At 40.7% G+C, this 57,671-nt stretch carries 62 protein-coding genes, 1 other RNA gene and 1 riboswitch (2 of these 64 cut by a window edge); of the genes, 12 read left to right on the plus strand and 51 right to left on the minus strand.

Annotated features, from left to right (window positions below; translation table 11 throughout):
- The 12 genes from KVT11_RS10620 to KVT11_RS10675 form a co-directional block, all read right to left on the minus strand.
- A protein-coding gene (locus KVT11_RS10620) for a lysophospholipid acyltransferase family protein (RefSeq protein WP_017359699.1) crosses the window boundary here: on the minus strand, window positions 1–404 show its 5' portion. It extends 220 nt beyond the left edge of the window; the window shows 404 of its 624 coding nt (coding positions 1–404); the start codon lies at window positions 402–404; the stop codon falls past the left edge of the window.
- Window positions 405–423: 19 nt separating this feature from the next.
- A complete protein-coding gene (gene folA / locus KVT11_RS10625) occupies window positions 424–912 on the minus strand; it encodes a type 3 dihydrofolate reductase (protein WP_019743261.1) in 489 nt (162 codons plus the stop codon).
- Window positions 909–1,703, minus strand: a complete 795-nt coding sequence (locus KVT11_RS10630) for a thymidylate synthase (RefSeq protein WP_008346390.1) — start codon at window positions 1,701–1,703, stop codon at window positions 909–911. Before KVT11_RS10630 ends, folA begins: the two co-directional genes overlap by 4 nt.
- 114 nt (window positions 1,704–1,817) lie before the next feature.
- Window positions 1,818–2,345 (minus strand): phosphatidylglycerophosphatase A family protein, encoded by a 528-nt coding sequence (locus tag KVT11_RS10635; protein ID WP_008346387.1) that lies wholly within the window; start codon window positions 2,343–2,345, stop codon window positions 1,818–1,820.
- 18 nt (window positions 2,346–2,363) lie between these two features.
- The gene (locus KVT11_RS10640; protein ID WP_210552084.1) at window positions 2,364–2,981 is read right to left on the minus strand and encodes a YpjP family protein; all 618 of its coding nucleotides are present in this window, start codon (window positions 2,979–2,981) and stop codon (window positions 2,364–2,366) included.
- A gap of 266 nt (window positions 2,982–3,247) precedes the next feature.
- Window positions 3,248–4,045, minus strand: a complete 798-nt coding sequence (locus KVT11_RS10645) for a class I SAM-dependent methyltransferase (protein WP_217609007.1) — start codon at window positions 4,043–4,045, stop codon at window positions 3,248–3,250.
- 66 nt (window positions 4,046–4,111) lie between these two features.
- Entirely contained in the window at window positions 4,112–4,546 is a 435-nt protein-coding gene (locus KVT11_RS10650) for a BrxA/BrxB family bacilliredoxin (protein ID WP_008346384.1), read from the minus strand.
- An 81-nt stretch (window positions 4,547–4,627) separates the two neighbouring features.
- Window positions 4,628–6,304: a dihydroxy-acid dehydratase gene (gene ilvD / locus KVT11_RS10655; RefSeq protein ID WP_007500822.1), complete on the minus strand. Its 1,677-nt coding sequence runs from the start codon at window positions 6,302–6,304 to the stop codon at window positions 4,628–4,630.
- A gap of 309 nt (window positions 6,305–6,613) precedes the next feature.
- Entirely contained in the window at window positions 6,614–7,753 is a 1,140-nt protein-coding gene (locus tag KVT11_RS10660) for a conserved virulence factor C family protein (RefSeq protein WP_017359705.1), read from the minus strand.
- Window positions 7,754–7,783: 30 nt separating this feature from the next.
- Window positions 7,784–8,407, minus strand: coding sequence for an HD domain-containing protein (locus tag KVT11_RS10665; RefSeq protein ID WP_017359706.1), 624 nt, complete (start codon window positions 8,405–8,407; stop codon window positions 7,784–7,786).
- Window positions 8,408–8,409: 2 nt separating this feature from the next.
- On the minus strand, window positions 8,410–8,892 hold the full coding sequence (locus KVT11_RS10670; protein ID WP_007500827.1) for a glutathione peroxidase: 483 nt from the start codon (window positions 8,890–8,892) through the stop codon (window positions 8,410–8,412).
- A 74-nt stretch (window positions 8,893–8,966) separates the two neighbouring features.
- Entirely contained in the window at window positions 8,967–10,649 is a 1,683-nt protein-coding gene (locus tag KVT11_RS10675) for a formate--tetrahydrofolate ligase (RefSeq protein ID WP_035391708.1), read from the minus strand.
- A gap of 138 nt (window positions 10,650–10,787) precedes the next feature.
- On the opposite strand from KVT11_RS10675, the gene metA reads away from it, so the two are divergent.
- Window positions 10,788–11,696, plus strand: coding sequence for a homoserine O-acetyltransferase MetA (gene metA / locus KVT11_RS10680; RefSeq protein ID WP_008346374.1), 909 nt, complete (start codon window positions 10,788–10,790; stop codon window positions 11,694–11,696).
- Between the two features lie 228 nt (window positions 11,697–11,924).
- Window positions 11,925–13,076: a diglucosyl diacylglycerol synthase gene (locus tag KVT11_RS10685; protein ID WP_017359708.1), complete on the plus strand. Its 1,152-nt coding sequence runs from the start codon at window positions 11,925–11,927 to the stop codon at window positions 13,074–13,076.
- Window positions 13,077–13,111: 35 nt separating this feature from the next.
- Here KVT11_RS10685 and KVT11_RS10690 read toward each other — a convergent pair whose 3' ends face one another.
- Window positions 13,112–13,813, minus strand: coding sequence for an AIM24 family protein (locus tag KVT11_RS10690; RefSeq protein ID WP_017359709.1), 702 nt, complete (start codon window positions 13,811–13,813; stop codon window positions 13,112–13,114).
- Between the two features lie 267 nt (window positions 13,814–14,080).
- Between KVT11_RS10690 and cspD the strand changes: the two genes are divergently transcribed.
- Complete coding sequence (gene cspD, locus KVT11_RS10695) at window positions 14,081–14,281, plus strand: cold-shock protein CspD (protein WP_003215784.1); 201 nt, start codon at window positions 14,081–14,083, stop codon at window positions 14,279–14,281.
- Between the two features lie 51 nt (window positions 14,282–14,332).
- Here cspD and KVT11_RS10700 read toward each other — a convergent pair whose 3' ends face one another.
- The 3 genes from KVT11_RS10700 to KVT11_RS10710 form a co-directional block, all read right to left on the minus strand.
- Entirely contained in the window at window positions 14,333–14,515 is a 183-nt protein-coding gene (locus KVT11_RS10700) for a hypothetical protein (RefSeq protein WP_008346368.1), read from the minus strand.
- A gap of 171 nt (window positions 14,516–14,686) precedes the next feature.
- Window positions 14,687–14,869, minus strand: a complete 183-nt coding sequence (locus KVT11_RS10705) for a zinc-finger domain-containing protein (protein ID WP_008346366.1) — start codon at window positions 14,867–14,869, stop codon at window positions 14,687–14,689.
- A gap of 1 nt (window position 14,870) precedes the next feature.
- Window positions 14,871–15,542 carry a ribonuclease H family protein gene (locus KVT11_RS10710; RefSeq protein WP_017367474.1) on the minus strand — a complete coding sequence of 224 codons (672 nt, stop codon included), beginning with the start codon at window positions 15,540–15,542 and terminating at the stop codon, window positions 14,871–14,873.
- A gap of 94 nt (window positions 15,543–15,636) precedes the next feature.
- Here KVT11_RS10710 and KVT11_RS10715 point away from each other — a divergent pair, with 94 nt between their 5' ends.
- From KVT11_RS10715 to KVT11_RS10725, 3 genes are read left to right on the plus strand one after another with little or no spacing between them, the layout of a single operon-like run.
- Window positions 15,637–16,326: a queuosine precursor transporter gene (locus KVT11_RS10715; protein WP_007500834.1), complete on the plus strand. Its 690-nt coding sequence runs from the start codon at window positions 15,637–15,639 to the stop codon at window positions 16,324–16,326.
- A 1-nt stretch (window position 16,327) separates the two neighbouring features.
- The gene (locus tag KVT11_RS10720) at window positions 16,328–16,723 is read left to right on the plus strand and encodes a reverse transcriptase-like protein (protein ID WP_017359712.1); all 396 of its coding nucleotides are present in this window, start codon (window positions 16,328–16,330) and stop codon (window positions 16,721–16,723) included.
- Between the two features lie 43 nt (window positions 16,724–16,766).
- Window positions 16,767–16,892 carry a hypothetical protein gene (locus KVT11_RS10725; protein ID WP_008346357.1) on the plus strand — a complete coding sequence of 42 codons (126 nt, stop codon included), beginning with the start codon at window positions 16,767–16,769 and terminating at the stop codon, window positions 16,890–16,892.
- A gap of 40 nt (window positions 16,893–16,932) precedes the next feature.
- Here KVT11_RS10725 and KVT11_RS10730 read toward each other — a convergent pair whose 3' ends face one another.
- The 6 genes from KVT11_RS10730 to KVT11_RS10755 form a co-directional block, all read right to left on the minus strand.
- A complete protein-coding gene (locus KVT11_RS10730; protein WP_210552086.1) occupies window positions 16,933–17,820 on the minus strand; it encodes a 5'-3' exonuclease in 888 nt (295 codons plus the stop codon).
- A 274-nt stretch (window positions 17,821–18,094) separates the two neighbouring features.
- Window positions 18,095–18,358, minus strand: a complete 264-nt coding sequence (locus tag KVT11_RS10735; protein WP_008346351.1) for a YpbS family protein — start codon at window positions 18,356–18,358, stop codon at window positions 18,095–18,097.
- A 41-nt stretch (window positions 18,359–18,399) separates the two neighbouring features.
- Window positions 18,400–21,993, minus strand: a complete 3,594-nt coding sequence (dynA, locus tag KVT11_RS10740) for a dynamin GTPase (RefSeq protein ID WP_210552087.1) — start codon at window positions 21,991–21,993, stop codon at window positions 18,400–18,402.
- Window positions 21,994–22,124: 131 nt separating this feature from the next.
- Window positions 22,125–22,232: a Fur-regulated basic protein FbpC gene (gene fbpC / locus KVT11_RS21295; RefSeq protein ID WP_306172627.1), complete on the minus strand. Its 108-nt coding sequence runs from the start codon at window positions 22,230–22,232 to the stop codon at window positions 22,125–22,127.
- 64 nt (window positions 22,233–22,296) lie between these two features.
- Window positions 22,297–22,806 carry an isoprenylcysteine carboxyl methyltransferase family protein gene (locus KVT11_RS10750; RefSeq protein ID WP_017359716.1) on the minus strand — a complete coding sequence of 170 codons (510 nt, stop codon included), beginning with the start codon at window positions 22,804–22,806 and terminating at the stop codon, window positions 22,297–22,299.
- Entirely contained in the window at window positions 22,806–23,903 is a 1,098-nt protein-coding gene (locus KVT11_RS10755; RefSeq protein WP_017359717.1) for a type III polyketide synthase, read from the minus strand. Before KVT11_RS10755 ends, KVT11_RS10750 begins: the two co-directional genes overlap by 1 nt.
- 495 nt (window positions 23,904–24,398) lie before the next feature.
- On the opposite strand from KVT11_RS10755, the gene KVT11_RS10760 reads away from it, so the two are divergent.
- On the plus strand, window positions 24,399–25,253 hold the full coding sequence (locus KVT11_RS10760) for a polysaccharide deacetylase family protein (protein ID WP_165378906.1): 855 nt from the start codon (window positions 24,399–24,401) through the stop codon (window positions 25,251–25,253).
- A 65-nt stretch (window positions 25,254–25,318) separates the two neighbouring features.
- Here the strand turns inward: KVT11_RS10760 and pbuX are convergent, their stop codons facing one another.
- The 12 genes from pbuX to KVT11_RS10820 all read right to left on the minus strand — a co-directional run bounded on the left by pbuX (window position 25,319) and on the right by KVT11_RS10820 (window position 38,472).
- Window positions 25,319–26,638, minus strand: a complete 1,320-nt coding sequence (gene pbuX, locus KVT11_RS10765) for a xanthine permease PbuX (RefSeq protein ID WP_007500846.1) — start codon at window positions 26,636–26,638, stop codon at window positions 25,319–25,321.
- Window positions 26,635–27,219, minus strand: coding sequence for a xanthine phosphoribosyltransferase (gene xpt, locus KVT11_RS10770; protein WP_008346333.1), 585 nt, complete (start codon window positions 27,217–27,219; stop codon window positions 26,635–26,637). Before xpt ends, pbuX begins: the two co-directional genes overlap by 4 nt.
- 118 nt (window positions 27,220–27,337) lie before the next feature.
- Window positions 27,338–27,437: riboswitch (purine riboswitch) on the minus strand.
- Between the two features lie 339 nt (window positions 27,438–27,776).
- On the minus strand, window positions 27,777–29,282 hold the full coding sequence (locus KVT11_RS10775) for a carboxypeptidase M32 (protein ID WP_116307043.1): 1,506 nt from the start codon (window positions 29,280–29,282) through the stop codon (window positions 27,777–27,779).
- A 127-nt stretch (window positions 29,283–29,409) separates the two neighbouring features.
- Window positions 29,410–31,347, minus strand: coding sequence for an ATP-dependent DNA helicase (locus tag KVT11_RS10780; protein WP_116307045.1), 1,938 nt, complete (start codon window positions 31,345–31,347; stop codon window positions 29,410–29,412).
- Between the two features lie 75 nt (window positions 31,348–31,422).
- A complete protein-coding gene (locus KVT11_RS10785) occupies window positions 31,423–31,620 on the minus strand; it encodes a hypothetical protein (RefSeq protein WP_116307047.1) in 198 nt (65 codons plus the stop codon).
- A gap of 105 nt (window positions 31,621–31,725) precedes the next feature.
- A complete protein-coding gene (locus tag KVT11_RS10790; protein ID WP_017359722.1) occupies window positions 31,726–32,880 on the minus strand; it encodes a THUMP domain-containing class I SAM-dependent RNA methyltransferase in 1,155 nt (384 codons plus the stop codon).
- Window positions 32,881–32,988: 108 nt separating this feature from the next.
- Window positions 32,989–33,370: RNase P RNA component class B (rnpB, locus tag KVT11_RS10795), an RNA gene on the minus strand.
- A gap of 60 nt (window positions 33,371–33,430) precedes the next feature.
- On the minus strand, window positions 33,431–33,736 hold the full coding sequence (gpsB, locus tag KVT11_RS10800) for a cell division regulator GpsB (protein WP_008344631.1): 306 nt from the start codon (window positions 33,734–33,736) through the stop codon (window positions 33,431–33,433).
- A 75-nt stretch (window positions 33,737–33,811) separates the two neighbouring features.
- A complete protein-coding gene (locus KVT11_RS10805; protein ID WP_202394241.1) occupies window positions 33,812–34,354 on the minus strand; it encodes an SLOG family protein in 543 nt (180 codons plus the stop codon).
- Between the two features lie 49 nt (window positions 34,355–34,403).
- Window positions 34,404–34,640: a spore coat protein CotD gene (gene cotD, locus KVT11_RS10810; RefSeq protein WP_072368252.1), complete on the minus strand. Its 237-nt coding sequence runs from the start codon at window positions 34,638–34,640 to the stop codon at window positions 34,404–34,406.
- A 314-nt stretch (window positions 34,641–34,954) separates the two neighbouring features.
- On the minus strand, window positions 34,955–36,202 hold the full coding sequence (locus KVT11_RS10815) for a ribonuclease H-like domain-containing protein (protein WP_116307049.1): 1,248 nt from the start codon (window positions 36,200–36,202) through the stop codon (window positions 34,955–34,957).
- A 23-nt stretch (window positions 36,203–36,225) separates the two neighbouring features.
- Window positions 36,226–38,472, minus strand: coding sequence for a DEAD/DEAH box helicase (locus KVT11_RS10820; RefSeq protein ID WP_116307051.1), 2,247 nt, complete (start codon window positions 38,470–38,472; stop codon window positions 36,226–36,228).
- Window positions 38,473–38,632: 160 nt separating this feature from the next.
- Here KVT11_RS10820 and KVT11_RS10825 point away from each other — a divergent pair, with 160 nt between their 5' ends.
- Window positions 38,633–39,751 (plus strand): NADH-dependent flavin oxidoreductase, encoded by a 1,119-nt coding sequence (locus KVT11_RS10825; RefSeq protein ID WP_024718533.1) that lies wholly within the window; start codon window positions 38,633–38,635, stop codon window positions 39,749–39,751.
- A gap of 48 nt (window positions 39,752–39,799) precedes the next feature.
- Here KVT11_RS10825 and KVT11_RS10830 read toward each other — a convergent pair whose 3' ends face one another.
- Window positions 39,800–40,306, minus strand: a complete 507-nt coding sequence (locus tag KVT11_RS10830; protein WP_008344623.1) for a PTS sugar transporter subunit IIA — start codon at window positions 40,304–40,306, stop codon at window positions 39,800–39,802.
- A gap of 168 nt (window positions 40,307–40,474) precedes the next feature.
- On the opposite strand from KVT11_RS10830, the gene KVT11_RS10835 reads away from it, so the two are divergent.
- Window positions 40,475–40,894, plus strand: coding sequence for an Hsp20/alpha crystallin family protein (locus tag KVT11_RS10835; RefSeq protein WP_116307053.1), 420 nt, complete (start codon window positions 40,475–40,477; stop codon window positions 40,892–40,894).
- Window positions 40,895–40,915: 21 nt separating this feature from the next.
- On the opposite strand, the gene KVT11_RS10840 is transcribed toward KVT11_RS10835, so the two are convergent.
- The 3 genes from KVT11_RS10840 to KVT11_RS10850 all read right to left on the minus strand — a co-directional run bounded on the left by KVT11_RS10840 (window position 40,916) and on the right by KVT11_RS10850 (window position 42,140).
- Entirely contained in the window at window positions 40,916–41,368 is a 453-nt protein-coding gene (locus tag KVT11_RS10840) for a YppG family protein (protein WP_017359729.1), read from the minus strand.
- Between the two features lie 108 nt (window positions 41,369–41,476).
- A complete protein-coding gene (locus KVT11_RS10845) occupies window positions 41,477–41,857 on the minus strand; it encodes a YppE family protein (RefSeq protein ID WP_225310452.1) in 381 nt (126 codons plus the stop codon).
- A 49-nt stretch (window positions 41,858–41,906) separates the two neighbouring features.
- The gene (locus KVT11_RS10850; protein WP_223255637.1) at window positions 41,907–42,140 is read right to left on the minus strand and encodes a DUF5446 family protein; all 234 of its coding nucleotides are present in this window, start codon (window positions 42,138–42,140) and stop codon (window positions 41,907–41,909) included.
- A gap of 197 nt (window positions 42,141–42,337) precedes the next feature.
- On the opposite strand from KVT11_RS10850, the gene sspM reads away from it, so the two are divergent.
- Window positions 42,338–42,442: an acid-soluble spore protein SspM gene (gene sspM, locus KVT11_RS10855; protein WP_012010346.1), complete on the plus strand. Its 105-nt coding sequence runs from the start codon at window positions 42,338–42,340 to the stop codon at window positions 42,440–42,442.
- Window positions 42,443–42,465: 23 nt separating this feature from the next.
- Here the strand turns inward: sspM and KVT11_RS10860 are convergent, their stop codons facing one another.
- Entirely contained in the window at window positions 42,466–43,422 is a 957-nt protein-coding gene (locus tag KVT11_RS10860) for a DUF2515 domain-containing protein (RefSeq protein ID WP_210552089.1), read from the minus strand.
- A gap of 46 nt (window positions 43,423–43,468) precedes the next feature.
- Between KVT11_RS10860 and recU the strand changes: the two genes are divergently transcribed.
- Both recU and KVT11_RS10870 read left to right on the plus strand, forming a co-directional pair.
- The gene (gene recU / locus KVT11_RS10865; RefSeq protein ID WP_017359733.1) at window positions 43,469–44,104 is read left to right on the plus strand and encodes a Holliday junction resolvase RecU; all 636 of its coding nucleotides are present in this window, start codon (window positions 43,469–43,471) and stop codon (window positions 44,102–44,104) included.
- Window positions 44,105–44,123: 19 nt separating this feature from the next.
- Complete coding sequence (locus tag KVT11_RS10870) at window positions 44,124–46,811, plus strand: PBP1A family penicillin-binding protein (RefSeq protein ID WP_025207532.1); 2,688 nt, start codon at window positions 44,124–44,126, stop codon at window positions 46,809–46,811.
- Window positions 46,812–46,846: 35 nt separating this feature from the next.
- Here KVT11_RS10870 and KVT11_RS10875 read toward each other — a convergent pair whose 3' ends face one another.
- The 12 genes from KVT11_RS10875 to KVT11_RS10930 form a co-directional block, all read right to left on the minus strand.
- Window positions 46,847–47,356: a YpoC family protein gene (locus tag KVT11_RS10875; protein ID WP_116307057.1), complete on the minus strand. Its 510-nt coding sequence runs from the start codon at window positions 47,354–47,356 to the stop codon at window positions 46,847–46,849.
- Complete coding sequence (nth, locus tag KVT11_RS10880) at window positions 47,353–48,015, minus strand: endonuclease III (protein ID WP_008344602.1); 663 nt, start codon at window positions 48,013–48,015, stop codon at window positions 47,353–47,355. Before nth ends, KVT11_RS10875 begins: the two co-directional genes overlap by 4 nt.
- A 17-nt stretch (window positions 48,016–48,032) precedes the next feature.
- Window positions 48,033–48,737, minus strand: a complete 705-nt coding sequence (locus KVT11_RS10885; protein WP_007500879.1) for a DnaD domain-containing protein — start codon at window positions 48,735–48,737, stop codon at window positions 48,033–48,035.
- A 97-nt stretch (window positions 48,738–48,834) separates the two neighbouring features.
- Window positions 48,835–50,127 (minus strand): asparagine--tRNA ligase, encoded by a 1,293-nt coding sequence (asnS, locus tag KVT11_RS10890; RefSeq protein ID WP_217609008.1) that lies wholly within the window; start codon window positions 50,125–50,127, stop codon window positions 48,835–48,837.
- A 116-nt stretch (window positions 50,128–50,243) separates the two neighbouring features.
- On the minus strand, window positions 50,244–50,729 hold the full coding sequence (gene tseB, locus KVT11_RS10895; protein WP_007500889.1) for a cell wall elongation/penicillin-binding protein regulator TseB: 486 nt from the start codon (window positions 50,727–50,729) through the stop codon (window positions 50,244–50,246).
- A 12-nt stretch (window positions 50,730–50,741) separates the two neighbouring features.
- Window positions 50,742–50,912 carry a YpmA family protein gene (locus KVT11_RS10900; RefSeq protein ID WP_008344594.1) on the minus strand — a complete coding sequence of 57 codons (171 nt, stop codon included), beginning with the start codon at window positions 50,910–50,912 and terminating at the stop codon, window positions 50,742–50,744.
- 132 nt (window positions 50,913–51,044) lie between these two features.
- Window positions 51,045–53,837, minus strand: coding sequence for an ATP-dependent DNA helicase DinG (gene dinG, locus KVT11_RS10905; RefSeq protein ID WP_210552090.1), 2,793 nt, complete (start codon window positions 53,835–53,837; stop codon window positions 51,045–51,047).
- A 115-nt stretch (window positions 53,838–53,952) separates the two neighbouring features.
- Entirely contained in the window at window positions 53,953–54,336 is a 384-nt protein-coding gene (gene panD / locus KVT11_RS10910) for an aspartate 1-decarboxylase (protein ID WP_017359738.1), read from the minus strand.
- Window positions 54,329–55,195, minus strand: coding sequence for a pantoate--beta-alanine ligase (panC, locus tag KVT11_RS10915; protein WP_116307061.1), 867 nt, complete (start codon window positions 55,193–55,195; stop codon window positions 54,329–54,331). Before panC ends, panD begins: the two co-directional genes overlap by 8 nt.
- Window positions 55,192–56,031, minus strand: coding sequence for a 3-methyl-2-oxobutanoate hydroxymethyltransferase (panB, locus tag KVT11_RS10920; protein WP_017367493.1), 840 nt, complete (start codon window positions 56,029–56,031; stop codon window positions 55,192–55,194). Before panB ends, panC begins: the two co-directional genes overlap by 4 nt.
- A 199-nt stretch (window positions 56,032–56,230) precedes the next feature.
- Entirely contained in the window at window positions 56,231–57,214 is a 984-nt protein-coding gene (locus KVT11_RS10925) for a bifunctional biotin--[acetyl-CoA-carboxylase] synthetase/biotin operon repressor (RefSeq protein ID WP_025207537.1), read from the minus strand.
- Window positions 57,187–57,671: the end of a CCA tRNA nucleotidyltransferase gene (locus KVT11_RS10930; protein ID WP_025207538.1), read on the minus strand. Its footprint extends 715 nt past the window's final position; 485 of the gene's 1,200 nt are visible here — the last part of the coding sequence; its start codon lies off the right edge, out of view; the stop codon is at window positions 57,187–57,189. Before KVT11_RS10930 ends, KVT11_RS10925 begins: the two co-directional genes overlap by 28 nt.

Raw genomic sequence — 57,671 nt, forward strand, 5'->3', positions numbered from 1 at the left:
TCTCTTGCTTCTTCTAATAACGCCTCATCAGATTGATTCTGCTTGATCACCGCCATCTTCTTCAACCATTGTTTTAAGATGGGATAGCGAAACAGATGCGGTTTTGCCATAAAAGCAAATGGCTTCTCTAAGTGACCAATCAGCAATGTCGTCGTCACTGGATGATGTGCTTCTGTGACATAAATAACAGGGCCATCTGGCAGCCTTTTTTGCTGATGAATGGTCATGACCGATCCTGATTGATCAATACACCCTCTGGCAAACCTTTTTGCATGCTCATGGATGAGATGCATTCGTTTCGTATAGGAAATGCGTGGATCCGTTAATTCATGATCATACAAATGCCTTATACTTTTAAAAAAGGATACAACAACATAAATCGTTAAAAACCAATAACGAAACAACCGTACTCCTCCTACTCACTTATCCTTCTTTTCTGTCATAGACGACAAATTCATAATTGTAGGGGTTCTTTTCGTCACGATGGCCTTTTTCACGTGATACAACCGTCCAATGATCTTCATCGTAATAAGGGAAGAAACGGTCGCCTTCAAATGAATGATGAATGTGCGTGATATATAGACGATCTGCGTATGGCATCATTTCCTCATACAGCTTAGACCCGCCAATGATCAATAATTCTTCCTCGTTCTTCGCAATGGTTAAAATATCATCGATTGAATGGACTACCTCGCATCCTTCAGCTTGAAAAGAAGAACTTGTGGTCAACACGATATTCCGGCGGTTAGGCAGTGCTCGTCCAATTGATTCAAACGTTTTTCTACCCATGACAATGGCATGACCACTTGTGACTTTTTTAAAATACGCTAAATCAGCGGGTAAATGCCAAGGCATTTGATTATCTTTGCCAATGACTCTGTCTTTTCCTGTCGCCACTATCATGGAAATCATACACTGACTTCTCCTTTAATATGCGGATGTGGATCATAGTTCTCGAGCACAAAATCATCAAACGTAAAATCAAAAATACTTTTGACATCTCTAGTGATGCGAAGCTGCGGAAGTGTGCGCTCCTCACGCTCTAACTGCATTTTGACCTGCGGAAGATGATTTTGATAAATATGAGCATCTCCTAGCGTATGAATAAACTCTCCTGGCTCAAGGTTTGTCACTTTGGCAATCATCATCGTTAGAAGTGCATACGAAGCAATATTAAAAGGCACACCTAAAAAGATATCTGCCGAACGTTGATAGAGCTGGCACGATAATTTACCGTTTGATACGTAAAATTGAAACAAGCAATGACAAGGAGGCAGCGCCATCTGATCAATCTCTCCTGGATTCCACGCACTGACAATCAATCTTCTCGAATTAGGATGATTCTCAATATCATGGATCAGTCTGCTGATCTGATCTACTGTCTCTCCGTCTCCGCTCGCCCATGATCTCCACTGCGCACCATACACACGCCCTAGCTCTCCATTTTCATCTGCCCATTCATTCCAAATACGGACACCATTTTCTTGAAGATATTTGACATTTGTATCACCTTTTAAAAACCACAGTAACTCATGAATGATTGATTTCAGGTGTAATTTCTTTGTTGTTAATAAAGGAAACCCTTCCTGTAAATCAAATCTCATTTGGTAACCGAACGTGCTGATAGTGCCTGTTCCTGTTCTGTCACCTTTTTCATCCCCGTGCTGTAATACATGACGGCATAACTCTTTGTATTGTTTCATTTTTTTCATCCTTTATTTATGTTCTTGTTGTAGTTTACCTTATTTCTGCTTTTGTTGAAACCAATTGAAACCAAAAAAACATGTCTGCAAGATGAGCAGACATGTTTTTCTTTTTTATGCTTGATTCACTCGATCCTGCTCTTCGTCCTTAATATCTTGGTGAGAGTGAGCTATGCGACTTGCGGCGGCGGCGGCAAGCGCAGCGACAAGGTCATCAAGGAAGGTGTGTACTTCACCAGGACGACCTTCATCTAATTCTCTAATAATACCAAATTTCTCTTTGTCTAGATAACCGAAGTTGGTCAAACCGATTGATCCATATACATTGACAATGGAAAGCGGAATAATCTCATCAATTCCATATAGCGGTTCATCTGTTTCAACTAAATGCTGCAAAGGTTCTGGCAAAAGCTTTTTTTCTGCCAGCTGATCAAGCGCAAGTCCTGTCAAAACTGCGTGGACAATTTCCCTTTTATTCAGCACTTTTTCAACATTTTCAATGCAGACACTAAGTGGAAGATTTGGGTTGTATTTCTCTTGGAGTTTCAGCACAATGTGTGCAATATCTTCTATTTTCACTCCACGCTCGTTTAACATCTGTTTTGTAATGCGAACCATTTCGTTCATTGTATACTTTTTCAATTGGCATGACATCTCCTTCTAGTGGCTCATCCAGCTCGGCGGGGTGTTTTTATCCCAGTAAATATTACCGAGTTCATGATGCGTCTGGAATCCATCTTCTGCTGTATGGTAGTGAAAATTAAACCAATATCCGCTGTGAGGCGGCTGATCTCTCCTGACATGAAAACGAAGCAAATCTTCTCCAGTCTTTCTATTATAAATGTGGAAGATTTTTTCCCCATTTCCGCTTGAAGGCTGATCAGTTAAAACAACATCTTGAAATTTTTCGTCATCTTTGAAATTTGTTAAAAAGTCGGTTAACACTTGTTCAATTTTGGGTTGAATCTCTTCTCTATACTCGTCCTCAATGACAGGTGTGATTTTACGACCAAATTTGAGAAAGGATTGGTTTTCTGCACTTGATAGAACCTCTTGCTTATATTGCTCAAAGGGGTCTATCCGCTCTTTGTTGTCTTCTTGCGATAATTCCCAGCTGCGCGTATCATCTGATGTATCATAAACTGCTGTATAAGGTGCTTTATCAGATGAAGAAAGTTCAGATGGCTTGTCTGTCATCAAAGCCGATGGAGGAGAGATTAAACCAAAAGTCGCAATCGTAAAGAGTGCAACAAGCGTTTTTCTCATCCACATTTTCATGATATCTAATTCCTTCCATAAGTTATCATACTGCTATTCTAGCATATAATGAATTTTCAGTCATTCAATTTGGTCATTGAGTTGAGACTTTCTTTTTCATGATAAAACGTTTACAATGACAGTAACGACGACTAAAATTTGGGAGGAATGGATATGCTTGAAGGGTTTTTCATCACAGCTTCCTTGCTGACGTTATTTTATTTTGTCTATATGGAGATCACCGATTAAAAGCCCTGAAATAGGGCTTTTTTAATTGTTAAGAGTGATTAAAGTTTTGTTGATTTGTCTTCTTCTATTGAGATATATCCGTAATGGAATTGGGCGGTTTTACGTTTCATCACCTGAAATTGATAGGAATCAGTGGTAAATCGTGTGCTTTTCCAATGATCTTTTAAAACCACTCTTTTTCTAGCCACTCTCATTGCTTCTTTCACAGCGGTTTCATGGTCAAAATGATGCTCAGCTGCATGACGAAGCGGCATCATACTAGCAGACTCTTGTATGGTTTCTTCGAACATTGGGTCAAAATAGACGATATCATAGGATCGATCAGGGAGCTTCTTTAACTGCTCAATACTATCCCCGCTGATAACAGATATCCGTTTCATCGCTTCGTCTGCCTCTTTCACACCCGTTTCCCATGTGCTGAGTCCTTCTCGAACAAGCAATGCCGTCACCGGATTTTTTTCAATACCGGTCACTTTTCCATTGGTTCCTGTAGCGCAGCTTGCGGTAATCGCATCAGATCCTAAGCCAAGCGTACAATCTAAAAAGGAATCGCCCGGCTTTAATTGTGCTGCTTCTATTAATGGATCTTTTTCCCCTCGCAGAACCCGCTTCACCCTAAACATCGCTGAACTTGGATGGAAAAAGAACTTTTCACCATTTGACTGATACCATTCAAATCGTTCTTTCCCAACAACGAGTACATCCCCCCGCTTGATCGCAAGCTGTTTGACAGATTGTTTGCGCCGCTCGATATACTCACCATGTAAGTCCTTTGCGAGGGCCTTTGCCGTTTCAATTGTTTGTTCATTTGCTCTAAAGCTTGTTGTAATGAGCATGTCGTTCCTCCATCATAATCAAGAAAAAATGCCCTGATTGGATCACAGGACATTTCAACACTTGTATTAGCAATGTTTTTCAAATGCAGATAAGACGTTCTTCATAATATCTTCCATTTCATGACCTTCAATTTCGTCACGCGGGATAAAATGAACGAGTTCATTTCCTTTTAAAAGTGCCATAGATGGAGAAGATGGTTCCTCACCTGTGAAGTATTCTCTCATTTTAGCCGTAGCTTCCCGGTCCTGACCAGCAAAGACCGTCACCATTCGATCTGGTGCTTTTTCTGCTTTCATGACAGCTTGAGTAGCAGCAGGGCGTGCTAAACCGGCAGCACATCCGCATACGGAATTGACGACAACAAATGTTGTTCCTTCTGCTTCCTGCATCGTTTTTTCTACTTCTTCTTCAGTCGTCAACTCTTGAAACCCTGCACTAGTTAGTTCTTGGCGCATTGGTACGACGAGCTGACGCATATATTCTTCATATGCCATTGACATAAAAAAGCCCCCTCTATAATCCTTATGTTGTGAATAAAGGATACTATAGAGAGAGCCAATTTTCAAATGTTCAATTTCAGATTAAATTTTCATGATTCCGCCTGTATTGGCTGATGTCACAAGTTTTGAGTATCTGGCAAGGTAACCTGTTTTTACTTTTGGCTCAAAGCCTTTCCAGTTTGCTTTTCTTTTTTCCCATTCTTCTTCCGGGACATCTACGCTTAAAATGCGTTTTTCGATATCGACAACGACATGATCACCATTTTCAACAAAGGCAAGCGGGCCGCCTTCTGCTGCCTCTGGAGAGACGTGTCCAATAGACAATCCGCGAGAAGCACCGGAGAATCGTCCGTCTGTAATTAAAGCAACCTTTGGACCAAGTCCCATTCCAACAATTTGTGAAGTTGGTGCAAGCATTTCAGGCATACCTGGACCGCCTTTAGGTCCTTCATAACGAATAATGACAACATGTCCTGCTTCTACTTTTCGATTAATGATTCCTTCAAGTGCTTCTTCTTGGGATTCAAATACGATCGCAGGTCCTTCATGACGTGTGATGCCGTCTTGTACACCGCCTGTTTTAATGATTGCTCCATCTGGCGCAAGGTTTCCAAATAAAACGGCTAAGCCGCCCTTTTCAGTAAATGGCTTGTCAATTGGATAAATGACGTTATAATCTTTTACCTCATGACCTGCAATGTTCTCGCCTAACGTTTTCGCTGTGACGGTCATGGTATCTAAATGAAGAGCCCCCTCTTTTTTGGACAATTCATTTAGTGCAGCAGTCACTCCGCCAGCTTCATGTAAATCTTCAATATATACATCTGAAGCTGGAGCAAGTTTCGATAAATGCGGCACTCGTTCTGCGACTTCATTGATACGCTCAAGTGAGTATTCAACGCCTGCTTCATTTGCAATCGCCAATGTATGAAGAACTGTATTGGTTGAACCACCAAGTGCCATATCTAAAGCAAATGCGTTATCGATCGCTTTTTCCGTGACAATATCACGTGGTTTAATGTCTTTTTTGATTAGCTCCATCAATTGTTTTGCTGACTTCTTCGCAAATTCTCTTCGTTCTGGTGATGTCGCCAGAATGGTTCCATTTCCAGGAAGAGCAATCCCAAGCGCCTCTGCTAGACAGTTCATTGAATTTGCTGTAAACATACCAGAGCAAGATCCGCATGTTGGACAGCCAAACTGCTCTAATTCGTTTAATTCCTCTTCATTAATTTTCCCTGATTGGTATGCCCCTACGCCTTCAAAGACAGAAGAAAGAGAAATTTTCCTGCCATCACTTGTTCTCCCAGCTTCCATCGGTCCACCACTGACAAATACAGTTGGGATATTCACACGCATGGCAGCCATCATCATACCTGGCGTGATTTTATCACAGTTAGGAATACAAACCATGCCATCAAACCAGTGTGCAGACACCACGGTCTCTACTGAATCAGCAATGATTTCACGGCTTGGCAATGAATATCTCATCCCAATATGCCCCATCGCAATTCCATCATCTACCCCAATTGTATTGAATTCAAATGGAACACCGCCAGCTTCACGAATGGCTTCTTTCACAATTTTTCCGAATTCCTGAAGATGGACATGCCCTGGGACAATATCAATATAGGAATTACATACGGCAATAAACGGCTTGCCAAAATCCTCATCTTTTACCCCAGCTGCTCTTAATAAGCTTCGGTGAGGTGCTCTGTCAATTCCTTGTTTAATCATATTACTGCGAAGTTCTGCCATCTGTTTAAAAAGCCTCCTATACTACTAGTCTTGTTGACTGTATGATTTTGAGTTGATTTTATTTTACAAATTTTCTGTTTATTTAGCCACCTATAATAGATAGTGACTTATTTCTCTGCTGAAGCAAGTGCTCAGCAAGGATTGTGTCATAAAATCTGACCTCCAATATTCTATATTGGTACTACTATATAGAGTTTTTTCTCATATTTCAACAATATTCAAAATAATTTTTCTGAAAAAATTTTTCTGCCAATAAAAAAGCCCTTTTCAGAAAACAAGCTGCCTTTTATTGGCAGCTGTCTCATCGTCTTATGATTCTGATGCATTTTTTCTACTTTCTGTCATTTGCTTCCACACAGAGCCTTTTGCTTCTTCTCCGTGCTCAATTCGTTCGATGGCCATTTTCACTTGAAGACTGACTTCAAATTCAGGGTCCTGCTCCGCTTCTTTTAAAGCTTCGAGTGCTGTTTCGTCACCTTCTTCATAAAGGAACATGGCCGCACGCCAGCGGACAAGCTTACTTGGGTCCTTTAAGGCTGCGATCATCGCTTCAATCGCACTAGAATCACCAAGATCTGAAATACAATCTCCAGCAGTTCTTCTAACTGTCACTGTTTTATCTTCAAGCCCTTTATACAAAATAGGCAAAATGGCTGGATCTTCAATCATGCCAGCATTCACAACAGCTTGTCTGCGAATCGATGTTTTTGGATCCTCCATCGCTTTCATTAAAACAGGTATATCTTTTTTCTCTGGCTGCATTTGCTCTAAATGAGCAAAACGTTTCTTCCAATCTTCATCGCGCAGCATCTCTTCTGTCACATCATATGCTTTTCGGTTCACTTGTTTATCTACAGCCTCTTGACCTTCCTTCACTGCCTCTGTTAAACGGGATAAACGCTCGTCGTCATATGCAGCTTGCAGCTCTTCTGTGACTTCTTGACCGATATCAGCAAATTCTCCAAAACGTACGCCATGTTCTTTCCACACACGTTCAAATACAACATTATCTGAACTGCTTCTTAGCTTTAAAATCGCTGCCTGGAAACGTTCAGGCATTCCAAATCGTTCTTCTCTTTCACCGTCTGTCAGCTTGACCTGCATCGGAATCCCATTAAACATTTGAACATGCACTTTGACTTCTCCAAATGTGTCATCACCTGACTGCGATTCTCCCTGAAGACCTTCTGTTTCTTGTCCAAAGGCTTCTCTGACTTGCTGTAAAATACCTTGCCAATCAAATTTCGCATTACGCTCAACCGCTAAGAAATCGGCTACATGGTAAACACCTTTTACACCTTCAATGGTTAAAATTCGCTTGATCATCTCTGGCGCTTCGTCTTTTTGATCTTTTTTGTAGTTATTGCTTTTACCGCCTGCAAGCGCTTCTGTCAAAATGACTTTCATTGTATTCGGGCTTGGCGTTGGTTCTATGGCAGTTATTTTCATCTATACATCCTCCTTACACACATAAAGACCCTACTCATCTGTAAGGCCGCATTCTTCTTTCCATGTCTTGATAAATAGACACATAAACTCATGCCGCTCATGAGCCAGCTGCTTTCCAGCACGTGTGTTCATCAAGTCTTTTAATTGAAGCAGCTTTTCTTGCATATGCACAAGTACTGTGCCTTGGTGAGCACCCTCTGTATAGTGAGGCTCCCCTTTTGCACCTGCATATGTAAACACCCTTGCAATCCCAGTTGCACCTATCGCATCTAGCCGATCTGCATCTTGAACAATGGCCCCTTCTAATGTCACTGGCTGATGCTGCATATGCCGGTGACGAAAAGACATCGTTGTAATAATATCCATGATATAGCGAATATCTCGCGTGTCCACTTCCCACAAAAGGAGCTGCTGCTTGAGATCATGCGGTGAAAGCTTCCATTCACTAGACAGCTTGTCATCAATGACATCATGGACAATCGCTGCCATTTCAATGACAAAAAGCGACCCGCCCTCCTGTTGTGCAATATGGACGGCAAGCTGGCGCACACGATTGATATGAGCTTCATCGTGTCCAGTCGGTTCATTCTTTAGCTGTTTTGAAACAAAGGAGGCAGCTGCCTCCAATTGTTCTTGCTGCTTGTTCGAATACATGCTTATTTCTCCAAAAGAGCGATAATGGAGCTTTCTAATTCTTTTGGTGGTGTTTTAGGAGAAAATCGTTCAGTCACTTCTCCGTTTTGGTCAACGATAAATTTTGTAAAATTCCATTTCACCGTTTTTGTACCAAGCACACCTTTCGCATGACTCGTTAAGTATTTGAAAAGCGGATGCGCATTGTCACCATTGACATCTACTTTTGCAAACATCGGGAAGGTCACACCATAGTTTAACGAACAGAATTCTTGAATTGCTTCTTCCCCTTCTGGCTCTTGATTCATAAATTGATTGCACGGAAATCCTAAAATTTCAAGGCCCTTTTCATGATATTGATCGTATAACTCTTGTAATTGTTTAAATTGAGGGGTCAGTCCACATTTGCTCGCTGTGTTCACGATGATCAGTACTTTCCCTTTGTAATCTGCCATTGATTTTTCCTGACCGTTAATGGTCTTGACCTGAATATCATAAATTGACATCTCATAGCCTCCTAGGATTCACTTTTTCCTATCGTAACATGCTTCTTTTAGAAAATCGCTTTTTATGCTTTCTGCTAAAAGAGTCCAGTCACACTGCCGTCTTCTAATAAATCCATCTCAAGTGCCGCAGGTTTTTTAGGGAGACCTGGCATGGTCAGAATGCTTCCTGTTAGTGCAACGATAAAACCTGCTCCTACAGATGGTTTTAACTCTCGAATCGTAACGGTGAAGCCTTTTGGTCTGCCGATTAAAGCCGGATCATCCGATAGTGAATATTGCGTTTTTGCCATACAAACCGGCAAATGGGCCCAGCCATTTTTCTCAATTGCAGCTAGCTGCTTTCTTGCTTTTGATGTAAGGTTGACGCCGTCTGCACCATAAACCACTTTGGCGACTTTTGACAACTTTTCTTCAATGGAATCTTGCTCCTCATATAAATAAGAAAAGCTGTTTTCATTCTTTTCAATGAGTGTCGTGAGCTCTTCGGCAAGTGCTGCGCCGCCAGCTCCCCCTTCTTCCCATACATTGACGGCTTTGACTGGATGTCCATTCGTTTCGCACCAGTTTTCTATTGCTTGAATTTCTTCTTTTGTATCGGTAATAAAACGGTTCACTGCAACGATGTATGGTAGACCGAAGGCTTGCACTGTTTCAATATGCTTCTCTAAATTATGTATACCTTCTAAAACAGCCTGTGCATTTGCTTCCTTGAGCTCTGTTTTCTGCATTCCGCCATGCATTTTTAGCGCCCTGACAGTTGCTACAATGACAACAGCGCCTGGTTTAAAATCACCGGCTCTTGTTTTGATGTGAAGAAATTTTTCCGCGCCGAGGTCTGCACCAAATCCCGCTTCTGTTACGACGTAATCTGCTAGTTTTGCCGCCATTTTTGTGGCAATTAAACTATTGCATCCATGTGCAATATTGGCAAAAGGACCACCATGAACAAGGGCTGGAGTTCCTTCAATCGTTTGAACAAGGTTTGGTTTCAGCGCATCTTTTAATAGCAAGGTTAATACGCCTTCATATCCTAGATTTCCAACTGTGACCGGTTCACCTTCTTGATTGTAGGCAACAACAATAGAAGAAAGACGTTTTTTTAGATCGTTTAAGTCGTCTGCTAAACAGAGGATGGCCATCATTTCGGATGCAACCGTAATATCAAATCCATCTTCTCTAGGGTACCCATTTAATTGACCGCCAAGTCCTACGACCACTTGTCTTAGAGCACGATCGTTTAAATCTAACACTCGTTTCCATACAATTCGGCGTGCGTCGATCCCAAGCTCATTTCCGTGATGGATATGATTATCAATAAAAGCAGATAAAGCGTTATGTGCAGATGTAATCGCATGAAAATCCCCTGTGAAATGAAGATTGATTTCTTCCATAGGCAACACCTGTGAATATCCGCCGCCAGCTGCACCACCTTTAATACCCATTGTGGGACCTAGTGAAGGTTCACGCATGGCAATGATCGCTTTTTTCCCAATTTTCTCGAAGGCTTGACCGAGGCCAACTGTTACGGTGGACTTCCCCTCACCTGCTGGCGTTGGGTTGATCGAAGTCACAAGAATCACATTTCCTTCTTTTTGTTCCTTCAAACGGTCAAAAATAGTCAAAGATATTTTCGCTTTTGTGAAACCATAGCATTCTAATTCTTCGTCATGTATTTGTAATTTTGCTGCGATGTCTTGAATCGGTCTCAGCTTTGCCTTTTGGGCAATGTCAATATCTGATAAATGCTTTGTGATCATGATTAATGGCCTCCTTTTTTGACAGAAACAGCTTTCTTTTTTGCTCTATTTTTCATTGTAACATAATTGAAACATTGAAATATCGCCAGAAAGTTCCTATAATGAAGTGAAATTAGCTTTGGTTCAGGGGGTGGCGAGTTGCCTATTAACATACCAGTTCATCTGCCGGCAAAACAAATACTAGAGAGCGAAAACATTTTCGTCATGGATGAGACAAGGGCATTCAAACAAGATATCCGTCCTTTGAATATCGTGATCTTAAATTTAATGCCAAAAAAAATACAAACTGAAACGCAGCTGCTGAGAATGCTCGGAAATTCTCCTTTGCAAGTGTATTTTACATTTTTGATTCCAAGTACACATACACCGAAGAATACATCGAGAGAGCATCTAGATGAATTTTATACGACCTTTGACTCGATTCGCCATAAAAAATTTGATGGCATGATCATTACAGGTGCACCAATTGAGCATTTAGCTTTCGAAGAAGTTTCCTATTGGAAAGAACTGCAGGACATTTTGGACTGGAGTAAAACGAATGTGACGTCTACTCTCCATATATGCTGGGGGGCACAGGCTGGTCTTTATCATCATTATGGCATTGAAAAAATCAAGCTTCCAGAGAAAAAATTCGGTGTTTTTGAGCATCTTGTCAAAGAGAAAAAAGAAAGATTAGTAAGAGGTTTCGATGAAGTATACTATGTCCCACATTCTAGGCATACAGATATTAATACAGAACAATTAAAAAACACGCCGAATCTAAAAGTATTGAGCACGTCTGAGGAAGCTGGTGTTTGTTTAATTGTTTCAGATGATGATAAACAAGTATTTTTAACTGGACATCCTGAATACGATACAGATACATTGAAGCAGGAATATGAAAGAGATTTGTTGAAACATGATACAGTCAAAAAACCCGTCCACTATTTCATAGAAGATGGAGACACATTAGTTCCAGTGAACCGCTGGAAAGCCCATGCTACTTTGCTGTTTATGAATTGGCTTAATTACTATGTTTATCAAGAAACACCATATGTGTGGGAATAAAATAGACTGTAGTCTGATGATAAATGCTTAAAATGTGTTAAAATACAAATGGCTCTGTCTTCCATTATCAATTTAGTCTGTTTGTTTTTTAAAATTAGTTTAATTCTTTCGTAACGAATGATATGCTCTCGCTGTTTATATGTTATCTTTATGTATATGTAGACCTATGAGATTTATAGTTTTCGTACGAAGTTTTGTTGTTGTTGATTACATTTGAGGTGAATATTCTTGAATACCAATAAAAAAATATTAATCTTGACCGCAAATTATGGAAATGGACATATGCAGGTTGCAAAAACACTGTATGATGAATGCAAATCCCAAGGGTTTGAACATGTGATAGTTTCTAATTTGTATCAAGAATCAAATCCCATTGTGTCTGAAGTGACTCAATATTTATATTTAAAGAGCTTCTCCATTGGGAAACAATTTTATCGCTTGTTTTATTACGGTGTAGATAAAATTTACAATAAACGCAAATTTAACATTTATTTAAAGATGGGAAATAAGCGTCTTGATGAATTAATTCAATTACACAATCCGGATATCATCATCATTACATTCCCGATGATTGTTGTACCTGAATACCGAAACAAAACAGGTAAAGTCATTCCAACATTTAATGTGATGACAGACTTTTGTCTTCATAAAATTTGGGTACATGAAAACATTGACCGATACTATGTTGCAACCGAGTATGTGAAACAAAAGCTAGTAGAAATCGGCACACATCCAAGCGATGTCAAGGTAACAGGCATTCCGATTAGACCACAATTTGAAGTAGACGTGCCTAAATCGATCATCTATAAAAAATATGGATTATCATCAGACAAAAAAGTCCTTCTCATTATGGCGGGTGCCCATGGTGTACTAAAAAATGTGAAGGAACTGTGTGAAGCACTACTTCTTGACAGTGAAGTACAAATTGTTGTTGTGTGCGGTAAGAATGCAGCGCTGAAGCAATCGCTTAGCGAACTTGAACAAGCACACCCAAATCAATTGAAGGCGCTTGGATATGTGGAACAAATTGATGAATTGTTCAGAGTAACGGACTGTATGATTACAAAACCGGGCGGAATTACATTAACAGAAGCAACAGCAATTGGTGTCCCAGTTATTCTTTACAAACCTGTTCCAGGACAAGAAAAAGAAAATGCTCTTTTCTTTGAAGATTACGGCGCTGCCATTGTCATCAACAGACACGAAGACATTTTAGAATCTGTCACCAACTTGCTGCAAGACGAAGAAAAATTAGAATCCATGAAACAAAACATCAAAAAATTACACTTAAAACAGTCTTCTCAAACCATTTTAGAAGATATCGTCGAACAATCAGATCTGATCATGAGCAACAAATCGTATGCTCAAGCATTATCATAAAAAGGTGTCCGTCATTGACGGACACCTTTTTTCTTTTAACCTTGATTTCCATTCGTTGTATATACTTCTTCAAACGGCTGAACAACAACAAAGCCACTTCCGCTAAACTTCATTTGAATGGACTCTCCGCTTCCCCTGCCAATAAACGTTTTGAACGATACATCTGTCACAAATTCAGTCTGCAAATCTCCTGACCATGCGACCGTCGCATTCGGATCTGTATAAACAGAATCACCTGGCTGAACAATCAGCGTCAGCGGTTCGTAATGACTTGTGATTGCCACAAGACCTGGTCCTTCAAGTTTGACATTAAATAATCCACCTGCAAGCATGCCAGATACCTTTTTCATTAATTTAATATCCCACCGAACTGACGGTTCAAATGCGAGCAGGTCGTTTCCATTAACGAAAATAGACTCCCCTTGAGCCAATCGAAGAATCGAGATTTTTTTCCCTTGGTCTGCTACATATAATTTCCCATCACCTGTGGCCTTCATCAAAGAGGTTCCTTCTCCTGATAACATTTTTTTGAACATCTTTGACACACCGTGTTCAAATACACCTTCACGTTCAAACTTTATTTTCCCGCGATACGAAACCATGGAGCCTGTCTTTGCCCAAATGGTATCTGTTAAATTAATTTCTAACAATCTTGATGTTTCAAGTTCGAAGACCCCTTCCCCTTTGTCTTCTTGCTGCGTATTCTGAACAAACTCCTCAATTGTGTAACGATTCATGACGCACCTCTTTCTGTATTTTTACTATATACGGACAAGTTATACATTAGGTTTCATGAGATTAGGACGTTTTATAGATAAATGTCATTCACTAAAAAAACAAAAAAATCAAACATTCTGCTCAAAATTTGGCTTGCCTGCTTGACGCTTTACTTTTGATGGTGTATAGTGGAACCATCATTTAACAACTGCTTAAGTCGTTAGGTGATGAAAAATTTTTTTTAGTATGCCAAAAGGTGTGCTACAGTACTAGGAGGAAAAAGCAATATGCAAAACGGTAAAGTAAAATGGTTCAATAATGAAAAAGGTTTCGGCTTCATTGAAGTTGAAGGCGGAGACGACGTATTCGTTCACTTCACAGCTATCGAAGGTGACGGTTACAAATCTCTAGAAGAAGGACAAGAAGTTTCTTTTGAAATCGTTGAAGGTAATCGTGGACCTCAAGCTGCAAACGTAACAAAAATCTAATCAACTCAATCAATGATGAAACGACAAAATAAAGAGAGGCGTATGCCTCTCTTATTTGATTTTCAGCTGAATTTCAATCGCTAAAATATTTTGCTTTAATCTTTGTTCAATTTCAGAGATATCTTTTTCGAGAAAAGGTCTTCCCTTCTTTGCTACATCTACCAGTTGCTCTAGATCACTGTACACCTCTTGAAATGTCCGATGTAATACCGTTTCAAAATCCTTATTATCCATGCCGGCCTTCCCCTTTTCCTCTATTATCCGTCACTTAGTCAAAAAGTAACTCAACCAAAACTTTCTATAGTTATATCGGCTCATTTTTCAGAATATGTTCTTTTTTTACACATTCTATTCGTTTTTTTTCGTGAGCGTATGATACATCTAGAGGAAAACCGGAGTGTACGCTTATTTTTTGAGTAATTCATTCCCGTATTGTTTGATCTTCTCTCCTACCGTGCATTGCTGTATACAAAAGGAGTGCGCGTATTTTTTGCCAAATTCTTTGCGAAAGTGCTTCTTAATCAAGCAATCTGAACAATACGTGTCTTGAAGATCTGTTAATTCTTTTACTGCTGTTTTTTTATCCACTTTATTCAGCTCCGTCTGCTTCTAATTTCAACTTACTTTCGATGGGGACGTCTGCAAGTATCTGTCTGGCAAGCTGATCTGCTTCTGCATTTTGTTTACGATCGATGACTTCATATGTTGGCGTGAGCTTCAGCTCTTTGATCGCAGCCTCAATTCGGTCGAGCCATTTGTTATGTATATCATCATAACAAGGCCATTCCCCTTTGAGCTGATTCATCACAACAAGAGAATCTCCTCTAATCGTAACAGAGTTTCTGCTGGCTCCCAGTTCTTTTAAAGCTTTTACCGCTTCAAATAAAGCCGCATACTCTGCCTCATTGTTCGTGGTGCTCTGAAAAGGCTGATTCTTCCTTAACCGGTATGCATCCTGTCCGAGCTGATAATACACAACAATTCCAAGCCCAGCATCACCTGTTTCTTTGCGAAAACTCGCATCAAAATAGACCTGAAGCTGATCGGGTTCAAGCCTAAGTTCTTCGTTTAGCTTTTCAAGTTCTTTCATCGACCACATCGCACCCTTTTCATCTTCAAATGATAGAAGTGACTGCGGTTCTTTTTTGTCTATATGTTTTGCTAAAAGCAAGGCTTCTTTGAGCTCCATCCAATCTTCTTGGAAAAAAGCAATGGACCCAATCGATTTCACTTTCATTGTATAGTGTGCTCTTAGTTTCATTGATCACATCGCCTTCCCGTACTTTTAAGGTAAACGTTCGTTATGCTATAATCAAAAAGTTACATTTTACATTTAGAAAGGAAGTTCATGTCACTTGTTTAATGAAGGTATTTGGATCTTATTTGCGATCATTAATTTTATCATTGTTCTTCTATTTTATAAAGGATTTGGCAAGATGGGGCTTTTCGTCTGGATTGGTTTTGCAACAGTTGCTGCCAATTTACAAGTGGTCAAAACCGTTGAATTATTTGGCTTAACGGCAACACTTGGCAACATTTTATACGGCAGTGTGTTCTTTGCAACGGACGTCCTAAATGAAAAATATGGACAAACCGAAGCGAAAAAAGCTGTCTGGATTGGCTTTGCCACCCTTTTAACATTAACTGTTGTCATGCAGGAGGCTTTGCTTTTCCATCCCGCTCCATCTGACATTTCCCAATCATCATTAGAAACGATATTTGGCTTTATGCCAAGGGTCGCTCTTGGTAGTCTTGCTGCTTATATCATCAGTCAAATGTTAGATGTTTATGTATATTCGTTTATTCGCCGGATATTTCCTTCAGACGGTGCGCTCTGGCTGCGAAATGCGGGGAGTACAATGATTAGCCAGCTGCTTGATACACTCGTTTTCACAACCATTGCCTTTCTTGGTACCTACCCATTCCATATATGGATCGAAATTTTCATCACGACTTATGTGATTAAATTTATCGTCGCTGCCATTGGCACACCTTATGCCTATGCGGCGAAAAAAATGGTTCCGATTGATGAAAGGGGGAAATAAATTGCCAGCTGAAATATATATTGACGGTGCTAGTGCCGGAAACCCAGGTCCATCTGGCATCGGCATATTCTTGAAATATGACGGAAAAGCTGAGTCTTTCTCCATTCCTCTTGGCATCATGAGCAATCATGAAGCAGAGTTTTCCGCGCTCATTGAAGGCATGAAAATTTGCGTAGAAAAAGGATTACGGACCGTTTCATTCCGCACTGATTCACAAGTAGTGGATCGTGCAGCCAATGCAGGATTTGCTAAAAATCCATCTTTTCGTCATTTTATCGAAGAAATGCTGCAGCTTCAAAGCGAATTTGATTTATTTTTCATTAAGTGGATTCCGAGCAAGGAAAATCAAGTGGCTGATCAGCTCGCTAGAAAAGCGATTCACCTTTCAAAAGGATGAATCGCTTTTCTTTTGGTTATGCTAATGTGTGAGGTGATACGAATTGGATAAAGAGAACAGAGGCCGTGTCACAAACGGAACGACTCCTCAAGGTGATGCGCAGACAAAAGATAAACAGCCAATATCGCAATTAGAAAATAAGGCGAAAAAAAGCAACACAAAGGGCTAATACATGTAGCCCTTTGTTTCTTTTCTACGTAAGAACAACCTTAACTGATTCCTAATTGACTTAAGCGGTTAACCATTGGTTCGATCCCTTTAATTTGATGCAAGCGCAGCATCGCGGCTACCCGTTCTGGATTGATGTTCATTTTTGTTTGATCAATCGGACAGCTGAGTGGTACATCACATTTAATTTCTGCCAGTATACGAGAAAGCTTCAGATCTTCTAAACCTGCTTGCATTTTCTTTTGCTGAGCTGCCGTTAATGCATGAACATTTTCTAACAGTCGATCAATCGTTTCATACGTTTGAATAAATTTCAATGCTGTTTTTTCGCCGATTCCTTTTACACCAGGGTAATTATCGCTAGGATCACCCATCAGCGCTTTCATATCAATCAGCGCCTTTGGAGAAATGCCCATTTCCTCTTCAAAAAGGGCTTTTGTATAATGCTTATAATTCCCGATGCCTTTTTGCATTAAAGCCACGGTCACTTGTTCATTCAAGATCTGCAGCAAATCTTTATCTCCTGTTAAGACGGTCACATGTGCTTCGTTTTGATAGATTGATGCAAGCGTTCCAATACAATCATCTGCTTCAAAACCTTTCACACCAATGTTCATGATCCCCAGTTCTTCTGTCGCCTCTTTTGCTAAATCAAACTGCGGGATAAGCTCAACAGGCGCCTCACCTCGATTGGCTTTATAATCTTGAAATAATTCGTTCCGGTATGTCTGGCTTCCCATATCCCAGCAGCAAACGATATGAGTCGGCTCAAATGTTTGGACAGCTGTTAACAAATGCTTCAAATAACCATTCACTCCATTTGTCGGTACACCACGATCATTTATCATAAAATTGCGATGGACAGCCGTCGCATAAAACGACCTAAAAAGAAGTGCCATTCCATCTACAAGTAAGACGTGTTTATTCATTCATCTAAACTCCCTTTTTATAAACAATACTCCTATTCTATCATAGAACATCGAAACGAACATAAAAAAGGCGCCTTCTTCTTTTGATAAAGAAGAGGCAGCCCGATTACTTTTTACCATATTGCATTTTTTTCGTTTCCGCTTCTGCGTAGGATGGCATGTCTTTTTCCTTCGGCATGCGCTCCTCCTGCTGCTTTACGTTTTGCTTTTTTGCCATGATCATTCCCCTTTCTGGTTCATTTGTTAAGATGACCAAAAATGAGAAAATTACTCTTTACTTCTGTTTACGCTGGGTGTATTCCTCCACCATCTCAATCGTCACGTGTTTACGAAGCGGAACAATTCCGCCTCGGGCAAGCTCATTCATTTTAGACGTAATGGCGTTGATCTCATCTGTTGAAAATGGTTCATTGTGTTCACATTTTTTCACAGCCGATTCAATCGCCTGCTCTCTTTTTTGTTCAAGTGCAAGAAAAGATTGGATGTGGGCATGTTGTTTCTGTGAATGTGCAGAAATTTCTTCGTGTACGCTCGTCATCGTCTATCAACTGCTTTCTTTTTTATATAGTCTATCATGAATCATATCGTTTTCAACTGGTTCTTCCATTCATTTGTTTGTTCATAAACTTGTTCAATGACCGCCTGTTTTTCAGCATCTGTTGTAAGGCTCGTCATAAATGTCTGTTTTTGCTCATTGAGCTGTTGGAGAGCATCTTGTTCGTACCTTTCCGTATAGGTCTTCACTAGCTTTTCATATCTGCTCAGCAACTCTTCTTTTTCGTTATCTGCCCAACGTGTTGTCATTTGATGTAGAACATCTCGAATGGCTTCAATAAACGCAGCCTTTTCATTTTGTTCAAAAAAGGCTTTCGCTGATTTTTGTTTCTTTAAAAGCGGCTCAAATGGTGCAATCTCTGCTTCGACTTCAATTTGTTTTAGCTCAGCATTTTTCTCCTCAGGGGCTGACAGGCTGAGAGAAAAGTAAGGATCTTCCGCACATGCAGCCTGCATCCCTTTTTCCCACTCCTCCTGGAAATAATGGTGGATAAACGATTCCATTCGGATATCAAGTGCCTTGAGCTCCTGCACAAATTCAAATTCATACTCCTTTAACGCTTTCTCAAGTGCCTTTTTTAACTGCTGACCAAAATTCCCTTGAGATATGCCAGGATAAAAAGCCGACTTTAATAGATCATTCGCAAATAATGAAAGCCGCTGTACAATATGATAGAGCTGTTCATGCACGTCTTTTTTTACGCTTTCGGTCACAAGTTTAGACCGTTTCACATCTTGCATTTTTTCGAGAATGGCTTCATAGGATGTCTTGATGTTTTTCTTTTCAGCTTCTTTCTCATCTTCTGATTGATGCAAGGTCGCACGTAGTCTATCGACCGTTGTACATAATGTATTAGCTTCAAAATGCAAAAGTTCAATGGCATCTTTCGTTAATTCTTCCTCAATAAAATAGTCGAGCTGTTTTCTCAGTGTTGCATATTGATTATAAGATGTCGGCTCTTTCCCCTCGATCTCTTCCTTACTAGACACATGATGCAGGTTTGGATTGCGGATGCCTTCTTTTGTGAGCTCGCTTCGTACATAGTCAAATACGGTTTCAAGCTCTGCTTGATCCTTAGCCAAATCAGCTGCATTGATGATAAAGAACATTTTATCCATGCTAAAGGAATCTTTTACGAGTCCAAGCTTCCGTAAAAATGAGCGATCAGCTTTTGAGAAAGAGTGCTGATAATACGTTAAATAAAGAAGGGCGTCTGCATCCTTCATATACTGGAAGGCGATTTCTGTATGACGCTTATTCATACTGCTTGCACCTGGTGTATCGACAATCGTCAGCCCTTTATCTGTCAGAGGTGTACTTAAATACACCGTCACTTCCTTCACCACACAAGAAACAGATTCTTCCGCTACATAAGGCTTTAATTCTTGAAGTGTGACATGTAAATTGGTTTGGTTGTCAATGTCATCATGAAACTTGGCATAGGCTTGTAGAAAATGTTCTACAATGATTCGGTGATCCTGTTCGAGCTGCCGTTTTTTCAGTACTCTTTCCAGCTTTGCCTTAAACGAATCTCCTTTTTCTGTTGTGATCGAAAATCCAAGAATCTGATCGAGTTCCTCTAGAATGTCCTGCTTGGTTTTAAACACCACTTTGACACTTTCATGAGGATGATCTTCCGTAGGTCGTGTCAGTTTGTTAATTGTTGCAGTTGTTGGCGTAGGAGATGATGGTAACACCTTCCGTCCAACAAGCGCATTGGCAAAAGAAGATTTTCCAGAACTAAAAGCGCCAAATAAAGCGAGTGTAAATTCTTTTGCTTGCAGCCGTTCTGTTCGTTTTTCAAAGGAATCTCTTTGAGACTTTAGAATATCTAAAGGCGATAAAATGCGGGAAAGCTCTTTAAATTGTGCAATCGATTGTGCTGTTGTTAAATGCTGCGATTGACGGTATTGATTGCGCTCTGTCCGTTCAGCAGCTAGATCGCTCTCTTCAGCATGAATTGATGCGTGATTCTTCTCCAGCTGGTCGTGCTGCATCCATTGCTTTTTCGCATAAAACCAGTCACCCGGGATATGCTCATCCGTTCCGTTTTGCCAAATATCCCATATATGCTGAATATCCTGTCTTATTTGTTCATTTTTTTCGTTATACCCCTCAAGGCTCTGAAGCTCTTGTTTCGCTTGCTCCCATTTTTCCTCTTGCTTCTCCTGTTCATTCTTGAGCTGGTCTTTCAAGGTTTCAATCATCTGTTCAATCAATTGAAGCGCTTGCTGTTTCGCCTGTCTTTTCAATGCTTCACCAGCATCTTTCGCATATTGAAGAACATATTCGTTAGAAAAAGTTGCCCCTTGGTGAATGACCTTTTCAAGCAAGGATTCTTCAATAGGTGTCTCAAATGCCATGGCTTTGTCTAATAACGCTTCGCCAAGCTGATGCTGTTTTATTTCTTTTTTGAGGAGCTCGGCAATGTGCCAGTCAACTTCCGCTTTCATTCTCTTTTTTACATCTGCTAAGAATTCATTTGCCCTTTTTTCCTTTTCCTGCTCGGTTTTATTTTTGGCAAAAAGTAAACCCACTTTAAAGCCAGGTGCTTTCGATTCGATATAGTCACTTGCAAGCTCTCGCATCTTAAATGGCGTGAGGTTTGCATTTTTTAAGATGTTCTCTACTTCAGAAGACACTTCATCTTCTACCTGCTTTGCACCATTTTCAATAAATCGGCGTTTCTCTTCTAGTTCTTTCACTTCATTCCTTTTTTCTTGCAGCCGCGCGTCAAGGTCCTCTTCATGCAGTTCTTCTTTTAACGAGTCTATATGTTCTTTTAAAACATGTTCGATTTTCTGCTCTGTATAGGCTCGAAGTGATGCTTTAGGCATGGTTTGTAATTCTTGTAGCTTCTTCACTAAACGGATCATTTCGTTTTTTGGGTGTGCCTCATCCGTCACAGAAGTAAAATATAGATGTTCTTCTTCAATGCCTTCTTTTAAAAGCATCTCAACGACTTGTTTTTTGTAGTTTTCAAAAGTTGTCTCTTGTTCATCGTGCCGATCCACTTGATTGACGATGAAATAAAGATTAGGCACTTTCTCTTTAATCGAGCGAATGAAGCGAATGTTTTCTTCAGAATGGACATGGTTATAATGAACGACATAAAAAAGAGCATCCGCTTGATGAAGAATAGAAGCAGCGGATAAAAAGTGCGCATGATCCGTTGAATCAATTCCCGGCGTATCAATGAGTGCCACTTTTTCTTCAAGTCCACTATAATCACCGCTAATTTCCACCATCTCAATTTGTTCCCCATCTTTACAAAAACGCTGCACCGCTTCTTTATCATAAGAACCGCCCATTTTTGCGAAACGTCCATCAGACGTATGGAGCTGAACTTCACTGACCCCTTTCCTGACAACAACCAAGTTTGCACTCGTTGGAATTGGGCTTGTGGGCAGGATGTGATCATGAAGAAGATGATTCACTAGTGATGACTTACCAGCAGAATAGTGGCCGGTAAATGCGATATATACTTCTTCTTCAGCTTCCTTTTTCATAATAGATGCAAGTTTGGCTGCGCGCTCGTGATCATCCCTTTTCAGAAGGCTTTGATATAAAGCACCTGTAGTTTGAACGAGCGAATCTCGAATAGACAAGTCTTTCATGACGATAAACCCCTTTGTTTTTAGAAAAGTCAGTTATGTATGTGTACCATTTTACACAAAATAAAGAGATTTTTCTTCTGATCTGAGGAAATAAAAAAATCTGCTGCCCGATCAGTCGCAATGGACTGCAATCAGGAAGCAGATTTTTTTGAAACACCTTTTAATACGAAGCCAATCAATAAGCTGTATACACAGACCGTACCGAGTAAGAAAATCATTGTCATGTGATCACCGTCCATCCTTCATGATTGAGAATGTTTATCATTAATGAAAGTGTAGCACAATTGATAATGATTTTCAATATTAATTTAATAAATACTGATTCAGTGCTTTTTCTTCTGTTTGTATTCTGACCATCATCATCCATCCATTTAAACACGTAAACAAAATGGCAGTAATAAATGCGTTAAATAGCAGCGGAATGAACATCAGTTCAATCGCCACCACCACATAGTTAGGATGCTTTAACCAGCGATACGGCCCCTTTTTCACAATCATCGCATTGGGAACGACTAAGATTTTTGTATTCCAATACGTCCCAAGTGAACATAGTGCCCAGTACCGAATCACCTGGGTAGCAAGAAGGAACACAAGCAGCAATAGGAAAAAACGAGACGGTTGACGATGCAGCAGCCATGTCTCTCCAATAAGCGAGAGGAAAAAAGCTGCATGCATAGCGACCATATAAGGATAATGGCTTGCACCAAATTCAATTGCTCCGATCGCCTTCACCTTCTTTTCATTTCTTTTCGCCACAAGCACTTCAATGAGGCGCTGACAAATGAAAATGCCAATCACTATCCAGAAAATCATCACGAGAGCCCCTCCCATTTCATGAGCAATAATTCTGATGAAAAGCCTGGACCAAGTGCTCCGCAAAGCCCCACCTGTCCTGCATCTAGTGACTGATGTTCAAGAAAATGCTTCATGACATATAAAACGGTGGCAGAGGACATGTTTCCATGCTGTTTCAGAACCTCTTTTGAAGAAAATAGCTGATGCTCTTGTAAAGATAGGCTTTCAAGATAGGCATCAATCACTTTTTTTCCTCCAGGGTGAGCAAGAAATACGGATACATCCTCTGTTGAAAACCCTAGTTGATGTAAAAAGTGATCCACTTGCTCTTTTAACCAGCCAGAAATGATGGACGGAATGTCACGTGAGAAGATGACTCGAAATCCGTCGGCGGTAAAATCCCATCCCATCACATCCTCAGAATCTTTCATGGTCACTGACTGCGTGCCAAGCACTTTAGGAACCGTTTTTAACCGCGTATACTTAGAGGCGGCCTTTTCTCCAGTTAAAAGAACGGCCGCAGTCCCGTCACCGAACAGCGAGGTTCCAATTAAATTGCTTTTTGATTGATCTTGCGGCTGAAAAGTGAGGCTGCAAAGCTCGCAGGCAACAACGAGCACTTTCGCTTCTGGATACGCCCTGATGTATTCATAAGCTCGGGATAAGCCTGCCGCCCCGCCCCCGCAGCCTAACCCCCAAATTGGCACTCGTTTCGTATAAGGAGAAAATGGAAGAACATTCATCAGCTTTGCATCAAGACTTGGCGTTGATAACCCTGTACTGGAGATGAAAAACAAAGCATCAATCTCATCAAAAGGAACTGGCTTTGTAAGGAACGCTGTTTCATGCAGACAGTGAAAAACGGCTTCTTTCGCATGTGCCAATGCTTTTTCGATATAGAGGTTGTTTTTCTCTTCAAAAGAGTGATGTTCTTGATACCAATCAATAGGCTGTACAAACTGTCTGCTCTCTATTTCGCCATTATTAAAAGCTTTTAATAGCCGATCAATATCTTTAAACGATCGTTTAAATTGAGACCTTGCAAATTGAGCAGCTGCTTGCTGATCCACATGATGTTTTGGCAGACTTGTTCCAACTGAAAGAATGTATGCCATCGGCTTCACCTCTTTTTTCGGTTAATATCCCCAATCAAAAAAAGGATATACATGCCAAAACGACACAATTCAGTCAAAATATTTTCCTCCGTCTAACTTTTTGTCTTGACGACAATTGATAAATATTGGATAATATAGGTGAAAACATGATGTAGTTTTCCTCCTTCACAGGTTCGTTCCAAGCCAAGCGAACCTGCTTTTTTTATGCAATTTTAATAGAGTTATTTAACATAGCTTTATACAAAAAAAGACCTCTCAAATGAGAAGTGCAGACCGTAGACAAACCCCACCTTTCATTTAAACATGGATGGATCACCTTTTTTTCTGATCAACACAAATAAATAACCATAAAATTCTAATTTATTTGATGATTTTATATGAAAAGGGGTTTTTTTCCTGTATACTTAATCAATATGAGCACCATGAAAAACAGTGAAAAAAGACAGAATCTACTACATGATTCGGCACAAAATTTAATTGATTGGAGTGATTGTCATGAAAAAGGTGTCCAAAAAACAAACACCCTACAACACGATATTTCTCTCGAAGATAATTGGTTTAGTGCTTCTTACACTGTTTCTCTTTTTTATCTGGGATATGTCTAAACCCCATTTGCAGGCGACAAATGGGCAAGCAACAATTGTTACTAGCAGTGACTTCCGAGACACAAGTATCAGTCTGAAAGCAAAAGATCATTCTACAAGAACATTGGATCAACAATTTAAGACCAATCCAAACCAACAGACAACGAATAAAACGGTCTTTTTAACATTTGATGATGGTCCTTCTGCTACATCAAATCAGCTGTTAAATGTCTTAAAAGCACATCAAGTGAAGGCGACATTCTTCATGCTTGGACCGCAAATCCAAGCTCACCAAGCAGCTGTGAAAAGACTTTATCAAGAAGGACATCAATTAGGGCTTCATGGCATGACGCATGATATAAACCGCTTTTATCAGAACAGTGAGTCTCCCGCAAATGAAATGAGAGAAGCTCAGCTCATTCTTGCTTCTGTTACAGGCGTTTACACCCGTCTTGTGAGAACACCTTATGGCAGTGTTCCAAATTTAACATATGATCAAAAAGTACGTTTAAACCAAAATGGCTTTATTTACTGGGATTGGACGATTGATAGCCTTGACTGGAGATATAAAAACTCACAATATGTTCCAGAGGTATTGAATCAACTGCAAATGTTTGAGAAAAATAAACCATGGGAACCAAAAGTGATTTTAATGCATGATCAACCCTCTACCACGAACTATTTAGATAGCCTGATTACACAACTAAAAGCAAGGGGCTATACATTTGCAGTCATTAACGAAACAATGCCGCCGGTACAACATTAATAACACTAATCACAACAAGCCCGTATCCAAAGGATACGGGCTTTCAGCTCTCCAAAGAGAAGTGATTACATAACAGATTGCTTAGGTTCTTCCATTAGCTCCTGCTCTGTTTCTTTTTTAAAAGGAATCATGTGATAAATAATATGAAGCAAAATAGCGGTAAAGCTTCCGGCGACAATTCCGTTACTTGTTAACAATTTAATCGATTCTGGCAAATGCTCAAACATTTGCGGCACAACCGTTACTCCGAGCCCGATGCCAACTGAGCATGCGACAATGAGCAAGTTTTCCTGTTTGGCAAAATCGACGCGTGAGAGCATTTTAATCCCGTACGCAATGACCATTCCAAACATGGCGACCATTGCACCGCCTAGAACGGATTTTGGAATAATCGTTGTAAATGCCGCGATTTTAGGAAAAAGGCCAAATACCATTAATAATACACCTGTCACCACAATGACCTGATTTTTCTTCACGCCTGTTAATTGGATCAATCCAACGTTTTGGGAGTAGGCTGTGTATGGAAAAGCGTTGAAGATACCGCCTAATAAGACGGCAATTCCCTCTGCACGATATCCCTTTGCTAAATCCTTCTCTTTTAATGAACGATTCGTTAAATCTCCGAGCGCAAAGTATACACCCGTTGATTCGACTAATGACACAATGGCAACTAATGTCATCGTCATGATTGGTGCAAATTCAAAAGTAGGCAACCCAAAGTAAAAAGGCTCAATGATGCGGAAAACTTGTGCATTCGCCACTTCTGCCGTCTCCACCTTCCCTAAGAAAGCAGCAACTGCTGTCCCAAGTAGAATGCCGATTAAGATGGCAATGGCTTTCATGAATCCCTTTGTAAATCGATAGAGAAGGACAATGATAAACAATACAAGAAAAGCAAGTCCAAGATTCTCAAAAGAACCATAGTCTGCACTTCCTTCACCACCTGCCATATTGTTCATGGCGACCGGAATTAAGGTAATTCCAATGATCGTGACGACGGAACCTGTGACAACGGGCGGGAAAAATTTCACAAGCTTCCCAAAGAAAAATGAAAGAGCAATGACAATACACCCTGCGGCGATAATACTTCCATATATAGACGAAATTCCATATTTAGAGCCAATCGCAATCATAGGAGATACCGCAGTAAATGTACAGCCTAGTACAACAGGCAAACCGATGCCAAAAAAGCGGTTTTTCCATACTTGAAGCAGTGTGGCAGCACCGCACATGAAAATATCTGCCGAAATTAAGTACGTCAGCTGGGCTGGCGTGAGCCCAAGCGCATCTCCAACAATGAGCGGAACAAGAACCGCACCTGCATACATCGCCAGTACATGCTGTATCCCTAGCGAAAGGGTTTTGGCTTTTTTAGCGGCACTCATGATTGTACCTCGCGTACAAACGTGACTTTTCCTTCCTCGAGCGATTCGATACGTGCGAGTGACTCGACTCTATAGCCCATTTGCACAAGTTCTTTCCTTCCAGGCTGGAATGATTTCTCGATAACAATTCCAAAACCAGCTACTTTTGCTTTCGCTTGCTTTGCGATTGCAGCTAGTCCCTTAGCGGCTTCTCCATTTGCTAAAAAGTCGTCGATAATTAACACACAATCATCCTCACTAAGGTGCGTGTTAGAGACAGCGATCGTACTTTCTACTTTTTTGGTAAAAGAATACACACTTGCTGTCAAAAGGTTATCCGTTAAAGTCAGTGATTGCCGCTTTCGTGCAAAAACAACTGGCACATGAAGGGCAAGTCCAGCCATGACAGCAGGTGCAATACCAGAAGATTCGATTGTGATAATTTTAGTAATTCCATCATGCTTAAATAATCTAGCAAACTCTTGACCGATCTCATGCATTAACACAGGGTCAATTTGATGATTTAAAAAAGCATCTACCTTTAGCACTTGATTTGACAGAACGATTCCTTCGTTCTCGATCTTTTGACGTAACAATTCCATCATTCTTCCTCCCAGCATATTAGCAACTTTCATTTTTTTGCATAAAAAAAGCATTGCTGTCCATTAAGGAGCAAGCAATGCGAAAACGATCCACGGGATCTTCAGCTCATACAAAAGCTGTTTCATTTTGCTCACTCATAGTCGGACGGTATCGGTGTCCGGTAGAAACTTGCGTGCCATTATCACGCGATTATATGAGTGTTATAGTGTTCAAATTATAACAAGATTTCAGACGCTTGGAAAGCACTTTTCTAGAAAAATACCGAACTTAAATAATCATTAAGCTTTAAACGTTCGTTTTTAGAATATTCAACCAGCAAAAAAGCACCCTTTTGATTAAAGGGTGCCTCAGATTGTTGACAAAGGGCTAAAATGAACTTTATTTTAGCCCTTTGTCTTCTTTTCAGCGTGTTAGAAAACCTTTGCAGTCTAGGAAGGACGAGCACCGGAGCAGAGCGAATTTAACATTCGTGAGCACCGGCGCGCAGACCCTGACAACGAATGCGAGGGTTTGTCTACACGCTGAAGCACCCTTCTGATCAAAGGGTGCCTTTCATTTATGATAAATATAGTTTCGTGTACTTATCTGTTAAATAATCAATTAAGTATTGAACATTTAATTCTTCACCAGTTGCGTCTTGAATGATTTCAGATGGCTTTTTCCGTTTTCCATGCTGATGGACATGTTCAGTTAGCCATTCTTTTATCGGTGCAAAAGACCCGTTTTGAATCAGTTCATCAAAATTCGGTAAATCTTTGAACATTTGCTGCTTTAATTGCGCCGCATACATATAACCAAGTGCATATGAAGGGAAATAACCAAAACTACCATCTGACCAGTGAACATCCTGCAAAATACCAAGCGCATCGTTAGGCGGCGTAATGCCAAGATATGCTTTATATTTTTCATTCCATAACGCTGGCAGATCTTCAACGGCTACATCTTCATTGAAAATGGCTTTTTCAATCTCATAGCGAATAATAATGTGAAGCGGATACGTGAGTTCATCTGCTTCAATTCGAATGTAAGTCGGCTTCGATTCATTCACCGCATGCACAAATTCTTCTAAAGTGACATCTTTAAATTGTTCAGGAGATGCCTCTTGCAGCTTTTGATAATACGTTTTCCAGAAATCTTCATGTCTGCCGATAAAGTTCTCAAAGAAAAGAGACTGTGATTCATGAATACCCATTGATGTGCCGTCACATAAGAGCGTTCCGCTCAGTGCCTCATCAATATTTTGTTCATAAATGGCATGGCCGCATTCGTGAATGGTACCAAAGATCGCCATGCGAAAATCGTGCTCATCATAACGCGTCGTCACACGTACATCCCCTCTGCTTAATGTCACAGCAAATGGATGAACCGTTGTATCAAGCCGTCCTGCGTCAAAGTCATACCCTAACTCTTTTAAGAAAAAGAGACTCAGCTCTTTTTGTTTGTCGATCGGGAAGCTTTTCGATAAAAACGAAGTATCCGGTTTATTTGGCGAAGCTTCAATTTTTTTCACGAGAGGAACGATGGCGTCTCGAAGTGCACCGAATTTTTGATCGAGTTGTTCAACCGTCATATCCGGCTCATAATTATTGAGCAGCACATCATATGGTGTTTTTTTCACGCCCCAGTATTGAATGAAACGCTTGTTAAAATCAATCAGCTGTTTTAAATAGGGTGCAAAGAGTGAAAAATCTGATTTCTCCCTTGCTTCTACCCAAACATGTTCTGCTTTTGATTGTAGAATGGAGTATTCTTTAAATTCTTCTTTTGGAATTTTGCTGTTTTCAACATATTCTTTTTGCGATAATTCGAGTGCCTTCTGCGTGTCTTTTGAAAGCTTTTCTTTCTCTTTATTTAATGCATCAAGAAGATCTCTCATTTCATCAGAAGTCTTCATATTAAAGATATCGCTGGATAATTGACCGATGGTTTCTGCTCTGAAATCAGCGCTTTTTTTAGGCGCTTGTGTTCGAGAGTCCCAATAAAGTAAATGAAGCGCCTCTGTATAATGGGCGATTTTTCCTAGTAATTGATAAAACGCTTTCTCTTTTGATTCAAGACTCATGCGTTCGTTCCCCCAATCAATAAAATATGTATGTACGTTTCAAGGCTACTTCAATAAATGTTCTTTTGTCAATGAAAAAGGAGGATACGCTGATCGTATCCTCCTCTTATTGAATGGTTTTCTATCATTAAGAGATCACTGGCTTTACTGGAAGAACGGATTCAATTTTACTTTGTAGCTCAATATCTTTCTGACTGCCAAAGTAAATATGAATGTTGCCAGCATCTTGGCTTGTCCGAATCAGTCTCCCAATGCCCTGCCTTAGACGAAGCAGCATGTACGGAAGGTCCACTTCAGTAAATGCATCTTTCGCTTCATTCCGTTTTGCTTCAAATACTGGGTCATGCGGTGGATATGGAAGTCCCCAAATGACCACATTTGTTAGAGAATGTCCTGGAATATCCAGCCCTTCCCACAGGTGAACGGAACATAACACAGATGTTTCATCTGCTTGGAACTTTTGAACAATGGTACTGATCTCCTCGTCTCCTTCAAAATACACATGGAAAGGCAGTGGTTCATTTGATGCATCGAGCTGCTTTCTAAATACATGCAGTTCATCAAATGAAGGGAATAAAATAAGAGATCGACCGCCATTTTCTTTTACCTGAGATAGCACGTGCTGACCTTTTACATCTGACTCTGTCATTGGCTGCTGAATTCCGTGGAAATACATTTGCATTTGCTCCTCATAATCATACGGCGAAGCCACACTCATGGATAAATAATCTTTGATCCCAAGGCTTTCAGCTAAATAATCAAATGATTGATTTTCAGACAACGTAGCAGATGAGAAAATATAAGGGATTTTTTGCGAAAATACCTTTTCACCGAGAACTTCTGCTACCGTTTTTGGCATGACGACAAATGTAGTATCTAATTCCTGTTTCTCCAGCCAGCTAATGGCATTTTTCTGATAAAGCGACAGAGAATACGCCATCTGCTCAATATACTCTTCCACAACAGACAATTCGTATTGATCAATTGTGTACATCTCTGATTCAAATACGAGCGCTTCTCCAATCTTCTCAAGCAAATCACATAATTCACTTGCTGAACGCTTTACCTCATCTACACGACCAATTTCAAGGCGGTGTGATCCTTTGATTTCTTTGGCATTCGTTTTTAAGAGGTAAAAGAATTGATCGTTTGTTGCAAGTGCATCTTCAACAAGTTCTGCAAACTCTTCACGAATATCATTTTGCAAAAGACGCTCTAAAAACGTCTCTAGTGTTGATTGCTTCACTCGGTATGTTAGCGCTTTTTGTGCTGCAAATTCAAGAAGGTGTCCTTCATCAAATACAACAGAGCTATGCTCAGGAAGGAGCGGCAGCTGTCCTTCACGTTTACGTGACTCCTTTGTCCATACATGCTCCATGTAAAAGTCATGAGAACAAATGATGAGGTCTGTGGCTTTTCGGTAATGGTCTCTTGATAAATTCAAGCCACAGCGGTGCCGCATGTCGCACGTTAAGCAGTCCTGAAAAGAGTCATAACCAATTCTTGACCACTCATCATTTGTTAATTCTGGATACTCTTTTCGATCACCATACGGATAAAATGTCTGCATCCCATGAGATTCATGAACAAATGAAGGAAGCGATTCATAAATGTCGAGCCACTTCTCATCATCTTCACGTTGCATCGTTTTCTCTAGTTTCTTTAAGCACAAATATTGATCATGCGATTTACTTAATCTCGCATCTATTTGAATATCAAGGTGATTGGCAATTTTATAGATATCACCTTCTTGTTTGACCAGCTGTTCAATTAACGTTTCGTCTGCACATGCAATGATCGCAGGTTTCCCTGTATATCTTGCATATGTGACCGCAAATAAAAGGTAAACGATTGTTTTGCCTGTGCCTACCCCAGCTTCGGCAAACATCACACTTTTTTCTTTAAAGGCTCTTTCTAACTGAAAAGCCATGAATATTTGTTCATCTCGAAGATCAAAGCCCTTTTCTGGCAAGATGTCATAAAACACATCACCAATCCAGTTGCCCAGTTCTTCGTAAAAATTATGTTCTTTTGTTAATGAAAAAGGCAAACGAGATGCTGTCACCTGCTCCAACCCCCAACTTTTGAATCATTCAGACATTCAATAGTAACATTTATGCTGGGGTATGACAATCTTTTTTTAAGTGCGCAGGCGATGCTGGTAGCTTTCCTTCATTAAAAATGCGTGCTCTGAATGGTCTATGTAGTTTTGAGCCATTGCTAAGTTCTCGATGGCTGCCGTAAGTTTAGCAGATTGTCCTGTTTCAATCCCTTCTATTTCTCGGGCTGTTGAAGCGAGTGCTTTTTGAATTAACTGAAATTGATCATAATGAATCATGAAGACACCTCTTTTTTTAAAATCAAGTTCAGTTTATTCCGTCCCGAGAAGACTTATACCTTTTTAGCATAAAAAATCCACACCTTCTCGTGGTGTGGACATTTATTATGATTCAGTTGTTTCTCTTCTAGGTCGGCGTTTTCCCCAGTATTGATAATAATCTGTTTTAATAAATCCATTAAACAGTTTTCTCTTTTTCGTCGCTTTTCTTCCGAAACACTCTTCGAATTTTTCATGTGACGTTAAAATGTAAATGGACCACGTATCTAGGTTCTTCAATGCTTCGCCCATGCCTTGATACATTTTTTCCACAGCTGGCTTATCGCTGAGACGTTCACCGTAAGGCGGATTTCCGACAATTACACCATACTCTTCTTTTGTTTGGAAGTCTTTCACTTGCATTTGCTTAAATTGAATCAGTTCACTAAGTCCAGCTTCTTCTGCGTTCAGTTTCGCAATCTCTACCATACGATGATCAATATCGCTCGCGATAATGTGAAGCGGCTGATCATAATTCGCCTTTTCTTCTACTTCAAGGCGTGCTTTGTTCCAAACGTCCTCACCGATCCATTCCCATGATTCAGATGCGAACTCACGGTTAAATCCAGGGGCAATGTTTTGTCCAATCATCGCTGCTTCAATAGCAATTGTTCCTGATCCGCAAAAAGGATCGACAAACGGACGGTCAGGTGTCCAGTTCGTTAATAAGACAAGCGCCGCTGCAAGGGTTTCTTTAATCGGCGCGCCTCCTTGATCTGCACGGTATCCACGTTTATGAAGACCCACACCAGACGTATCAAGCGTCAGCAATACTTTATCTTTTAAAAGCGCTACCTCAATTTTGTATTCAGGGCCCGTCTCTTCTAGCCATTCAGACTGTATGTTGTAAGATGATCTAAGTTTTTGCGCGATAGCCTTTTTGACGATGCGCTGACAATCCGGCACACTGGCAAGCTGAGATTTAACAGATTTACCAATAACGGGAAATGTGCTATTTTTCGGTAAAAACGCGGCCCAGTCAATGGCTTTAGTCTGCTCAAAAAGCTCATCAAATGTTCTAGCCGAAAATTCAGCAACTTGGACCTTGATTCGGTCTGCTGTACGCAGCCATAGATTCGCACGGCAGATGGCAAGCGCATCTCCTTGAAAAATAACTTTTCCGTTATCTACGGTGCACTCATACCCGAGGTCTCTTACTTCTTTTGCAACAATCGCTTCAATTCCCATTGGCGCTGTTGCGATGAGTGTATAGGTTTTCATTTGTTTATCACCTGTTTTCTCGTTCTTTTCTTAATCAAGATAAAAGCTCTCCATATGTAGAAATAGGAGAGCTTTGATTTCATCATGTTTATGATAACGGATATAACGTTCTGTAAGCCATGTTTTGTTCCATCGTACTGCAAACGGCAAAAGCCTCGTACTCAGGTGGTAATCATCTATCTACAGAATTCTCTGTCCTTCTCTCCGTTTGGTTCCTTTGAGAAAGTTCCCCTACCAAGTTTGGGTTTCTCGCTCGAGGGGTTTACCGCGTTCCACTCTCACCATTTCTAGTGAGACTTCGTCACTGTGGCACTTTCAAGGATACTTTGCCATATCCTAAAAGGACGTAGGCATTTTTCCTGCCGTCAGCCTTTCCCAGGCTGCCCTGGCTTATTTTTTCGCCAGGCACGAACACTACGGGCATCTCAGCACCGTGCGAGCATGGACTTTCCTCTGCAATGTCAAAGCATTACAGCGATTACCCGAACGTTAATCAACATGCGTTATTATAAACGACAATGTCATCTGACACAAGCTTTTTTGGTATTACTCAATCATAAAGTTTGCTGCCGAAAACGTGTTTCTCAAGATTAGATAGTCTTTTTAAAATATCAAAGTTTGTTGTATTGGACTGTGCAGGCTGTCTTTTCCCTTGCTCAACCGCTTCTTCAAGCTGTTTTGACAAGTGAAGGTTTTCTTGTTGGAGTTTTTCAATTTCTTGATGGAATGTCTCATAGTCTTTAATGACCATATCTAGAAATTTATCGACTTCTTCTTGTTTATACCCTCGGACACCTGTTTTAAATTCTTTTTCTAAAATTTCTTTCGCAGAAAGCTTTACTTTATCAGCAAGCATCTTTTTCACCTCATATCGTGAATTCATAGTATATTTTTTCAGAAATACGTGACGTTGTCAAATTTTCTCTTGCTTTTAGTCAAAAAACGGATCTTCCGCCTCAACCTGTGCTCTTAAATCATCCATTGTGATATACATTATTGGGTAGTCGGTATAGGTTTCAGCTTCTTTGATCATATATTTTGGCGAGCCTTCGTGCTCGGGATCATATAAGACGAGAAGGCCGTCCGTTTTTTCAATAAAAAAGCGGTTCTTTTGTTTAAATTGTGCCGGACTTTCATACGGTCTATGCGTGACACTTTCTACAAAATCAGCTTGTGCAAGAACGCCTTCATACAGCTCTTTATTTTGTTCATTCCAGCGCTCTTCCTGTTCATAAAATGGTGTAATGACAGCAAGTTTTAAATCTGGAAACTCCTCTTGAAGCTCAAAGACCACTTCAGCTGTCCATATTTCTGCACCTAACTGACCTGAAATGAGCACCCATTCCAGCCCGTCTTCAATGAGTGCCGTCAGCCTTTTCCGAAGTTCCGCTTTTATGTATTGAAGTGCAGGCTCGTCTTGTTTGAAGATCCCAAGCTCAAATGGCTTGTACCCTGTGACAGCAATAATTTTCATTTTTTCACCTGCTTTTAAAAAAAGGGACTTATAAAAGTCCCATTTCACTTTATCTGTTACAGCAAGGTCCACCGCAGTTAAAGTGTTGATGTGTTGCCGGGTCCACCTGAGAAAACGTATGCGGGAAGTAGTGAACATGTTGGAAATTTTGGTGATGAACATTTGTTACATGCTGCGGGTGGATGTGCGGCACAATTGTAGTTGACTCACTATGCGTACAGCAGTGATTCGTTGGATGTACAATTGGCTGTGTAACATTTGGATTGCAATGATGATGATGGTACATGTAGCATTCCCCTCTCCTTGATTTTCTTACATTAACAATGTATGAATCAAGAGGTGTACATGTACTAATGCATTAACCTATTTTAAAAGTTTGCAAGAAAAACATCTTTATAGTTTGAAAACACAAACGCGACCAATATGACAACAAGAAAAAACAAGTAGAAAAGACCCTTATACATGCTCTACGCTCCTCATTCAATATCTAACGTTATTTTACAGGATTCGTGACTTTTCTACAATAAAAGTGCTAAACAATTTTTATTTTCGGCCGAGAGCCGAACGTTGTCATTTTTTGCGCTTTCCCAGGCAATAATTTCATCTCCCAGCTTTTCTTAAGAGCCGGTTTTCTCGCTTGTCAAGTTCCACAATGTCTCGTTCACTTAAAGACGATTGTGATAACAATGTTTGGGTAATGGAAAGGGCTGCTTTTGGATCTTTTTGACGGTGTTCTTCATACTTTGCTAGCTCTACACCCGCTTTTAATCTTAAATGAACATCACTTGATTCAAATAGACGCCTCCATATACATGCCGCTTCATCCCATTGTTTTAATCGCTTGTACTGTAATGATAGATCATAAGCTGCTTGATCCGCATGCTCAAACGCTGCTCCCGTTAATTCTTGCAGGTGCTTTGTTGCTTCCTGCACATCACGGTGAGCAAGATGCCACTTAGCTAATGCATATTTCTCATCGTCTTCCTTCACCGCATCTTTGGATAAGATTTTTTTAGACAAATGAATGTAGAGACTGATTAACGATAAGACATCAAGTTCATTGTGAGTCAAAATTCCTTCAATCAGTTTCGGGTTTTGTTCCTTTAAAAAGTGAAAATAGATCATTGGTGCGAGGAACCCCGGTGTATCTCCCTCTCGATTGACGTGCAGTTCCTCTTTTTCTACAACCGAAAGAGCCATACGCTCATATTTATGTTTCCACAATCTCCTTGACCCATGCAGAAGGTCAAAATGACCAAATTCAGGTAGAGCAGGTATTTGATCGCGTAATAATGTATGCCTCGTTTTGACTTGAGGCCAGTCAAATGATTTTCCATTATATGTCACAAGTGATTCAACATCCACCTCACTAAGAAAGCTATTGTAAAGTGCCGCTTCATTTCCTGGATTCGTGAGCAGATGTTGTTTTACCACTACTTTATCTGAATAAACTCTCGCATGCCCAAGCAGAAAAATCATATTTCCCGTTCCGCCAGACAGTCCTGTTGTTTCTGTATCGAAGAAAAATAGCTCGTGAGGCTTGTAGCCTTTTGCAGAAAGAGAATGCTGAATCTCACTTTTGTTCCATGCACTCACCATCTCCGGCAGTTCTGCAAATGAATATCGACCATGCTGATGGTCAAGTGGATAGGTCACTTCCCGAATGAGGCAGAAAGAGTCTTCAAAGTAGTAAGGAGCTGCACTTAATTCCCCCCACTCTTTTAGAAATGGAATGGTTTCAGCCGTCACAGTGTGCATTTGTTCCTCTTTTACTGCCACACGCTTTTCATCTGACTGATTGTGTGACAGGTGTTTTTTCATTCTGTTTAATTTTCCTTTTAATGACATGAGTACGTCTATTCCCCCTTCCCTTAAAATCCTGCCATCAATTGAATGATCCTGCTTTTTCCATCGATCTCTTTCATTTCCATGCCAATACAAGATGGACAGCCGTTCTCGCAGCTGCATCGCTCAATCAGCTGAGTGGCTGCACGGGCAATTTCATCAAAGCGAGCCTGCACCTCTTTACTTAAACCGATTCCACCTGGGTAATGATCATATAAAAATACGGTCGGTTTCCCGGTATGGGCTGCCTTTATTTGAGAAATGACATGAATGTCTGAACGGTCACACATGACAAACGCCGGAACAATATGCTGAAGAACATTGGCAATACCGAGCAAGAGCTGTTCAAGTGTTTTTTCTTCAAATGTCCGCTCTGCTTCATGTAATTCAAACCAAGCAGCACTCGTATGAATCTCTTCTTCAGGTAAGTGAATCGGGCCGGAACCAATATTTTCACCGGTTGATAATCGAATTTTTTTGAAAATGGTCGGCATTGCATTGACGGTCACATCACCGTAGTGAACAGATACCGCTTCCTTCTCTGTTGTCTGATCAATTTCAAGCACCTTGAGCTGAACCGCTAAATTCGCATCTGTATAATATTCTACATCGACTTGTTTCACATAAGCCTTAAGATGCTCATAATCTAGCTTTTCCACTTGATACTGAACCCCTTCATGTAAATAAATCGCTTCATCATGAAGTAAGGTCATCGCACTGAATCGATCCATCTCCCCAATAATTCGAACGTTCGCTACATCGGATTGATCGACAATGACGACATTTTCCTGACTTGCAGATCTCAGACTGATGCCATGAGCCGGGAACGATTGATCTGACCAATAATAACGGTTCCCGCTGAAATGAAGAACCCCTTCTTCATGTAAGTATTGCAAAATTTCTTCTACTTCCATACCGCCAAACTGTTCATCTTCTCGAAACGGTAGCTCGTAGGACGCACATTTTAGATGATCGACTAGGATGATAAGGTTCTCGGGATTGATTCTTGCCGATTCAGGTGGTCTGTTAAAGAAGTATTCAGGGTGTCTGACAATATATTGGTCAAGTGGCGATGAGCTTGCGACCATGATAATGAGTGCTTCCTCATGACGCCTTCCAGCTCGTCCAGCCTGCTGCCACGTACTCGCTACACTGCCAGGATATCCGGTCATGATACAGACTTTTAGCTGTCCAATATCTACTCCTAATTCTAGTGCGTTTGTGCTGACTACACCGAGAATGTCTCCTTCCCTTAAGCCTTTTTCAATCATGCGCCGCTCTTTCGGCAAATAGCCCCCGCGGTAACCACGGATCGATTTAGGACCAATTTCTTTTTTCACTAGTTCTTGAATATGACTTAGGATAACTTCAACTCTTACCCTACTTCTAGCAAAAACAATCGTTTGAATTTTTTCTTTTAAAAATGTTTTAGCGAGCTGATTCACAACACTGGCCGCACTTTGTCTAATATTTAATGGCTTATTGACGACTGGCGGGTTGTAAAAGACAAAATTCTTTTTACCGCTAGGTGCTCCGTTTCGTTCAATTAGATGCACCTTGCTTCCGGTCAGCTGCTCTGCAAGCTCTTTCGGATTCGCTATGGTCGCTGAAGTACAAATAAAGGTCGGGTCACTTCCATAAAATGCACAAATTCGCTTTAGTCTGCGAATGACATTGGCGACATGACTGCCAAACACGCCTCGATATGTATGAAGCTCATCAATGACAATATACTTTAAGTTCTCAAATAAACTGACCCATTTCGTATGGTGAGGCAAAATCGCTGAATGCAGCATATCTGGATTTGTGATGACAATATGTCCTGCCTGTCTGACGCGCTGGCGAATCGCTGGGGAGGTGTCCCCGTCATAGGTTTCACTGTGAATTGGAACATCCATCTCATGAATGATTTCGTTTAATTCACTTTTTTGATCTTGCGCAAGTGCTTTTGTTGGAAATAAATAGAGGGAGCGGCTTGTCTGATCTTCTGCGATCGACTGAAGAACTGGCAGATTGTAGCAAAGCGTTTTACCTGAAGCTGTAGGTGTCACAGTCACCACATTCTCACCATCCATCACACGTTCAAAGGCTTCCTTTTGATGAATGTACAGTTCGCTCACACCTCTTTTTTCAAGCGCCACTTTGAGCCTGTCATTTACTCTTTCAGGAATTGGAGAAGTCAGTGCAGGCTTCGCTTCAATTTCATGCCAATGCTCGACCTGTTCGTCTTTTTTTAAATCTTCTATGAGTTCGTTCATTGTTTTCTTCTTCATCTGGTATCCACCTCTCATTCTAGTGTACCGAATATTTGTTTGCATGACTAGGCGGCAATTTTTTGATGCACCGCTTGTGAGCAAATATTTTGATGTGTTGTAACAATATCTATTACACTTCTATAGTGAAATGATTTTATCAAGGAAGAAGATGATCAGATTGAAAAACGAATTTAAGCCTTTATTTGAACCTTTTACATTCCCAGGGGGTGCCTCTATTGATGGCCGTTTAGTCGTTGCACCAATGACACACTTCGGTTCTCATGAGGATGGCACGATCTCAAAGGAAGAAATTGATTTTATTACCGCTAGATCAAGCGAAATGGGCATGGTCATCACCGCATGTGCAAACGTAACGCCAGATGGTAAGGCGTTTGAAGGACAGCCTTCTATTGCAAGAGATGAAGATATACCTGGCCTTCAAAAGCTTGCTTCTGCGATTCAAGCGAAAGGAACAAAAGCCATTATGCAAATTCATCATGGCGGCTCTCAGGCTCTCCCTCATTTAGTCCCAAACGGTGATGTCGTTGCGCCAAGTGATGTATTTAAAGATGGAAAACAAATTGCGAGAGCTTTGACAGAAGAAGAAATTCCTCACATCATCGACTCATTTAAAGAAGCAGCAAGGCGCGCAATCCAAGCGGGATTTGATGGGATCGAAATCCATGGAGCGAACGGATATTTATTACAGCAATTCTACTCCCCGCATAGTAATCAGCGTACAGATCAATGGGGCGGAAGCGAAGAAAAGCGTCTCGCATTTCCAATTGCAGTAGTAGATGCAGTGAAAGAAGCAATCAAAGAGCATGTAACAAAACCATTTATCTTTGGGTATCGATTATCACCTGAAGAACCAGAAACACCTGGTTTAACCATGACAGAAACATTTACTTTAGTGGACGTACTTAAGACAAAAAACCTTGATTACTTGCATATTTCTTTAATGGAGATTGACGCTAAAGCAAGACGTGGTGCTGATACAAGTAAGACGCGGATGGAATTATTAAAAGAGCGCTGTGGTGACACGCTTCCACTCATCGGCGTCGGCAGCGTCATTACAGCTGAGGATGCACTGAATGCATACAATCAAGGGATTCCACTCATTGCTGTTGCAAGAGAAGTCATTGTTGATCCCGATTGGGCAGTAAAGATTAAAGAAGGCAGAGAAAACGAGATTGAAACCGTCATTAAACGCAGTCAAAAAGACAAGTACATGATTCCAGAGGGTTTATGGACTGTCATGGAAGCAAGTAAAGGCTGGGTTCCAATGGAGGATTAATGTCCTCAATCAAAAAACTACCCTATCAACTCAGGGTAGTTTTTTGGATTATTTCATTTTCACTGTAAAAAGCTTGGACGTCTGCTTTTCTACAGAGCCCTTAGGTTCTTTGTCAAGATGTTCTACTAAATCACCATTCATGATGACAATTGGTGTCACTGTGCTTGCCGCTTTTTCTTCAATCAGCGCTAAATCACACGTAATGAGAGGATCACCTGCTTTCACTTTATCCCCTTCTTTTATGTGTGCTTCAAAGCCTTCACCATTTAATCCAACCGTTTCAAGTCCGATATGAATCAGAAGCTCAAGCCCCGAGAGTGTTCGAATCCCAATTGCATGTTTTGTATGGAAGAGTTGAATAATTTCACCATCTACTGGCGACACAATGGTTCCGTTTTTTGGTTTTACAGCTACGCCGTCTCCCATCATCTTTTGAGAAAAAACGGGATCTGGTACATCGGTCATATCCATTAACTCTCCATCAACTGGAGAATAAATGACTTCTTCCTTTACATCATCTTGGTTTTTTCCGAAACCGAATAATTTTTTCAGCAATGTTCATTTGCTCCCTTCAAGCTTTGCTTCTAGATCTATTCAGCGTATAAACCTTCACGCCCATACACCTTGCTTCATTCAACACTATTTAATCATAATTTTTTCCTCTCATCAATTGATAACCGCCTGAGCCCCTTTTGCATAGGCTGTAGATGAGAGGTGATTCAAATGAAACATGAAAGTGAAAAGAAACACGAGTTGTTAACAAATGAAGACATTCTATATGAAGCGATTGAACAATTTTTTGCATCATCGCCGTTTCACGACATTTTAAATAGTGCAGAGGCGCTGATGACCACGAGCCATTCACTTGCATCCATTACAACCGATGTGACAGAAGATGATCAATATGTATATATTGAGATTCGATTTCCAGACCATTTTGTCGAAGGTGATATCGCACTAGAAGTGAAAGCGCAATATTTACACTTATCGGTACAGGAAAAAATCAAAACAGACACGACTTCCTCCTATTCGAGCTTTACCAAAACCATTTTAATGCCTGCAAAAATAGATGAAACCAATATGAAGAGCGTTTGGAAAGATCAATCTCTTCGTGTGACTGCGCCAAAACAAACAACCCAATAGATGTATATCTATTGGGTTTTGCTATGCTTTAAAAATGCTTGTAAATCCTTTCGCCAATGAGCCCACTTGATTCATTGTACTCATCATTTGTCCAGCAGTATCAAACATTTTATTAAAATCGTATTGCCCATTCGTTTTTTTAAATTGTGACAGCACACTTTTAAATTGAGATGATTGCTGTTTTTGTGGCCTTGGCAAAGGATAAGGATTCATAGGTTGCTGCATAGGCATCATGCCCGGCGGCTGCATTTGCGGCTGATTCATTGCTTCAGGCTGCGGCTGATAAGGCTGGAAGTTTTCCTGATATCCAAAAGGCGGCTGATAGCCTGCAGACGGCGGCTGGTTCATTTCACCTTGATATGGGGGCATGAAATATTCTGGAGGCTGCGGAGGCTGCTGCATATCTGGATACGGAAAAGGCCGTTGCTGAAATTGATTCATTTCATAAGATGGCTGGTTTGAATAAGGGAACATGTATCTCGCTCCTCTCGCTCTGAAAACATATTGAAGTCAATGATATATTATGTTCAGGAAGCAGAAGATGTGCCTACAGCAGCCATAAGAAAAACGCAGACTGTTTCATCAGCTGCGTTTGTTGATTTCTTCTATTAAAAGGTTCAGTGTATAAATCACTGACTCAACTAAATTTTTCACACGAGGTGCATGCTGTTTGCCAAAATAAGATTGCAGCACAACCTCTTTTCCATTTTCTTGGACGGCTTCAAGCTGTTCTTGATGTAAGTATCTAGGTTTGGCCTGATGAATAAATGAGGTAGCAGCAGTAAGCCACTCTTCCATTTGCTGATCAAATTTGACAACGGCCGGTTGAATATCGTTGTAAAAATCATAAACTGGGTATTCCTCTTCTGCCTTTCCCTTTAGGTACTGCTCGTATGCTTCTTCGATCCACGTGATCAACTCTTGTGTATGTTTAAGTAATGTTTGATTATCCAAAGTGTTCACCTCTATGAACCATCCTATCAAACGTTTACTTATTGCTCAAATAGAAAAGCTATCCGGCGTGATATGCGGGTATTGCCTGCAGCTTATACTCTGCTGCATGAATTTTCAATTCACATTCCTTCACTTCAGATTCAAGACGATCAATGATTTGTTCTTGCTCCTCTACGGCAGCGTTTTTTGTTTTTTTGACAGCTAAAGACAGTTCTTCTTCCACCGCATCAATCTTTCGCTCAATTTCCTCTAACAACTGCATAATGGATTCTTTTGATACAAATTCGCTCATCATCAGATTCCTCCTTTATTGTCTCTCGTTACATTCTCTTTTCTTTCTCCCCCTCCTTCACACATGACAAAACTAGAAGCAAATCGCCAATCTAAGTGTAGATGAGCGCTATTTCTTCCTTTTCGACAGATGCTTGTCCTTCTTTGTATGATTGCGTCCGATTGTGTAAATTCTAAGGACAAAAGGAGGTAGATTTCATGAAAAAGCAGCCAGCACCAAAAGAGCAAAAGCCAAAAGGGAAAGAAAATAGTACAGATCAGCTTGATAAAAAGCTTGGCGGCCCTAACCGTCCATCCACGTAAAAAAAGCAGGTACCCCCTGCTTTTTATTTATGCAAAAAATAGTGTTCTAATGAGAAAAGAAAACGAAGCTGCCTTTTTTTATGAAAATACCAGTCGGTCAGCTCAATTTGTTTTGGTAAACGCTCTGCTTCAAACAAGGCTGGACTCAATTTCTTTTGAAACCAATCTTCCCTTTGATCGTCTAATGAATGTGTCATGACTGGATACACCGTTCTGAGGAAAGGGCTTGACCTTCGCGCAATCCCTAAAAACGATTCAAAATCAAATCGAGATCCCGTATGCGGCACGGTATGCAAAAAGTGATAAAAATCCGAAAACAAATCGGCTCGAAACAATAGTTTTGCTAGTTTTTTCCCTAACGTAATTCGCTCTTTTACTTGGGAAAACTTTCGTATGGTTAAGCCGTACAAATGCCCGTCTACTGTCGGAAAAACGACGGTTTGAAAATGTGCCCACTCGCTGAAAAGATATTGAATCGAGTGAAAAACATTCTTTTTCAGGAGAGGATTTTGTATAATAGGAGATTGTATAGTATATTGTTCATTTATGATGAGTGCATGCAGCAATCGCTCTGTGTCACGCTTTTGCCAAAATCGTTCCCATTCAGCGCTCATAAAACGAGACACACCGAAATGAGGGAGCAGATGAAATAAAGGTTTGCGGCACCTTTTTGACCATTCATACAAGAGAAGCTGCGGGTAAGCATCTGAAAAGATCAGCCAATTCGCTCTTTCATACGCTGTAAAGAACAGATGCCCTTGCTGATCCGTTAAACCCGGATGGAAGAGCTCGCCTTTTAAATCTGTCATCGACCATCCAGCATTTCTCGAGACAAAAGAAGCAAGCAGAGACCATTTCATCTCTGGATGGCGGTCATAAAAGCGCTTGTACGCATTTGTCCTTGTCAGGTTGTCCTTATTTTTCGCTTTCGTTTCATGTAAAATATGCTGGGTAATCATGTGCTCTTGTTGTGACAACATGGTGATCTCTCCAATACAAAATGCATTAAAAGGAGGCTGAAACTTGATGATTCGGTATCCTAACGGAAAATCGTATCAGCCCATTCAACAAATTGGGACAAAAAAAAGAATCAGCGGCGAATCATCTTATAGTAACCGCGGGATGACGCTTGAAGCTGACTTAAATGAAACGAACCAGTACTATTTGGTCAACGGGATCGCAGTCATTCATAAAAAGCCTACCCCTGTTCAAATTGTCAATGTGGATTATCCAAAAAGAAGCGCTGCTGTCATTAAAGAAGCCTATTTTAAACAATCCTCCACAACAGACTACAACGGGGTATACAAAGGGCGTTATATCGATTTTGAAGCAAAGGAAACCAAAAGCACCACCTCGTTTCCACTCAAAAATTTCCACGACCATCAAATTGAGCATATGAAACAGGTTGAAAAGCAAGGCGGTATTTGTTTTGTTATTATATCCGCATTTGGTTCCGTTTATTATTTGTCCGCTACTGACCTCTTCTTCTTTTGGGAGCGGCAGCAGCAAAACGGCCGTAAATCCATTAGCAAAGATGAATTAATGGAAGCAGGTCACCTCATGACACTTGGATATTCGCCAAGAATTGATTATATTAAAGTAGTGGAGACACTTCATTTTTCGGATGACAGCAAGCAACATTTACGTTCGAAAAAGGTTTAACACGAAAGGTTGAGATGTGATGTCTGATCAATTTACAAGTCGTGAACAGCGACGTAAAGCAAGTCAAGAAAACAATAAGAAGCAAAAGAACAAAAAAGGCAAAAAGAAAGCAGGTCTATTTAAAAAAATATTTTTATCTTTACTCGTGATCGGTCTTCTTTGTTTAGTAGCCGGAATCACAACTTTTGCCGTTTTTGCATCAAGCGCTCCTTCTATTGATGATAGCAAGCTAAAAACGCCGTATTCTTCAAAACTTTACGATAAAGACAAAAAAGTCTTTGCAGAAGTCGGGGCGGAAAAAAGAACGTATGTCTCAATTAAAGATATACCCGACGTGGTAAAAGACGCGTTTATTGCCACTGAAGATGCACGTTTTTATAAACACCACGGGATTGATCCTATCCGTATTGGCGGTGCTCTTGTCGCAAACGTCGAGGACGGTTTTGGCGCAGAAGGTGGAAGTACGATTACACAGCAGGTTGTGAAGAACTCCCTGCTTAACAATCAAAAGACGTTAAAACGTAAAGTACAGGAAGTATGGCTCTCGATTCAGCTCGAGCAAAAATACTCTAAAGATGAAATTTTAGAAATGTATTTAAACCGTATTTTCTTCTCTCCTTATGCTTATGGTGTTGGGAAAGCGGCTGAACAATTTTTCGGAGTAACAGATTTAAATAAACTAACTGTAGCACAGGCTGCTACACTTGCGGGTATGCCGCAAAGTCCTTCTGCCTATAACCCTGTGAAACATCCAGAGGCAGCGGAAAAACGCCGTAATATCGTTTTAGGCCTAATGAAAAAACAAGGCTATATTTCAGAAAAAGAGTATGAGGAAGCAAAAGCAACACCTGTCAGCAAAACGGTTGTTTCAGCTGATAAATATAAGAGTCAAAACTCAAGTAAGTACTCTGCTTATATTGAAGAAGTCATGGAAGAAGTACAGAAAAAAGCCAAAGTAGATGTATCAACAGATGGATTAAAAATCTATACTTCTCTTGATCGAAAAGCACAGGATCATCTGGATGACATCATCAATGGGGATTCAGCCGGATTTACGAAAGGTATGCAAGCTGGAGTCACCCTGCTGGATACAAAAAATGGTGAAATTCGTGCCATTGGTGGTGGTCGTGATGTGCCAGCCGGCGGCTTTAACTATGCCACTGATGCAAAACGCCAGCCGGGATCTACAATCAAACCAATTTTAGATTACGGCCCTGTAATTGAAAACAAAAAATGGTCAACATATCAGCAAATTGATGATGCGCCTTATACGTACTCTAACGGTACACCAATTAACAACTTTGACAGAAGACACTTAGGAAAAATGTCGATGAGAAGTGCTTTGGCACAATCACGAAACATCCCTGCTTTAAAAGCTTTCCAAGAAGCTGGTACAGATAATGCTGTTCAATTCGCCAATAACTTAGGTTTGGACTTACCTTCTGACATTCCTGAGTCTTACTCAATCGGCGGATTTGACGAAGGTGTCTCTTCTCTTAAAATGGCTGGTGCATTTAGTGCATTCGGTAACAACGGATACTATAATGAACCGCATGCCGTAACGTCTGTTGAATTTAATGACGGGACGAAGCTTGACTTAACGCCAGATTCTAAAGCAGCTATGAGTGATTACACTGCATTTATGATCACAGATATGCTGAAAACTGCTGTACAATCTGGAACAGGTACACTCGCACAAGTACCGAATGTTCAAGTAGCTGGTAAAACAGGTACAACCAACTTTACACAAGATGATATTAATAAATACAACATCCCTTCTGGCGGTGCGAAAGATTCATGGTTTGTCGGTTACACGCCGCAATACACAGCAGCTGTGTGGACTGGAATCGGCAATTCAAAAGATGCGGACGGCAAAATGTGGCTTACGGATTATGAACAACGTGTTGCCAAAGTTGTCTTCCAGAAATTAATTTCTCAAATTGATGATGGAAGCGGCTCATTTGAAAAACCAGATAGTGTCGTTGAAGCAACGGTTGAAAAAGGATCAGATCCAGCGAAGTTAGCTGGACCAAACACACCAAGTGATAAGAAGACAACGGAATACTTCGTCAAAGGAACTGTCCCAACAAAAGTTTCTGACACATATGAAAAGAAAGAAGCTGACAAACCATCTGACTTAAAAGCGGTGTATGATGAAGAGAAAAAATCGATTACACTCACTTGGGGTTATGATGACGATGCAGATGCAACATTTAATGTGAAGCAAGCGGTCGATGATGGCGGCTATAAAGATATTCAAAACAGCTCTTCTAAAGAAGCCGTCATCTCTGATGTGAAGCCAGGTTCCACCTATAAATTCCAAGTGACAGCGACTGTAGACGATGTCACAAGTAAAGCTGCTTCTACCTTCCTCACCATTAAAGATGACGAAGAAGAGGAAGAAAAAGCAGATGATGAGAACAAAGAAGAAGAAGAGCCACAGCAACCTGATGATGAACAGACAGATCAAACAGATGATAATCAAAACCAAGGTGGCACTGATGAGCAGAAGCCTGATGATAAAAAAGATCAAGGCGGAAATACAGAAAACGGCAATGGTGGTTCAAGTGATGGCTCAGACAGTACAAATGGAAACAGCAACTCACAGAGCGATGCCAATAAAGATAAAAAGAAAGACGACGAGAAAGCCAATTCTCAAAGCTCAAATACTCAGTCAAATTCTACTTCTCGCAAAGAAGACGAATAACAAAAAAGCACTTGCCCTATGTGGCAAGTGCTTTTTTAACGATTTTGTTTAAGCTTTCTGAGTGCTTCGTATTTTCCATACTGCTTTTTGAGCTCTGTGTATAACTCGTCCAATTGAATAAAGCAATGATATTGAGTAGGTTTAAGCAAAATAAACTCTAATCGTTCTGTCCAGTTAATAGGGGCTACTGGAAACGTCTGTTGTTTAATTTCCTCCCAATCAAAGGTTTGAAGCTTCTCTCCTTTGATCCAGTAAAACATTGCAATCATACTGACAATGCCTTGCAGCATATCATCCTCTTCACACCGAGATTTTCTCGTTTGAAAGCGAGGAAGCATGTTGTCTTTTAATTCATTCCACAGTTCAAACATCAAAGGAACAAATTCTTCCGTTTTCTGCCACGGTTGCTCATCTAGTAAAGGTTCTGAAGATAGATCAAATGCGAGTGGATTGTTTCTTAATATATCTTTTTTTTCGCCGCTTATCTCTACCTTTTTCTCTTTTAGATTTTCGACATATGAGGTGAAAACAGCTGCTCCGCTCATGCCAGCTTCACCAGCCCTTTTTTCAGCCTCTTCTGCCCTTCTCTGCACATATCAAGAAGTGGACAAGATTCACACTGTGGCCGCTGCGCCTTACAGTGATATCTGCCGAAAAAGATGAGACGATGATGGGTTACGGACCAATCCTCTTTTGGCACCTTCTTCATTAAGGTTTGCTCTACCTCAAGAACAGAATCCTTCCAGCGGCAAATCCCAAGTCGTTTGCTGACACGCTCGACATGTGTATCTACTGCAATGGCGGGAATTCCAAAAGCGACAGACACAACGACATTTGCTGTTTTCCGTCCAACCCCTGGGAGCTTGATTAGCTCATCTCGATCTCTTGGCACTTCACCGCCATAATCTTCAATCAGCATTTGGCTTAATTTTTGAATGTTTTTTGCCTTATTACGATAAAGACCGATCGAACGAATATCCTGCTGCAACTCTTCAAGCGGCACACTTAAATAGTCTTCTGGTGTTTTATATTTTTGAAATAGATGTTTGGTCACTTTGTTCACTAAAACATCTGTACATTGCGCTGAAAGTGCGACAGCAATCACTAGTTCAAATGGATTGGAATGAACGAGCTCACACTCAGCCTCTGGAAACATATCTCCTATTATATCTAAACATTCATTGATTTGTTTTTTTGATAACATGCCTTCTCCTTTATTGGTTATTGTTCCAGCCAATTATAAAAAGGAACTTGTCGTTTATATGAAGATGTTTCTTCTTTTGAAGGTGGGGCTTTTTGCTGCGAACGGAAATGCTGGCTATGCTCTTTGGCTTCTTCCGCTGTTTTCAGCCCTTTCTTTTTCCACTCAAATAAAATTCGATCGATATAGCGGAAATTTAATTTTCCTGATAAAACGGCTTCTCTTAGAGCAAGACGAATCATCTCAGCATCATGATGGTCTTGGTCCATCCAGATCGAGAGTGTTTCCCCTTCAAGAGGAGAAAGTGGTCTGCCAAACTCATCTTCAAATAGCGCATATAAAGATTTTTCAGCCTGCACATGATTTTTTTGCAGGTCTTTCGCCTGTTTTGCTTCTAAAAAGTCATACAGCACACCCCATAAGGGCTCTACCGAGTACCGGTCATGCTGAATACCAGACCTGTCTTCAAACGGCTGGATCGAAATAAACCCTTTTTGAATCAAATACTGCACCATATAAGCACATTCTTCGGCCGAAATGGTCATACCATGTGAAAGCTCTTCAAATGTCTGAAAAAAGACGCCTTGTTCTTCATTCATTTTAATCTTTAACATGACCATCATTTGTGATTCATTCAGTCCTAATTGCTCATAATGAGCAATTAGCAAATTAGGCAAACTGGTCGAACCCATTTTCTGCATATCTATAAATTGCTGCCTTTTCATCGGATACACCTCTTCACTTTCAGTATATCACGTTTTCTCATACGTGCTGTCCTTAAGACGTTTGAAAAAGCCTCCATATATTGGAGGCTTTCACGTCTTAAGGATATAAACGGTTTAATAATCTTGGGAATGGAATTGTTTCACGCACATGCGGCGCTCCGCTAATCCAAGCAACTGTTCGTTCAAGTCCAAGACCAAAACCTGAATGTGGTACAGAACCATACTGTCTTAATTCTGTGTACCATTTGTACGTTTCTTGATCTAACCCATGTTCTTTTAGTCTTACTTCAAGCAGATCTAAATCATGAACACGTTCAGAACCGCCGATAATCTCTCCATAGCCTTCTGGTGCAATTAAATCTGCACAAAGGACGACATCATCACGGTCTGGTGCAGGTTGCATATAAAATGGTTTTAATGAGGTTGGGTAATGAGTGATAAAGACTGGTTTATCATAGCTTTCGGCGATCGCTGTTTCGTGCGGCGCACCGAAGTCATCTCCCCATTCAATGTCATCAAATCCTTTGTCCTGCAAGAATTTAATCGCTTCATCATATGTGATGCGCGGGAATGGTGCTTTGATGTTTTCTAATTTTGCTGTATCACGGCCAAGTGTGTGCAGTTCTACTTTACAGTTTTCAAGTACACTTTGAACAACGTGAGACACATAATTTTCTTGGTACTCAAGGTTCTCATTAAATTCAACAAATGCCATCTCAGGCTCGATCATCCAGAACTCGATTAGATGACGTTTTGTTTTCGATTTTTCTGCTCTAAATGTTGGACCAAATGAGAATACTTTTCCGAGTGCCATCGCAGCAGCTTCCATGTAAAGCTGTCCACTTTGAGAAAGGTATGCATCTTCATCAAAATATTTAGTAGCAAACAGCTCTGTTGTTCCTTCTGGAGCACTTCCTGTTAGAATTGGCGGATCCACTTTCACGAAACCTTCTTGATGGAAAAACTCATATGTAGCACGAATAATTTCATTACGGATTTTCATAATGGCATGCTGTTTTTTAGAACGCAGCCATAAATGACGGTGATCCATTAAAAATTCTGTTCCATGTTCTTTTGGTGTAATTGGGTAATCTGTTGCTTCGTGAATCACTTCAATGGATTTCACTTGTAATTCAAAACCAAGTGGTGAACGTTCGTCTTTTGTTACTTGTCCTGTGACATAGACCGAAGTCTCTTGTGTCACTGATTTCGCAAGCTTAAAGACTTCCTCTTCCACCTCTGCTTTTACAACGACTCCTTGAATAAAGCCTGTCCCGTCGCGAAGCTGCAAGAATGCAATTTTCCCGCTTGAACGTTTATTGGCAATCCATGCGCCTATTGTTACTTCTTCATCGACGTGTTTAAACACTTGATTAATAGTTTTTTTCAACATATTTCCCTCCAAAGCCAGAAAGAAACTCACCTTGTTAAATAGGTGTGATTCTTTTTTCATACATTTTATTATAACCGTTCTAAATCAGCATGGTCAACGCAAGACAGAAGAAACTACGGTGTTAAATTTTTTTCCACTCGTCCTGTCGTAAAATCAACATAGCTGAAACTATATTGGTTGTTCTCATTTAAGTACGTTACTTCCCAAAGGAGCACATCACCTTCTCGTGCTAATTGAACATTTTTTAGCTTAGAAATGGTGTTCTCCTTTTGAACGGCTTGTACTGCTTGGTTTGAAGTAATGCCTTCTTTTGCTTTTTTAGCAATGACTTTTTCTTTTTTGCTGGCAGGTACCCACACATAGATCGCTTCGTTTTGTTTGTTTTTACCTTCCACAATAAATTGCTTTTCTTTCCCAACAAAGGTATCCACTTGCTCTACTTGTGCTAATGATGCTTGCTTTTTTGCTCGTTCAATCGCTGCCTCATGACCTTCTTCTTTTTGACCCATGGCCATTTGATAAATCCACGAAAAGCTAATGATGCCAATGAGTAAAACGAGCGCAGCAACGGATGAAATAATCCAAACTATTTTTTTCATGTCAAGCTTCCCCTATGTGCGATATATTGTAAATATCGCTTGATTTTGATCTTCTTGATCTAATGCTAATCCAAACATAAGATCTTCCCTTTTAAGCGTTCTGTTCAGCAAATCGACGATTTTGTATAGGTCTTCTGAATGCTTAATTTGAACAGTTGAAAGTACCTCTATTTTACTTTCCACTTCTAATTCCTCCTCGGTACGTAAATATTGTTAGTCATACTTTTCAATGTGAGAACCGATACTATTTTTACAACGGAACATAAAAAGCCGTTACGATAAATTAACTCCAAACCCACACCAGTGAAAGGCCGCTTATGACAGCGGCTTTTCGTTGTTAAGCTTTTCTATAAACGCCTCAAGCGACTCTTTGGACATCTCGTGAACTGGCGCATGATGAAGTGATTCTAAAAATAGTTTTCCATACGAAGCGGTTTTCACTCGGCGGTCTAAAATCAGCAATGTTCCGATGTCTTTTTCCGAGCGCAGCAAGCGGCCGGCTCCTTGCTTAAAAGTTAACACAGCTTCCGGGAGAGCGACGGCTTTAAACGGATTCTTCCCCTGTTTTTTTGCCGCTTCGCATTTTGCTTCAATGAGCGGTGAATCAGGCGGTCGGAAAGGAAGCCTTGCCATAATGACGGTCGTTAGCTCTGAGCCAGGAAAATCCACACCTTCCCAGAAACTCCCTGTTCCTAGCAAGATGGCTTGCTTAGCCAATTTGAACATTTTCGTCAATTTTACAGGGCTCCCGCCTGTCAAACCTTGAGCAAACAATGCCGATTGCATACCTTCTGATTTCAACTCTTCATACACTGCTTTTAACATCTCATGTGAATTAAATAACACCAATATTTTCGCTTGATCCTGCTTTTCCATGATCTTAATATATGTTGCAGCTTGCTTCACATAATCACGTTCATCACGGTTTGTGATCGGCGGCATGTCAGCCGGTACAACGACCTTAAGCTGTTTTTCAAGTTCAAAAGGTGAATCAATTTGGACAAGGTGTGGATAAAAATCTTGCAGGCCAAATCGTTCCAAGCAATAATCAAAGCGTCGATTGATGGTGAGCGTCCCTGATGTGAGGACGACGCTTTTTTTGTTCATAAAGAACCGATCAGCCAACAGCTCCCCTGTATCTAGCGGCTGCGCGTGCATAAAGACAGCATTCTTGGCACCCTTTGCATCAATCTCAATCCAAACGGTTTCATCATTGTTTGGTTCAAAGATAAACCGGTACAGCGTACTGCAGAATGTCTGCATAAATGACATCACTTGATCGTATTCTTCTGCTTCAAATGCAAACTGCTCTATGAACTGATCACTTTTGTGAAGCAACTCATTTTTTTGCTGCTCATACAGTTTCTCACAAGCAATCAATAACGAACAAAGCTTACTCGCTGATTCTTTAATTCGGACCCACTGAGCATGTTTTGAATGATGACGGACTCTATGAATGAGACGATTGATGTCCGCTTTTGGTTTTGTCCTTTTGACAAAAGAATGAACGGTACTAAAAAATGCGTCACTTTCCATCTGAAGCTGCTGAAGATACTCGTCCATTTCAATAAAGGTGTCAGTTGATAAACCTGCCCCATGAAATCTCTTTTTCAATTTCTTAAGCAGCCCGCCATGCAAAGAGCCAAGCTGGGTTAATTTCGCATGAAGCTGGATATAAGACGCACTGTCACCTAGCGTTTCATTGGCTGTTTTTTCAAATTGGTGGGCCTCATCAATCACATAGACATCTGCATGCTGAAAGATAGAAGCTCCTTCCGTTTGAGATAAAAGCAGACGATGATTCGTCAAAATTAAATCAGCGGTTTGAGCCTTTCGTTTAGCCCGTTCATAAAAACAATGTTCTTTAAAACGGCGTTTTTTCGATGTAAATGGCATGTGCACACAAGAGATACGGTCTTTTATATTTGCAGCTCCTGACGGTAAATTCAGTTCAGACAAATCACCTGTTTCAGTGACAAGAAGCCACATTAAAATTTGCGCTTTTGTTAAGACAACATCATAGTTATCATCTTCCTCATGCAGCACATGCTCAAACTTATCTAAACAAATATAATGTGCCCGCCCTTTAAACACACAGGCGGCTGGCTCAAATGGGAGCAACTGCTTGAGTAGCGGAACATCGCGCTGAAGCATTTGCTGCTGCAGTAAAATAGAATATGTACTGATAATGACAGGTTTTCCTGATTTCTTTGCTTCTAAAGCAGCTGGTATAAGATAAGCGAGTGTTTTCCCGATTCCTGGCGCCGCTTCAATTAACGCATAAGCTCTTTCATGGAACGCATCTCTTACTTTGTTCATCATCGTGAGCTGGCCTTCTCTTACTTCATAGCCTTCTAATGTTTGAGGTAGCTTCTCTTTTATCTCCTCAAACAGTTGCTCGTCGTCAGCGCCTACTGCATATGTCGATTCAGTGATAGGATTGGTCACATCTTTCACAGCAAAAGATCCTACTTCTACAAGCGAATCATCCTGACTAGAGTGATTGGTTTCAAGCTGCTTAATTAAAAGTCCTATATCACTTAGAAGATAAGAGGATAATCTGCGCAGCTGTTTTAACACATTTGGCGGTGTATTCCTTAATTGATGTAATAAGGTTAAAAATAACATGGCAGTAACTTCCGCATCACTATCCGCCCTGTGCGGGTGGTCATGTGGAAGCATGAGCTCTTCGCTTAATTCAGTTAACTTATAACCTTCAAGCTCAGGATAAAGAATTCTAGAAATTTCAACCGTATCAATCGCTAGCACATCCAGCTCATTTTTCCCGCATGCTTTTAGTTCATCGTTTAAAAAGTTCAAATCAAAATGAACATTGTGCGCAACAAAATAAGCGCCCTGTATGAGATCATACACCTCTTGGGCAATGTCCTCAAAAAACACCGCGTCATCAACCATGTGCTGCTTAATACCTGTCAGCTGTTCAATAAATCCAGGAATCGTTTTCCCTGGGTTCACATATTTTGAATACCGTTCGACAATTTGTCCATTTTCAATGACCACCGCAGCAATTTGAATGATTTTATCACCTTTTTTTGGTGAATTCCCGGTGGTTTCAATATCAACGACAACAAACCTTTGATCGGTCATAAAATGGACACCTCAATTCCTCGTTCCACTCATAGTGAAACACACTCTGGGCAATATAGCTGAAACAGAACAGCTTCCTTATGATGAAACTGTTCTGTTTCCATGTGAGCGTGCGTTATAAAATCGTTCTCGCAGGCTCTTGCCCAATCATTTGTTCAATTTGATTTTGTTTATTTAACACGACCACTTTAGGTGTGTGCGATTTCGCTTCTTCCTCTGACAACATCCCATAAGCGATAATAATGACTTCATCTCCTGGCTGAACCAATCTTGCTGCCGCACCATTTAAACAAATGACACCGCTCTTTCTTTCTCCAGGGATGATATATGTTTCAAGTCTAGCACCATTGTGATTATTGACAATTTGCACTTTCTCATTTGCCATCATGCCTGCCGCATCAAGCAAATCTTCGTCGATGGTAATACTGCCTACATAGTGTAAGTTTGCTTCAGTCACTGTCGCTTTATGAAGTTTCGAGGTCATAAAAGTTCTATACATGTTTTTCACCGCTTTCAGGAACATGGAAAATCACATTATCAATCAGTCTTGCCCGGGAGAACTTCACAGCAGTGGCAATGATCACTTGGCCCGTTAAGTGCTGAAGGGGTTCAAGCTCTGGGTAGGAGTAAATGTCAATATAATCGATTTCCCCACTCGTTTGAAGAATCTCTTCTTCCACTAATTGATAAATACGATTTATATCATGTTCACCCTTTTCTACAGCTGTCTGTCCTTTTTTTAATGCCCGGTATAAAGCAGGTGCTTCTTGCCTTTCTGTTTCTGACAGATACACGTTCCTTGAACTTTTCGCTAAACCGTCTTCTTCTCGAACAGTAGGAACAGACACAAGGTGAAGATCGAAAAAGAAATCCTTGATCATCGCATCGATAACAGCGACTTGCTGTGCATCTTTTAGACCAAAGTATACATTGGTTGGTGCGACAAGGTGAAACAGCTTTGTCAGCACCGTGACAACGCCGTCGAAGTGTCCTGGGCGTTTCTTCCCGCATAAGACGTCTGTACGCTTTTGGACAGTCATCGTAATCGATGGCTCGTCTTTGTACATTTCCTTCACATCAGGTGTAAATAATATATCTACTCCAGCTTCTTCGGCAAGACGCTGGTCTCTTTCCATATCTCTTGGATAGGATTCAAAGTCTTCATTCGGTCCAAATTGCAATGGATTAACAAAGATGCTCATCACCACGATGTCATTTTGATCTCTTGCTTCTTTTGCAAGCGTAAGATGTCCTTCATGGAGGAAACCCATTGTAGGGACAAATCCAATGGAATGCTGCTTCTTTTGATGCTGCTTGATCATTTCTTTTAGTTCATGAATATGGGAGACAACCTTCATTCCTTAGTCCCCCCATATAAACCATCAAGGACTTCTTCTTTCATATGAAAGGTATGAGCATCCTCTGGGAATGTGCGTGCTTTTACTTCTTTTGTATATTGTATGAGCGCTTCTTCTAATACAGCATCGATTTGCGCGTATTGTTTCACAAATTTAGGTGTTCTAGACACACCGTACCCTACCACATCATGGTAAACAAGAACTTGTCCATCTGCTTCAGCCCCTGCCCCAATTCCGATCACAGGAATCTTTAGCATGTCAGTAATCCGTTTTGTCAGTTCACCAGGTACACACTCTAACACAAGAGCGATGGCGCCTGCTTCCTCACATTTCAGACTATCTTCAATCAATTTCTGTGCACTCTCTTTGTCTTTTCCTTGCACTTTATAGCCGCCAAGGACACCGACTGATTGAGGGGTGAGCCCTAAATGGCTTACAACAGGAATGCCGCCTCTTGTAAGTGCTTGAATGGATTCAAATACTCCGTCTCCACCTTCAAGCTTTAATGCATCAGCACCGCTTTCTTGCATAATGCGTGCTGCATTTTTCATCGTTTCTTCTAATGAATAATGATAAGACATAAATGGCATATCCGTCACAACAAATGTGTCTTTTGCGCCTCTTTTCACTGCTTTTGTGTGATGAATCATATCATCCATCGTCACTTGCACTGTGGAATCAAGTCCAAGGACAACCATCCCAAGTGAGTCACCAACTAAGATCATGTCGACTTCCGCTTTTTCCGCTTGCTTTGCAGCTGGATAGTCGTATGCTGTCAGCATCACGATAGGTTCGTTTTGTTCTTTCATTTTGAAAAAATCTAACTTTGTCTTCATTTGTTCCTCCTCATTCTGGAGAGGAGATGGCTTGTCTGATCTCACACGCTTTTATCTCTCATGTGCAGACGAATCATCCCTCTGTCCAAGTCCCTTAGGATCAAGGCAGAAATTTATCGAATTTTTCTTCCTAACAGGTACAGTTCTTTTTCAGATACTGCCCACACGAAGTATATCAAAAATGTGCCGGGTGTTCCACTTAAGTTGACTTGATCTCAATGTCAGCGGAGTAGATGTTTTGGATTCCGCCCTCCGTTTCGAGTAAGAGAACGCCTTCATCGTTAATCCCAAGCGCCGTTCCAGCATATTGTCCATTGACGGTGCGTGCGATGATACGTTTTCCAATGGTCATCGCATACGATTCCCATAATTGTTTGATCGGAGCAAAACCATAAGTCATATATTCATCATACCTTTTTTCAAAGGTGGACATGATGGTTTGAATCAATGCCGCTCTGTCTACCTTTTCACCCAGTTCCATTTGCAAACTCGTCGCAACATCCTTTAATTCTTCTGGAAAATCATTTGCCGTCTGATTCACGTTAATGCCTGGACCAATAATGACTGCGTGAACTTGGTCAGCTTCTGCTTTTAATTCAGTCAAAATACCAACGACCTTTTTTCCGTTTAGCAAAATATCGTTTGGCCATTTGATTGATGGACTGAGACCCGTTTGCTGCGCTATGGCTTCAGCGATCGCGACAGATGCTAAAAGCGTCATTTGCGGCGCTTTGTGCAGCGGTATTTCCGGCCGGAGAATCAAACTCATCCAAATGCCTGTCCCATTTGGTGAATGCCACGTTCTTTGAAGGCGGCCTTTTCCGTTTGTCTGATGATCACTGACAACAAGCGAGCCGTGCGGGGCTCCTTTATTGACGAAGTCATGGGCAATGAGCTGAGTTGAGGCGACTTCTTCTTGAAAGTAAATATGCCGGCCAAACAGCTCTGTTTCCAAACCAAACAGAATTTCGTCTTCACTAATTTTGTCCGGTTTACGAAGCAGCCGGTATCCTTTTCTTCTGACCGCTTCGACCTCATATCCCTCTTTTCGCAAATCCTCTATATGCTTCCATACCGCCGTTCGGGAGCAGCCAAGCTCATCACATATTTGCTGGCTTGAGACAAAATCTTGCTCAGATGCTGTAAATAGTTCAATTAATCGTTTTCTAATCGCTGATCGCACGCTATGAGCCACTCCTCTATGGCTTCTTTTCGGTTTTCAAGCTGGTTTTGCAAAACGGCTTTTTTTACAGAAGAAAGCTCTTCTGCAATCCATTTACCAGCTGGCTTTTGCCGAAAGGCCATCAAATCTTTTCCTGACACTGCAAGGTCTTGAAGCTGTTTAATCGGCAACGCATCATATGAACGTTTCGCCGCCTCCAGCTCATCAAAGAAAATGCGGCGCTCATGTTTGAGTTGCGTGATTTTCATACTAGAAAGCAGGACATGTTCACCAGCTTCAAACATTTTTTCCGCATCCCAGTCACAATCAACATATTTGCTAATGGCAACGGCTTCTTTTAAAAGTTTCGTTGATAACTTCCATTCTTTTAAAAAGGACACCGCCTCCGCCCCATCTAGACCAAGTAAATGGATAAAGGCTCCCCACACCTCATCTAACCCATCCAATAAATAATACG

This window comes from Bacillus sp. GbtcB10, assembly GCF_019091365.1.
In the GTDB taxonomy this organism is placed as follows: Bacteria; Bacillota; Bacilli; order Bacillales; family Bacillaceae; genus Bacillus; species Bacillus altitudinis.

What these genes read in the sequence shown, in the direction of transcription:
- recU (WP_017359733.1), top strand. Translation starts at nt 43,469, where the DNA reads ATGATTCGGTATCCTAACGGAAAATCGTATCAGCCCATTCAACAAATT.
- panC (WP_116307061.1), bottom strand. Translation starts at nt 55,195, where the DNA reads ATGAAGGTTGTCTCCCATATTCATGAACTAAAAGAAATGATCAAGCAG.
- dynA (WP_210552087.1), bottom strand. Translation starts at nt 21,993, where the DNA reads ATGAAAGACTTGTCTATTCGAGATTCGCTCGTTCAAACTACAGGTGCT.
- folA (WP_019743261.1), bottom strand. Translation starts at nt 912, where the DNA reads ATGATTTCCATGATAGTGGCGACAGGAAAAGACAGAGTCATTGGCAAA.
- KVT11_RS10690 (WP_017359709.1), bottom strand. Translation starts at nt 13,813, where the DNA reads ATGAATCGTTACACAATTGAGGAGTTTGTTCAGAATACGCAGCAAGAA.
- KVT11_RS10885 (WP_007500879.1), bottom strand. Translation starts at nt 48,737, where the DNA reads ATGAAAAGGCAGCAATTTATAGATATGCAGAAAATGGGTTCGACCAGT.
- cspD (WP_003215784.1), top strand. Translation starts at nt 14,081, where the DNA reads ATGCAAAACGGTAAAGTAAAATGGTTCAATAATGAAAAAGGTTTCGGC.
- KVT11_RS10675 (WP_035391708.1), bottom strand. Translation starts at nt 10,649, where the DNA reads ATGATCACAAAGCATTTATCAGATATTGACATTGCCCAAAAGGCAAAG.
- KVT11_RS10630 (WP_008346390.1), bottom strand. Translation starts at nt 1,703, where the DNA reads ATGAAACAATACAAAGAGTTATGCCGTCATGTATTACAGCACGGGGAT.
- KVT11_RS10650 (WP_008346384.1), bottom strand. Translation starts at nt 4,546, where the DNA reads ATGTCAATGGCATATGAAGAATATATGCGTCAGCTCGTCGTACCAATG.
- KVT11_RS10835 (WP_116307053.1), top strand. Translation starts at nt 40,475, where the DNA reads ATGAAACATGAAAGTGAAAAGAAACACGAGTTGTTAACAAATGAAGAC.
- KVT11_RS10735 (WP_008346351.1), bottom strand. Translation starts at nt 18,358, where the DNA reads ATGACGAGCGTACACGAAGAAATTTCTGCACATTCACAGAAACAACAT.
- sspM (WP_012010346.1), top strand. Translation starts at nt 42,338, where the DNA reads ATGAAAAAGCAGCCAGCACCAAAAGAGCAAAAGCCAAAAGGGAAAGAA.
- xpt (WP_008346333.1), bottom strand. Translation starts at nt 27,219, where the DNA reads ATGGAATTGTTACGTCAAAAGATCGAGAACGAAGGAATCGTTCTGTCA.
- KVT11_RS10840 (WP_017359729.1), bottom strand. Translation starts at nt 41,368, where the DNA reads ATGTTCCCTTATTCAAACCAGCCATCTTATGAAATGAATCAATTTCAG.
- KVT11_RS10815 (WP_116307049.1), bottom strand. Translation starts at nt 36,202, where the DNA reads ATGTCATTAAAAGGAAAATTAAACAGAATGAAAAAACACCTGTCACAC.
- KVT11_RS10660 (WP_017359705.1), bottom strand. Translation starts at nt 7,753, where the DNA reads ATGAAAATAACTGCCATAGAACCAACGCCAAGCCCGAATACAATGAAA.
- tseB (WP_007500889.1), bottom strand. Translation starts at nt 50,729, where the DNA reads ATGAAAAAAATAGTTTGGATTATTTCATCCGTTGCTGCGCTCGTTTTA.
- dinG (WP_210552090.1), bottom strand. Translation starts at nt 53,837, where the DNA reads ATGACCGATCAAAGGTTTGTTGTCGTTGATATTGAAACCACCGGGAAT.
- KVT11_RS10640 (WP_210552084.1), bottom strand. Translation starts at nt 2,981, where the DNA reads ATGAAAATGTGGATGAGAAAAACGCTTGTTGCACTCTTTACGATTGCG.
- gpsB (WP_008344631.1), bottom strand. Translation starts at nt 33,736, where the DNA reads ATGCTTGCTGATAAAGTAAAGCTTTCTGCGAAAGAAATTTTAGAAAAA.
- KVT11_RS10755 (WP_017359717.1), bottom strand. Translation starts at nt 23,903, where the DNA reads ATGGCATACATTCTTTCAGTTGGAACAAGTCTGCCAAAACATCATGTG.
- panD (WP_017359738.1), bottom strand. Translation starts at nt 54,336, where the DNA reads ATGTATAGAACTTTTATGACCTCGAAACTTCATAAAGCGACAGTGACT.
- cotD (WP_072368252.1), bottom strand. Translation starts at nt 34,640, where the DNA reads ATGTACCATCATCATCATTGCAATCCAAATGTTACACAGCCAATTGTA.
- KVT11_RS10775 (WP_116307043.1), bottom strand. Translation starts at nt 29,282, where the DNA reads ATGAGTCTTGAATCAAAAGAGAAAGCGTTTTATCAATTACTAGGAAAA.
- KVT11_RS10750 (WP_017359716.1), bottom strand. Translation starts at nt 22,806, where the DNA reads ATGATTTTCTGGATAGTGATTGGCATTTTCATTTGTCAGCGCCTCATT.
- KVT11_RS10730 (WP_210552086.1), bottom strand. Translation starts at nt 17,820, where the DNA reads ATGAATAAACACGTCTTACTTGTAGATGGAATGGCACTTCTTTTTAGG.
- KVT11_RS10760 (WP_165378906.1), top strand. Translation starts at nt 24,399, where the DNA reads ATGAAAAAGGTGTCCAAAAAACAAACACCCTACAACACGATATTTCTC.
- ilvD (WP_007500822.1), bottom strand. Translation starts at nt 6,304, where the DNA reads ATGGCAGAACTTCGCAGTAATATGATTAAACAAGGAATTGACAGAGCA.
- KVT11_RS10785 (WP_116307047.1), bottom strand. Translation starts at nt 31,620, where the DNA reads ATGATTCATTATGATCAATTTCAGTTAATTCAAAAAGCACTCGCTTCA.
- fbpC (WP_306172627.1), bottom strand. Translation starts at nt 22,232, where the DNA reads ATGGACGGTGATCACATGACAATGATTTTCTTACTCGGTACGGTCTGT.
- KVT11_RS10670 (WP_007500827.1), bottom strand. Translation starts at nt 8,892, where the DNA reads ATGTCAATTTATGATATTCAGGTCAAGACCATTAACGGTCAGGAAAAA.
- KVT11_RS10790 (WP_017359722.1), bottom strand. Translation starts at nt 32,880, where the DNA reads ATGAAAACCTATACACTCATCGCAACAGCGCCAATGGGAATTGAAGCG.
- KVT11_RS10710 (WP_017367474.1), bottom strand. Translation starts at nt 15,542, where the DNA reads ATGAAACTAAGAGCACACTATACAATGAAAGTGAAATCGATTGGGTCC.
- panB (WP_017367493.1), bottom strand. Translation starts at nt 56,031, where the DNA reads ATGAAGACAAAGTTAGATTTTTTCAAAATGAAAGAACAAAACGAACCT.
- KVT11_RS10875 (WP_116307057.1), bottom strand. Translation starts at nt 47,356, where the DNA reads ATGAGCGGAGCAGCTGTTTTCACCTCATATGTCGAAAATCTAAAAGAG.
- KVT11_RS10860 (WP_210552089.1), bottom strand. Translation starts at nt 43,422, where the DNA reads ATGTTGTCACAACAAGAGCACATGATTACCCAGCATATTTTACATGAA.
- KVT11_RS10645 (WP_217609007.1), bottom strand. Translation starts at nt 4,045, where the DNA reads ATGCTCATTACAACAAGCTTTAGAGCAAATGAACAAACAATTGAAACG.
- KVT11_RS10700 (WP_008346368.1), bottom strand. Translation starts at nt 14,515, where the DNA reads ATGGATAATAAGGATTTTGAAACGGTATTACATCGGACATTTCAAGAG.
- pbuX (WP_007500846.1), bottom strand. Translation starts at nt 26,638, where the DNA reads ATGAGTGCCGCTAAAAAAGCCAAAACCCTTTCGCTAGGGATACAGCAT.
- KVT11_RS10805 (WP_202394241.1), bottom strand. Translation starts at nt 34,354, where the DNA reads ATGAAAATTATTGCTGTCACAGGGTACAAGCCATTTGAGCTTGGGATC.
- KVT11_RS10820 (WP_116307051.1), bottom strand. Translation starts at nt 38,472, where the DNA reads ATGAAGAAGAAAACAATGAACGAACTCATAGAAGATTTAAAAAAAGAC.
- KVT11_RS10870 (WP_025207532.1), top strand. Translation starts at nt 44,124, where the DNA reads ATGTCTGATCAATTTACAAGTCGTGAACAGCGACGTAAAGCAAGTCAA.
- KVT11_RS10665 (WP_017359706.1), bottom strand. Translation starts at nt 8,407, where the DNA reads ATGTATTCGAACAAGCAGCAAGAACAATTGGAGGCAGCTGCCTCCTTT.
- nth (WP_008344602.1), bottom strand. Translation starts at nt 48,015, where the DNA reads ATGTTATCAAAAAAACAAATCAATGAATGTTTAGATATAATAGGAGAT.
- KVT11_RS10850 (WP_223255637.1), bottom strand. Translation starts at nt 42,140, where the DNA reads ATGAGCGAATTTGTATCAAAAGAATCCATTATGCAGTTGTTAGAGGAA.